Consider the following 57,671-nt stretch of genomic DNA (forward strand, 5'->3'; position numbering starts at 1 on the left):
CGTACAACTTATTAAAACCGACCTTTTCCAACCTCTTGCAATCACTTCAATCGCAAAGAACCAACCACCCAATACCGTACCAAACAAAACTGCAACACCAGCGGTCACTCCAGCACATATCAACTCCTGTTTAAATTTCATCGGAGCCCAGCCTCTTTTGCTCATTTGGTTACCTACAGTTGCGGTAGCCACTACTGTAGATACCTCAATACCTGTCGAGCCGCCAAAAATAACAGTCAAAAAACCATTGAGATAATGTGAAGGTATTTTATAAGCAGGTAAATGATCTTGCCGTGTATCTAACGAACGATAAATCTCTCGAATTCCTTTATTCTTTCTATTCTTGAATGCATATTTTCGAAGAAAGTAGATGATGGTTATACCAATAGAAGGAAAGATAATAAAAAAATAAGGATTAGTTGATTCAACCTTTTCGAAGAGGTATTCCTGATAAAAAGTCGTTAAATGCTTTAAAGAATATGCCAATAACCCGGATAGTACAGCGACAATAATACTGCCTATCATGAGCTTAAAATAACTGTACAGCTGTATTTTATCTTTCATGATTGATTTCCTATTTCTGTCGCAAATGTACAATAAAAATCAGCAGTTAGCCAAGTATGTTCAGGAATTAATCCTATTTCAACGGCACAATTACTACTAAATCAGTAGTCTAATAAAAAAACCCACTAAATCATTAAAAAGATTATCGCTAATAAATAAAAAAACGTAAATTTGCCGTTACAGAACCACTATTAGAAAAACTAATCAATTGTGAAAAAACAATTGATGAAAGGAAAATATTTAAATATGCTAAGCGTACATATCATGGTCCAACCTTCGAACTTTCGCACAGAAAATTCTTACTAAATCCACAATAATGTATATTTATATTATGCCAAATAATACCTACTACCAGCATCTTGGCACGGTTATTACTTTAAGGTGCACGTTTAGGTCATCATTTCTATTGAAAAAGCAAATAATTTTCAATCAAGAGAATATCTGATCAGGGTCATCTGTTAATTGACATTAATTTTAATAATCACACACTGTTTGAAATACTATTCATGATTAATTTGACATTGTTAAAGCGAAAATTTCGAAAAGATAATCCAAGATGGGTTATACTCATGATTGATCTGTTTATCGTTTTTGCATGCTATGCAATTTCCAATTTTATTTTCAATAGTATACATGAAGAGTATTCAACAGCTATGATGCTCAAGAAAAGTCTTCTCGTTATTTTTGCTTATAGTATTGCGTTTGCAATAATGCGTACCTATAAAGGCATCATTCGTCAAACAGGGATTAACGATGCTACTAAAATATTCAAAACTGTATGGTTAGCCTTCATGATTTTGGCGATTCCAACCATTGCCATACGTTATTATATCCCTAAAGAAAGTGTCAGTGGAGATTTTTTAAGACTCTCCTATATCATCCTATTCATGCATAGTTTCTTCACGATGGTTATGTTAGTTGCAGCTCGTGTAACTTATAGAAGCATTTATGAAATGCTCTTTTTGCCAAATCGTAAAAATCGAAACATATTGATTTTTGGAGCTTCACGACCAGGGTTAGTAGCCTACTCTTTACTGCGTGAAGATCGTCGAGTAAAAAACAACGTGGTTGCTTTTGTCGAAGATAAAGTTTCCCGTGTTGGAAAACGCATCACAGGTCTACGTATTCTGTATTTAGAAAAAATCGATCAGGCTTACATTGACCAATTCAATATTTCAGAAGTGATCATCGCTGTCGAGAACAATGATCCAGAGCGCTTAGTTCAAGTTACCGATCACTTTCATCAGTTAGATCTTGAATTAAAAATCATGCCGAATTCTCGTGTTATGTTAAATTCAGGAGCCAAACGAGAGATACGTCCTTTAAAAATTGAAGATTTATTAGGCCGCAAAGCCATCAAGATTGAAAATCCAGCCATTGATGGTGAACTAGACAATAAGGTTATCGTAATTACGGGAGCAGCAGGGTCTATCGGCGGGGAATTAGCCCGTCAGATTTCGCAACGCAATTATCGTCACCTCATCTTATTAGACCAAGCAGAGTCTCCCCTTTATGATTTACAGCAATCATTAAAGGCTACCCATCCAGACCGAGTCAAATGTATAGTCGGGGATGTCCGTGATAAACTATTTTTAGAACGGATATTTAAGCGTTACAGACCACAAATGATTTTCCATGCTGCTGCATACAAACATGTCCCACTTATGGAACAAAATCCATACGAAGCAATCTGGACCAATCTGATAGGTAGTAAAAATATGGCTGATCTATCCGTTGCTTATGGGATTCAAAAGTTTGTCATGGTATCGACCGACAAAGCAGTCAATCCTACAAACGTCATGGGTGCCACCAAGCGCGCTGCAGAAATCTATGTGAACAGTTGTAGCTCGCTGGGGAAAACAAATTTCATCGTGACCCGTTTTGGAAATGTGCTGGGTTCTAACGGTTCCGTTATTCCATTATTTGAGAAACAAATGGAACAAGGTGGACCATTGACACTCACACATGAAGATATAACGCGCTACTTCATGACCATTCCAGAAGCTTGTTTATTAGTACAAGAAGCGGGAGTCATGGGCCATGGGGGCGAAATATTCGTGTTCGATATGGGTAAATCAGTCAAAATAATCGATCTTGCCAAGCGCATGATCAAACTAAAAGGATACCGCTACCCTGAAGATATCGACATTAAGATTGTAGGCTTAAGACCTGGAGAAAAAATATTTGAAGAGCTTTTGGCCAATGATGAGAATACACAAAAAACCCATCATCCAAAAATTATGATTGCTCAAGTCAATCGCGAAGATATCGAAGAAAAATGTCAATTGATCGAACAACTCAGTCGTGATATCACGTCCATAGATAAAGAGGAAATCAACGATATGCAGTTGGTCTTACAACTCAAAAGGATTGTTCCCGAATTCAAATCACAAAATTCTATTTTCCAAGATTTAGACGAACATCTAGCAGAAAAAAATAGTGCTGAAGCGTAGTTTTTAAAAAACACAGCTAAGCGCATAAAAGCCCGATAACTTAACAATATCGGGCTTTTTTATGTCCTTTTATAAACCAGCACAATTTCAATATTTATCATTTCTATTCTTTATTCTACCATAGAATAAATTTATCGATGATCAAAAAGCCAAGTCAGTTCATTTTACAGCATTAATTAACTTAAAATACCAGAAATTCTTTCGTAATTTGCATTTCAGTTTAAAAGAAATCACGATAGGTATTTTAGGTCGGGAAGGCGGAAAAACAAGAAATATGAAAAATAAGAAAATTTACATAGCCGGTCACCGCGGTATGGTAGGTTCTGCAGTAAAAAGAAAATTGGAAGATTTAAGCTATCAAAATTTCATTTTACGCACTTCCAGTGAATTGGACCTTCGCAATCAGTCTCAAGTACAAAAGTTTTTCAAACAAGAAAAACCGGACATTGTGATTGATGCTGCCGCCAAAGTAGGAGGTATATTAGCCAATAATAACTACCCCTATCAATTTTTAATGGATAATATGCAGATTCAGAACAATCTGATTCATGAATCCCTACAACATGATGTAGAAAAATTTATCTTTTTAGGTTCTTCCTGTATTTACCCTAAATTTGCACCACAACCATTACAAGAATCCAGTTTATTAACGGATAGTCTCGAGCCCACTAATGAATGGTATGCTTTAGCTAAAATCACAGGGGTAAAATTATGTCAAGCTATCCGCAATCAGTTTGGAAAGGATTATGTCAGTTTAATGCCAACCAATCTGTATGGTACTCATGACAATTTTGACTTGACAAGTTCACATGTTTTACCTGCGATGATACGCAAATTTCACGATGCTAAGTTGCTAGGGAACACAGCAGTGACACTATGGGGAACGGGGAGTCCATTACGCGAGTTTTTGTTTGTAGATGATCTAGCTGCTGCCGTATCCTTTACTTTAGAGAATAAACTGCCCGATTACCTATATAATGTGGGCACAGGTACAGATTTAAGCATTAAAGATTTAGCCAATCTGATTCAATCTGTAGTCGGGCATCAAGGCGAAATCATTTGGGATAGCAGCAAACCCGATGGTACACCGCGAAAATTAATGGATGTAAGCAAAATGCACCAATTAGGTTGGAAGCATCTCGTTCAACTAGAAGAAGGAATCAAACGTACATATCAATGGTTTTTAGAAAACCAAGACAATTATAAAGAAGTAAAATTATAAGTATTCAATATGAAAACTGCATTAATCACCGGTGTAACAGGACAAGATGGTTCCTATTTAGCAGAGTTATTATTAGAAAAGGGCTATATGGTACACGGCATCAAGCGCAGAGCCTCATCCTTCAACACACAACGCATTGACCATATTTACATGGATCAGCATGAAAATAATGTCAATTTCAAATTGCACTATGGTGATTTAACAGATTCAACCAATATCATTCGTATTATTCAGGAAGTACAGCCTGACGAAATCTACAATTTAGGAGCCATGTCTCACGTCAAAGTATCCTTTGATTCACCGGAATACGTGGCCAATGTCGATGGTCTAGGGGCATTACGCATCCTCGAAGCAGTCCGTATTTTGGGTTTGGAAAAAAAGACACGTATCTATCAAGCATCTACTTCCGAACTCTACGGGTTAGTACAAGAAGTTCCACAAAAAGAGACAACTCCATTTTATCCGCGTTCTCCTTATGGGGTGGCAAAAATATATGGCTTTTGGATTACAAAGAACTATCGCGAGGCCTATAATATGTATGCATGCAATGGTATTCTTTTCAACCACGAGTCGCCACGTAGAGGCGAAACCTTTGTAACACGAAAAATTACGATGGCCACAGCCGCCATTGCATTAGGTAAACAAGAATGTTTATACCTAGGCAACCTCAATGCCCAGCGCGATTGGGGACATGCCAAAGACTACGTTGAAGCGATGTGGCGTATTTTGCAACAAGATGTTGCTGAAGACTTTGTTATCGCAACCGGCGTAACAACCTATGTACGTGATTTTGTTCGAATGGCATTTGCTGAAGTAGGTATCGAATTGGAATTTCAAGGTAATGATGCATCTGAAGTAGCAAAAGTTAAAGCTTGCCTCCATCCAGACTATCAATTGGAAATCGGCAAAATTGTAGTAAAAGTTGACCCACAATACTACAGACCAACAGAAGTAGATCTATTAGTGGGCGATCCAACCAAATCAAATACACAATTGGGTTGGAAGCCAAAGTATGACTTGGCAGGTTTGGTCAAAGAGATGATGGATTGCGATATCGCTTTAGCAAAAAACAATAGCTATCATTAATCATCCGGTTAACATGATCATGATATAGCTCAACACAAGGATGAATACCAAGCATAGCTTCACAAAATGCTTGGTATTTATCTAAATTATACGAAAAATAGATTAAAAAATCAGATTCCCAATTAATTTAACCTATATTTTTGAATTTGATTTTTTTATTTATAAAAAATTGCTTTCTTTGCAGCAGTTATTAAACAAATGGAGTCATCTTGCCCTGATTCAGGTTAGACCATAAAACAATTGGAGGCTTAGCTCAGCTGGTTTAGAGCACTACCTCGACAAGGTAGGGGTCACTGGTTCGAACCCAGTAGTCTCCACCAAAAGAGCATCTATCAAGATGCTCTTTTTTTATTAGTCATTTTGTTTCACGTTTTTCTTCTTTAACCGAATGCCATAACCGGTCGTCCACTCAATAAAATCGGCTTTACCACCATGAGCCTTAATAGAAACGCCAGCAAAAACTTCCTTATAAACTTTAGTACGTACGCCAATACGAAGGTACACTGGGCTTCCCTCTCCGTTAAATTCATTTCGATGTAAATAAGTTCCGAGATTTGCATTAATATTTAGCCTGGTATTGAGTACATGGTCAAAATATAAAGCAGGACCATAAGAGATTAACGCCGATAGCCTACCCGCTTTATCACCGGCTATTTTACTATCATTGCCACTTGCCGAATAGAATGCATCCATTCCAGCACCTACACGCCACTTATAGCCCAGATGTTTGCTATAATAAGCTCCCAATGTTGACTTAAAATACTGTCTATCGTCATCACGATTAATCTGTTTGAATCCAAAGGCATAATTAAAGCGGAGTTCATGCGTTTCTTCCATTGGTGGAATTGGGTATTTTCTAAAATCAAAAGGTTGGCTAGACGGTATATAAGTAGCCGATACACTCAAAGGCAATAAATTGATTCCCGTATTAGGCAATGCCAAAGCGCCATTACTAAAATGATGAAATGCCAATCCTGCGCCCAAGTGAATTTTCCTAGTCACGCGGTAGTTAGCCTGTAAACCCAAATCAATAAACACATTGTTTTTGCTCCCAATAATCAAATTAAATGGATTCTCTTCTTCGTTGTAAGGATTAAATCGACCTGACAAACCCAGCGCAATCCTATAATTAAAGTTCCATCTACTATTTGTCTTAGGAGCGATCGGGACAGCAACAAATCCATAAAATGCAAAAGGTTTTCCAAGATGTTCTTGACCAAAAGTACTGCTATATAACCCTACACCATAAATCGGATAATTATAGATCTGATTATAAATGCTCTTAACAGAGTCTTCGTAATTACTCTGGAAACCCACTCTAAAATTGATACCACTATAATAAGAATCAGCAAGCGTTTCTTTAGCTCGCTCATTCAATTTAAGTTCACCTCCACTTTCATGTTCGAGCTGAAAGATCAATCGTACTTTTGACGGAATTATATGCTTACTGGAGTCTTGGGAACTATCGGTTCGGGGGCTTACCTGAGCGCTCAGGTGGAAGGAAATAAAAGATAAAGTGAAAAAAGTAAAAATTCTTGCTAGCATTAAATAAGCCTTTAAAATGTTTTGATAAGATTAATAACAAACTTTAGCAATCTAGTTTACGATTTCCATGTCGCCTGAACGATAAAAATAAATAAAACGCTATTCATTTATGAACAATAACTATTGCACTATTCATAACAAGCGCTAAGAATGCTTTGTTTGACGTAAATCGACAAATTTAACGAATAATATCCAAATAGATTTCACTACCATTCAATCTATCTTTTTTTAAATAATAGCCTTCCCCAAAAATCAGAATAATAGTCCGTTATTACATAAACTGAGATCACAGCATTTATATATACAATACCTGTAAACAAGAATAGCACGGCATCCTTGCCGTGCTATTGTACGAATCATTTCACAAAGATTCTAATCTTTAGTATCATGCAAACTACAGGTCTAATATAAAATAGATGGATTTTAAATCGAAGGCACTAGCTCGATTTTCAAGGTAGGATTTAACTTAAAAATACACAGATGCTCCACATAAAGATGAGGAGCATCTGTATACAAAAAAATATTTTTATTTAACTTTTCGAATACATGTAATCAAATCATGCGCATCCAATGGTTTTTTGAGTTTCCCATCAAACTGATTTTTCTGATTTTGTTGTTCAATCTCAAAATACATATTATCTGCAGTAAACACAAAAACTTTAATGTACTGCCATGCCCCATTATTCCGTATTTTTTCAAGCAATTCCCAACCATTCATAACTGCCATATGCAAATCAGTAATCACCAGCTGTACCGGATTGTGTTGCAGATATTCCAAAGCATCTTGACCTTTTTCAAAAACATGTACATTCGCAAAATCTTTGAAGTAATGCTTCAGGTAAAGAATATTGATTCGATTATCATCTACAATAGCAATTTGAAGGTCTGGTGAAAGATCTGCTAACGTATACAGTTCCGCATGAGTTTGTTCAGTCTTAGATTCTTTAATCGGAAATGACAAAGTAAATGTCGAGCCCTTTCCCAAAACACTTTCCAAATCAAGGCTTCCATGTAATTGTTCGACAAACAATTTGGAGATATAAAGTCCCAACCCAAAACTACTCGACTGAACTTTTGAGCCTGCCATATAGTAAGGTCTAAAAACCAAAACCTGTTCTTCAAGTGCTATACCACGTCCACTATCTTTCACTTCGACAAAGCAAAAAGATTTTCCGTTTTTCACCTTTATATAAGCGTGAATATTTACATCACCCAGTTCGGTATATTTAATGGCATTACTGAGTAAGTTGGACACGATCTGCCTCATTCGAAACTCACTACTACAGATCAACAATTTTGAATCGATATCCAATTTCTTAATGAACTTAATATTCTTCTTTTGAGCATGGTGCCTATGCAAATGGATGATATCATCGATTACCTGATAAGGTGAGAAGAAATCATACTCAACGTCTAGCACCCCCGCTTCCAACTTACTGATGTTCAAGATATCATTAACCGTACTATTGATAACCTCAATCTCATGAGAAGCCGAATCCAGATACTCCTCATCGATTACCTCATGACTTCCACTTTTTCTCAAAATATCGATAATACCTAAGAGCGAGTTAATCGGTGTCCGGACCTCATGGCTTACACTAGCCAAAATTGTCGTTTTTTCGCTTGCAATCTTCGCTGCATAGTCTTTTTCTTCTTGCAATTTACGCTCATAGGATACCGCATTGGACTGATAATAGAAAATAAAAACCATCATCAATAAAATGATAGCCAAAGAAGCAACAAGTTGATTTCTAAAATTGATGGTACTTTGTTTATATACCGCTAAATCCTTTTCTTCCGCTTTTCTGAGACTTTCTATTTCGAATGCTTTAATTTTATCGATTCCTTTACGTAGATTATCCAAAAGGTTACGATTCGCTTGAATAAGCTCCTTCTCTTTATTCTGTAGAGCTTTAAACTTCTGTTGCAGCTTTTTCACATTTTGCGCATATACAATCTTATTCTGTTTTATCAGATATTCGATTTGTTTCGATATCACATCACGTTGGGAAGTATTAAAATCTTGAGTGATTGTATTTGCAACGAGCGTATCATTTTTAGCATTGAAAATACGGTTAAATAGTTTTTCTTTCTTTCTAATTGTCGTATCCTGTTTCAATGAATTGAATGAAGTATCTCTCATAATTCGATTCATCACGGAATCTGCACGTTCAAATCGAGGAGCTTCAACAGTTGCTTTAGCTGAAGAAGATAATGTTGACAGCGAATCATTTGTGAAAAATATTAGCTGATCGACTGTTTGTTTCAATCCGACAAACTCTTGCGCTAATAAGTTCTTTTGCTCCATATCCAAAGTACTCATCTGCATGATATCATCTGCTAAAGGCAACGATGATATCGAATCAACATAAAGCTTGATGGTATCAAGCTTTAGCTTATAAGCCAAATAAGTGTCATCTTCAAAATTTACAGTATAGAGTCTGAAAAGATTATCAGCCTCACTATAAGCTGAATAAACCGGAAATAAGGCTGAAGATTCTTGATAAGAAGACGTGTACGATGTGAGGCGCTCCTTAACTTTTTGTTGCTCGAGATATTGATAAATAAATATCGCAATCAGGTAAGCAAATGAAGCCATTAATGCACCAATTAATAGCTTCCTTAATATAAATGTTTTTTTACTCTTAGAAGTTGACAATGGACTATATTTTTCCGTAAAGTTAAGCATTTCATTAAACGACACGAAATAAATTTATCATCTATTCGCAAAAAACACAGGTACACAATTACACCAAAGTCCATGAAAAGTCCGCATTTTCAATAGAGTTGCACAGTAATCTCTATATTGCTCAGAAAGGAGGCTTATTTTTTTTACAGCAAATAAATGCTGTTTATCGCAACTGCGAAACAAACTTTATTAAACACGCAACTTATGCCTTCTTGGTTATTGGGTATATGGGTACTTCTGAAGTCCTATTATCCAAGATTTCAGTATCTAAAATCTCAAATTCTGAATTTCGAGATTTAAATTCCGGAACAATCTTTTTCATGTTTCTGACCAAACTCATGTAATCCGGAAACATCATATGCGAATTAACCATTTGTAGACATAAATCGTTTATCATTTGCACTTTTTGCATCAGATCATCATGATTAACTTTGGCAATCATAATTTTTGGATGATGTGTTTTGATTGTATTCTCATTATTAGCCAAAAGCTCCTCATAGATTTTCTCTCCTGGTCTCAACCCTACGATTTTGATATCGATATCTTCTGGATAACGATATCCTTTCAGATTAATCATCCGTTTAGCCAAATCAATGATGCGTACTGACTTCCCCATATCAAAAACAAATATTTCTCCTCCATTGCCCATGATACCTGCTTCCTGCACCAATAAACATGCTTCCGGAATGGTCATAAAAAACCGGGTTATCTCAGGGTGAGTTAATGTCAGTGGTCCGCCCTGCTCCATCTGTTTTTCAAACAAAGGAATAACCGAGCCATTGGATCCCAAAACATTTCCAAAACGGGTAATGATAAAGTTTGTTTTAGACTTACCAGCACAACTGCTAATATAAATTTCTGCCATTCTTTTAGTCGCCCCCATGATATTCGTTGGGTTGACAGCCTTATCAGTAGAAACCATGACCATTTTCTGGACATCATATTCCATACACAGATCGGCCATATTCTTGCTTCCCAAAACATTGGTTTGTATAGATTCATAAGGATTAGCTTCCATCAATGGTACATGCTTATATGCAGCTGCATGAAATACAAAGTCAGGTCTATGTTCTGCAAATACCTTTTGCATAAAACCATAATTGCGAACATCACCAACGATACAATGCATATCTTCAAGTTGACTACATTTAATCGATTGCTGAATATCATATAAGGGTGATTCGGCTTGATCCACCAAAATCAATTTTTTATAAGCACGTTTGGCAATCTGCCTAGCCAACTCCGATCCAATAGATCCTGCAGCACCTGTTACCAAAATAACCTTGCCTTCCATTGCGATTTCAATTTCTTGATGTTCCAACTTTATCGGCTTACGACCCAATAAATCATCAATTTTCAAAGCACGTATTTCACGTCCAGATCTTGCATTTGGTAAGATTCGAGCTGGAGACATGATCTTAAGTTCAAGACCCAGCTCATGAAACCAATCGGATACAAATTGTAATCGCTCCGGATCATTATTCTCTACAGCTATGATTACTTCACAAATTCTATATTTTTTTATATAGCTTTTATTAATCTCGGAAATATCCAATATTTTCAAACCAGCAAGACGCTTACCAATGCGGGACAATTGATCTTCAACAAAAGCAATAACCTGATATTTAACTCTACCATCTTCTCTCAACAAAGAGTAGGATGTCAAACCAGGACGCGAAGCACCAAAAATCAACACATTTTCCAATTTTCTAGCAGGCAAGAAGAGGTAATCGAATAAGGTTCGATAAACAACCCGAGCACCGACCATAATGACCATCAAAATACAGGCTTGTATCGTCAGTACAGGATAAGATTGTCGTAATACATCACCTGCAACTGTTCCCTTATCAATAAATATTCGGACAAGTAAGTTTATGAAAAGCAGAACAATATAGCCCATTGCTACCGTTTTAAAGATTTTAATGGTATCTCGGATACCAGTTTCACGTACGATTCCTTTAAAAATGCTATGGCTGAGAAATAGAGTAAAATAAACCGATAATACGATCATCAGTTTCTGAAAAATCAAAATAACCTCCGGCGTACCCTTAATATTAAAAAAGATATAGTTGGCAAGCAAATAACTGGCAACTACAAAAAACATATCAATCATCAGGATAACCCATCTCGGATTATATTTACGTAGACGCCTTTTCAAATCCCCCCAAGAACCTATCATAACTTTACATTTAAGTATTTAATCTTTATAAAATGAGGTTAGTTTGTGCTTAGCAATATGACAGCTATATAACTTATAATCAGTAGCACTATACCAAGTTACATAAATTCTAACAATTCTGCTAGAATTGAAATTAATATCATAATTTATGCACCGATATGTCTTCATCCCCATGCTATGGCAGTTGACATAACAAATATTGTAACAAATTGTTGATAAAAATTTTATTTAATGACAGATAGGCATTCCACTTAAAGCAAAAATATCGTTACATTCCGTTTGAATGAAGCAACTTAAATCTTAACGACTTGTTAAGACCCAAAAGTGGCATACTCTTTGACCAGCAACTAACGACAACATTTTGGGGAAAATATACTGTTGTCAAAACAATAAATGATCGGATTTAAAATCACAATAAAAAACGAACATCAATTGCTTTAATCTACTTTATCAAAAACATTACTACTATTAAAAATGACCTTCTTTACTAATTTATTTTTAAAAAAGAAAAAATCAACTTCTGTTAGATCTCTAACACAATTAGACTTCCTCGAAGTCGACATGCACAATCATCTGCTTCCAGGAATCGACGACGGTAGTAAATCCGTTCAGCAATCCTTGGGCTATATCAAAGAACTCCATAACCTAGGTTTTAAGAAGTTTATCTGCACACCCCATATTATGGAAGGTGTACATCCGAACACTAAATTTAGCATCGAGCAAGCACACCGTGCTTTAAGTGACGGGTTAAAAGAATCGGGAAGTGAAGTAGAAATATTTGCAGCTGCGGAACATATGATAGATGACGGTTTGCATACACTTATACAAAATAATGACCTTTGTCTCCTTCCAGGTGGTTACGTTTTAATTGAAATGTCCTATCTTTCTGAGTCCAAAGCCTTATTTCAAACCATCTTGAATATTCAGAAACTAGGCTATAAACCGATTTTGGCACATCCAGAACGCTACAATTATTACCATAGCAACTTTGATATCTATAAGCAAATCAAAGACGCAGGATGTTTCTTGCAGTTAAACCTACTTTCACTAAGTCGTTATTATGGTGTTGACGTTAAAGCCATTGCCATGACGCTATTAAAATCAGGCATGTATGACTTTGTCGGAACAGATCTTCACCACGACAAGCATCTACACCAACTCAAAGATATCGTAGAAAAATATCCTGTTAGAGAGATGTTGAAGACCTGTACTATTTTGAATCCAACTTTATTGGACCATATCAATGCCAGCAAAGGGCAACACACCATAGCAGGTTAAATCGATTTTATAAAAAAAGGGTTCTTCTCCATTTGGAAAAGAACCCTTTTTTTATAATTCACGGTAGATAAATGTATTAAAATTTTAGTTTTTCACGCAACGGATTTGAGCCGCAAAATTTGCTGACGCTGATTCCGTACGAGCAGAATCTCCAAAATCATTTGCATTTCCTGTCATATACAACCTTTGTGTGTCCGCAAGTAAATACATTCCTTGGCTATTAAATCCATCTCCTGTATTATTATCATTATAGGAACCCCAAAAAGGGAAAAACAAATAATTAGTGCGATTAACACCGGGGTCATCCTGTCTACCAAAGAACATACCTACTTTTGACGCTGATCCATTATAATTAATGACAAACCTGCCCACTCGCCATTGACTCACATTTTTTGGATTATCAGCTCCTTGTTCTCCACTACCTGTCTCCCTTGTTCGCAAAATCAATTTATCTGCTTCTGCTTTTGTAGGAAGTCTCCAAGTATTCAATGGTAATACCAATGCACAAGGGTCACCTTGCAAACCATTAATTCCTTCTGATGGACTAGGATTCGTATTAGCAGCATCAATCACCTTTGGTTTTAGGTAACCTGGGAACCAATAATCACCAGAAGCATCATTAGTCGCAGCGAAACCGTATACACCATTTTCATACGTCAAGTTACCCAATGCCCAAACTTCACCTCCAATATTTACACTAACTGGCGCTTTCACCGAAAGTTCTAAGATATATTTAACACCTGGTTTGAAAGTCAGATTTTTGAATGAAAATGGTTTAGCTATACTATTATTAATCGACAATCCTGTTAAATTAACAATACCCGTTTCCGTATATGCTGTTGTAATAAAAGTCGAATCCGACACAATTACTTTACCAGTCTTAGTCGGTAATGTAAAGCTAACTTCCTCAGTAGTGGCAGCATAAGAAACAGCCCCATCAGACAGTTTTACATTAGCGCTAACACTAGATGGTGTTACTGTAGCACCACCGATCACTGTTGCACCAGATATTTTCGAAGAATCAAACTTTAACGTTACTTGGGTAAATAAGTGGTCTAAATCTGCATTCAATACATTTTGGCCGTCCTTTACTTCAAACGGTACCTGATCCAACATAAAATCCACATCAGCTTTTAAACCCCCAAAATTAACGGTGTTCAAAGTCGCATCTGCTGGAATAGTTGGCAATCCTTTTCCTGTACCTGAAGCATATATCAAAAATGTATAATTTCCTTTAGCAATAGAAAAATCCTGTGTGCCATTACCCTGAGTAAAGGACTTTGTTTCTTTATAGTTACCTGAAGCATCAAAAATTGCTACAGCATATACTGTACCTGCTTTTAACTGACCTTCCTTATGCCCAGTATCGACAGATTCCGCACGATTCGAACCTTTCAAAGTACGACTCGAAGAAGTAGTATATACCGGAGTCAATGTCGCCTCCAATGTGTATTCATTATTAAATGGTATTTCAACTTTTTGGACAGCAGATACGTAACTTTTACCTACCGAACCTACTTTTATTGGATCTGGTTTCGCAAAGGCTTGTCCTATATTTAAGCGTATTGTAGACCCTTCGGTTAGAACTATATTTGTATCTTTATTACAAGAAGTTAGAAATAATAGTACAGCTAAGCTAGAGGCTAGGCCTATTTTTAATTTAAAATTGTTCATCAGTTTATTATGGATGTAATGAAATTAGGTTAGTTCCACTCTTGTTCTTGTGCCTGCGTTTCTGTGTTCCAAGACTCTTTTAAATTGCTTTCCACAGAACCCGCCGCAATACCGTATTCAAGTTCTACATACTGAAGATTTACTCGTGGCGCTTCATAGCGTATTTGACCTTTATTGTTGGTCAAATTTTCATTTGTTGTTTTCATTCTTTTATTATTGTTATTAATATTTTGTTCAAAATTTTATATCGAAACTACTTTTAAGCCGAAACTCAGCAACTCAAACATTGAACTGTACAAGATTTATATGGCATTAAACAGTCTGTTTTTATTTAAAATTTTGACGAAAGTAGATAATAGTTCAACACAAAATTCGAATTTTGAAATAACAATTTGTAATTGTAGATTAAATGCCACAGAGATAACAAGTCGGCCAAAACAAATTCCATTTAACTAAATATCAATAAATTAACAATACAGAATGTGGTTAATAAAAAATTAAAAAAAAGAAAATACATAGTTTATATTTTCCTTTTGAGCAAAAAAAAACTCCCGACCTTTTGGGTCGAGAGTTTTTTGTTTCATATAGTTACTACTTACTTAAGAAAAAGTACGGTTATCATCCTCACCATTACCCCATGATTCCTGTATTGTATTATTAGTTGGATTAGATCCAGCCGCAATACCTTGCTCCAATTCAATCGTAGTCATTTCTACTTTTGGGCTTGTATATGTTTTTTTCAATTCGTTGTTCATCTTATTGTATTCTTTAATATTATTTGAAATTAATTCTTACAAGCACCTTTTTTCAGACCTTTTCCAAAGCCCTGTATACCTGTTGCATTGTCCACACGCTGTGTTATTTTCACAGAGTTTGATTCAGCCCCACCTTTCCAATTAACATTATTGAATGGCTTATTATCAAGCATTTTCATTGGTAATAATTCACCATCTGCAGATTTTCTACCGAATACAGTCACATATCCAGCTTGGTCAATGTTCACTTGGATTAATGGATTCGTTTGTGTTGTGTAATTTCCTTCCATTCCCTTGGCCCATACCTGAGGAATACCACCAGCACCATGACGTGTTCCATCTGTAAACCCAATGGTCTGAGCTGTACCTAGACCGGCTTCAAAAACTTCAAATTGTAACTCTTGATTTGCGATATTCACCCCATTCACATTCATATTAAATGAATTGTCTAGCGAGTAGATATTAAATACAAAACCGTAATCAGCAGCTGGAGCAGTAATCTCACTAGATATGATCGATCCATTTGCAGCATTAAAAGGACCAACTTGGAATACATCGTTAACGATGAAATTTCTGATAACTGCACCATCACCTGGATTACCGTAAATAGGGAAATTCCAATTCATTCCACTCGTAACAACTTCACCCGTACATACCTTATACTCTAGGTTCAAGTTATAACGTTGACCTGGTACGATATTCAATTTATCAAAAGAGAAATTATTATTCACAACTCCACCAATTTCCAAAGTACCAAAAGTAAGCGTAGCACCTTTTAATAATTCATCATGAATCAATAATGTTGGTGTACTAGTTGCTACAAGAGAACCAGGAGTGAAACCTGGAAACGCTACAGCAACATTTTGATTAGCTTCACCGTTATAAACAATTTTATTATCTGCAAATGTCAAACTTGCACTTGCATGCGATGGTGTTATAGTTGGCGCAACGATTTGTCCAATAGTACCAATTGTACCTTCAGCTACGAATATCTTTGTCGTGATCTGGCTGTACTGGTGTTTCAAAGTAACATTCAACGTATTCGTTACACCAGGTTTCACTTCCAATTCACCTTTGAAGTACATCAAGTCAGCACTGATATCTTTTAAAGAAGCTGTCGATAAACTACCCACGCCTTCTACAGAAGGAACTGAAGTTTCATTCGTCGAGTAAGCAATAAAAGTATATGTACCTGCATTCAAAGCAATCTCTGTATTTGTCTCTTCAGCATTAAATTCTTTTGTAGACACAAAATCACCATTGCTATCATATACCAACACCGCATATTTTACACCATTAGCTAAGTTAAAAGTACCTGTTGATGCTGCTGCAGCTGCACGGCTAGTACCTGCACGTAGGCCATTTGCCTGGTTAGCTGGAGCATCTGTTGTCAATGTTGCAGTCAAGGTACTTCCTTTAGCGAAAGGTACTGAAGACACCTGAACATCTTGTTGATGAGAAGCAGCACCTGCTTTTGTTTTTGCTCCATTACTTGAAGCCGGAGTAGCAACACCCAAAAGGTTTACTTTAACTACAGTATCACCACTTACAATACTGTCTTGTGTTTCTTTACACGAGTACGAAGTTAAGCACAAGAAAGCAACAACTGCCATCATGACTTTACCTTTGGATTTTTGATAAAATTGAGAAATCATTCTTTTTTTAATTATTTATTGATTATGTTAGAAACATGATGATATGCAAGTCAACCAGGCTGAATGTGACAAAAAAAAGCGTCCATAGAAAATCAAAAATCGACAATGTTTTATATACTTTCTAAGTAAATAGATTTACTTAGAAATAAATTCTTACGCAAAAGTAGCTGTATAAATGAGAATGAACGACATTCCTCTACATTATAAATTTTCCTGTAGTTGTATTACTACAAAAAGACAGATTAACTTAACCAGGTATCGATATACAACAAAACCTTAAACCATTTAAAGACACTTAACATTTAACCCACAATCCCATAATTCTACAACAGAAGCCATAGCTTTTAGGCTTATATATACTTTTTCAATTTATTATCCATGATAACTTATTATTGTAAATTCATCAAATCCTTAAGACTATAAGTAATTGAACACTGTTTTTCTCTTCCCCCCAACAGTTGCCATGATTTTCGTCGTACCAGCTATAAAGAACCAGCTTGTGCATATATCAAAACTGTGAATTTCACATTTTCATCCAAAGCTGGTCGGTCCGTTGTTGCATCAGCAAGATTCGCACTAGACTCACTACCCACCGGATTGGGTGTGCTGGAAGTCAATATGACGTTAAAAGATGAAATCTTTGAAAAAGTAACGTTGACCACCTGCTCTTCTTAATGAGCAGCACCAGCTTTAGGTCCATTATTAGCGTCACTATTCGCAACACCCAAAAGATTTACCTTCTCTACAGCACTATCATTCACGATACTGTCTTGTGCTTCTTTACAAGAGTACGATGCCACACAGACAAAGGCCACAAGGACCAACATCGCTTTACTTTTTGTTTTTTGATAAAATTGCAAACTCATGCTATTAAAATTTATGTGTCAAAATGCTAAGTACATGACAATTTTGTATAGTACAGAAATCCAATTTATTATATCCAGACAGGAGTGTTTCAGCGAGATAATCGAGTCCATATTTGAATACAGATTTTGCTTTTCTGCCGTGTTTCTTGATCGTTATCGGTTTTATTTCCCGATCAATGTAGTCTCCGATAAGATAGCACCAGATAAACGCCAACATAGTAAGCATCATTAATTTTTCAAGTCTGTCGAGTGCCGTTACATGTGTATCTTCGATATTGAACCCACTGGATTTCATTCCTTTGAAAAGGGTTTCGACTTGCCAACGTTCTTTGTAATACCTCAATGCTTCATCAGGCTTATTAAAAGAGACCAGTATAAGCAATTCGATCTTTCCTTGCGCACTAGATTTTGTGGCCGATAGATAGCAAAGTTCTCCGCCTAGCTGTACAATATGCTGATAATGTTGATATTGCTTAACCTTTATCGAATTGAACAGATAGGAAGCTTTGATAAAAGATTGTTTTCTTGGTAAGAAGACCTTAAAGTTATTACGTATCCTGATATGATAACGAATATTATTGAGGTTTAAGAAGTTGAGCCAGAGATCTCCCACAAACTCCCTGTCGGCCAATAGGCAATCAATCTGATCCAGGCCAAACCAATCGATGAAGTTCTGCATCAGATCGATCCGTTCCTGTGTGTTGGAGTTTCCTCTTTTGTCAAGCATCTTAAATAGAAGGGGAATAGCCACACCTTTGTATATCACGCCCAACATCAAGATATTGATATTACTGCTCCCGAACTTCCAATTTGTTCGGTCCATGACCAATATTAGCTTTCCTTTTACAGGTAGCATACTGAATATCAAAGAACTGATAAGCTTCATCGGCAATTCTGCCTCCGCCATAAAGCGCTGTATGCGCCGCATGCAGCTCGAGGCTAGGCTTGCAGAGTCAAATCCTGCAGACACTTTCACAAAGTTCACAGACTTTGTTTTGCATAGCGCTGTTACGAATAGGCAAACAAGTCGGATCCTGGCTAGGTGAAGATCTTTGCTCATATGAGCTTTAAATAGTGTCAATAAGTCTGTATCTTTAGCCCTAAGGCTGGAGTTCTTTTTTAAAGGCATTACCTGAATAATAATCCTTTAATTTACTGAATTTCAGCCTTTTAACCAAATTAACAGGAGATTATTTTATTGGTTTTTAGATACTTGTGAGTTTTGTCATGTACTAAAGTCAAAATGTTTAAAAAACTATTTATATATCTTCACCAATAAGCCACCATACACAATTATATGTCCTTTCAAAAAATAGTTTGCAAAGCAATAATTATGACACCAATGGTATAAAAGTTGATTCTTCAGAAAAGTTATTTCCAACTTGAGTTAAAATTTTGTAGACGAGTTTCTACAGGCCTAAATGCTCACTACAGTTCATAAATATTATTGAATCAGCTAGTTTTAACTAATAGATCAATAGAAATCAATTAACTTATCACTATAAAAACTCACTTACTTAATTGCAGGCATGATAGCCCATAAAGTGTCGATTCATGATTAAAATATCGTTTTAGCTAAAAAACAGCATAGATGAATAACTCGAATAAAAAGGTTAAAAAAGGATATCAGATTTGGTAAGAATTCTTTTTAAGAACAAGGAGGCTAAAAAACATTCTTATATGTATATGCGACAAGAAAAAAAATAAGGGTTTATCAAAAAAGGATAGAAATTCCCTATTTTTCAAATAAATATTTTCTTAGTTGTTTATCAATCCAAATTTTGAATTTTTATAAACATCTTAAAAAAAAACGAAATATGCCCAACATAAAATTAATGACTGAAAGTTAAAACAAAACTAGTTGTCATTAAATTTATATTAAATTTAATCACTTCCGTCCTAAATAAATTTTAGGCGCGTGTTTCCCTTGAAACAGTATCTATTTTTAGATAATTTCAATTTTGACCCTATTTTTTAGTCTGAGAATATCTGTAGCTGTCCATTTTTACCCTTAACTGGTGGCCTGATAAAAGGATCATCTATCCATTGCCATATATTTATTTTCACGAATATATTCATCCTGATAAACCCGACCAAGTTAGACAGATTCCAATCGTATTTAGCCTTCTTCTGAAGGTATTTGAGCAGTAATATTCCAATCAACGAAGTCCATATTTGGATCATGACCGCATTTTCAGAAGTACCCACAAAAGATGATATTTTTAAGCGTTGCTTCAGATGCTTGAAGAAAATCTCGATCTGCCATCGCTGTTTATAAATGTTAGCTACTAGTGATGCCTTCCATTGGATATTATTTGTCAGAAAGTGGTACTGGTTGTCTGTGCTGCTGTCCCAAAAGTGAATCAAGCGTAATGGTTTAGAGTTGTATCTATCTGCTGATGGACCAGAAAGCTCAATGATCTCATCTTTAATGATTCCCTTTTCAAGGAGTGCTTCACTCTGGTATGACTTGATAACGTTGTACTTCATGTTAGTTTTACTCCTGGTAACAAAATAACAACCTCTGCTGTCCAAATCCCCGAGCCAGTTGTAATCCACATAACCTCTATCCACCACTACAACGCTTCCTTTGGAAAAACTATAGCTACCCGCACGCTGGCTTTCATGAACTTTCCCGTCTGTAATCTGCATGAAAACAGGAAGACATCCATCATAATCCAGCACAGTGTGCAGTTTTACAGCACCTTTGGTGCTTCTAAATTTAGCCCAGTCAAATACAGATAAACATAAAGGGATGATACTGGCATCCATCAGATAAACCTTGCGCTTTAATTGCGTTAGATCTTTGCGCAAATGGGTATCCTTTTGCCATAGCTTATCTAATAGCGAAAAGTACAGATCTTTAAAGAGTTCATGGGTGCGGTGCTTGTTGATATAGGAAATATTGGACTTGCTGGGTGCTCTACCAACACCTAAATGGTTCAAATTACCAGTCGTACTACGTAAGCCATTACTGATATCACGAACTGAATCTGCAGAAGAAAAATGGCAAAACAACATGCTAGCAAGATGCGTCCAGCTGTTGATCCCTTTACAATGTTTGTCACTCTTGTGCTTAGCAACCAAAACCTTGAATAATTCGCGGTCGATAAGTGATAAAATCTGACTAAAAACGTTTAAATTTACCATGGCGGTGTGTTAAAATTTGACGATTTAAATATAGCAACTTTGCTATAGCAAAACACCGCCACTTTTTTCAACGTTTAGGACGCTACTGAAATTTAATGGACAGGATACATAGATTAAAACATTAGTCCTACTTTTACTTCAATCAATAAAATTAAATTAGAAAAAATGCCATTAAATTATCATAATCACAATTGCACACCTTTTTGAAATTTAATACCTTGTTTAAACAAACAATAAAGAAACTGATTATCTCAATTTGAAATTAAAAGGAAATAAAATATTTTAAACTTTTATTTTGTAAAATTGTTATTAGTTCGTAATATTACATAGCGAAAACATATTTTAACAGGTTATAACCATCAGTAAAAGAGGGTAAAGCATTTACCGGACAAGGATGAACAGGTTTTAAAGACACATACCTTCCATATGGCAATGCTATAACTCCCTCAAAACACGTATGAATAATAATATTAATTAATCATAGTTTAATTTTAACCACAATAATACAAGACATTAGTATATCCAAACAATAACATTATGAATAAGAACACAAAAAAAATGTACGTAGCCCCGACTATTGAGGAGCTTGTAGTCGAATTAGAACAAGGTATTGCCGCAGGATCAGGAGGTGCACAACCAGGGGCACCTACTATTAATGAGCAAGATGGTGCAGGAGCAAGCGGTTGGGAAGTAGACGGCTTTTAATTTCACTAACCCTAACTAACAATTTTAACAATATGAAAACAATCAATAATAATATAGCGAGTAAGTTTGCTCTTGCCGCTTTTTTGGCTTTGGGCACGTTAGCTATAACAAGCTGTAGTAAAGACAATAACCAGACGGATCAAGAGATTCCAACAGGAAATAGCCAACTCATCGTTCGCATTGCGGGCATCAGCGATGGCGAAAATATTTCTACAAAAGGAGCAAAAGGAAGTACATCAAAAACTTCTGCCTCCACTCATTCTATCGAATTGGTTCAATCCAACGGTTTCGATGCTATCGTTGCAGTAGATAACAACGCACCTTCTGTTAACGCCTCCCCACTTTCTCAAGCTGGACTACGAGCATCAAGCGGATTAAAAGCAGCCTCTACACCGTTAACATCAACCACCACATATCGCTTATATTTATATAAAAATAATGGCGGCACTTATACTTTTACAACATCAATGCAATTTACGCCCGGAGCTGAAGCACCGATTCAGATACCAAATGGCTCTTACAAATGGGTAGCATTGTCATACAACAATACAGACCCAATACCTAACGCAGATATATCAAGCAACATCGTATTACCTGAGAACAAAGATGTACTTTATGCATCATCAGGAACTACTGATATTGTCGTTAATGGCAATACTGCTCCCTTAAATATTACTTTTGACCGTCTTTATGCCCGAGTCGCTATTGAGGTCAATACCTTAGGTATGTTTGCTCCAATTAATTCTGCCACTATTGCAGTAACAGGACAAAGCGCAAAAGCAGCAACGGTCAACTTAATCACCGGAGCTCTTACAGTAGCACCATCCGGAGGTGTCCCAGCTCTTACAGAGGTCAACTTTACAAATCTCGATGGCAACGCCAGCAGAAAGGTCGCCTACTACTACACAGCAGACCAAACAGCTCAAAACCTAACGGTATCCGTAACCAATTTAAAAATACAAATTGATAATGGCACCGAACGTACCTTTGGCGCAACACCCTTGTCTCAAAGCAAATCACTTACACTTGAACGTGGCAAAAACCACCGCTTCTTAGTAGGCATCACAGAGTCTGCATTGTCGTTTGGCTCGGACACTGGCGCGGCAAAATGGTCCAGATCAAATTTATACTATAAACCAAACGATCCGACACCATACCGCTTTTACCACACCAATCCACAGACAAACGACCCTAACAGCTTCTTCTCTTTTGGAGCGCATCGCCCACGCGTATTAGCAAGCGCAAATGCTGCTGTAGATGCTTGTGCATTGGTTTATCCCGCAGGTTTGTGGAAAATACCTACCGGCGCACAATTAGACAATGTAACCTCTAAAGATCTACTTGGCGCATTATTAGGCGAACTTAGTTTAACAAATATTGCAGGAATAGATGCATTAGTAGTTGTACAAGATTTATTAGCTGCTCAAGTAGTAGGTTCAACAGCAACCGCTACGTATTCTGAATTTACACCAACCACAGGCAACAACAGTGCATATGGCGCAGCGACTTCGTCAGTAAACAGATTACGCTTTAACTATAATGGCTATATGAACACACTAGGGGCATTAAATAATTTAATTACTCTTGAATTGGGCAATACTTACGGTAGTTACAACGCATTTTGGACAAGTGAAAACTTAATCGGATCTCCTCTCATCAATCTTGGAGTAAAATATCACTTAGGACATACTACAGGCGGTAATTACAAAGCCTACAGAACAACAAGTCTTTTAAGCGCAGGTCTTCTTGGCGCAGTAAGTGTCATCAACTCCCCATTAATGAACATACGTTGTGTACGTGATGCAACTTGGGCAGCAAAAAGCACAGCCCCAGGTTACAACCCAATGCCGGTTTATCCTAACTAGATAACATAATACCCCCTTAGTAGCAACTGCTTACTAAGTCAAACGCAAATAAAACAAGAGCCACTCCAATAGGAGCGGCTCTTGCATTTTAAATAATAATACAACTTATGAAGATTTTCAGGAAAAATGTAATGGATCAGATTTTGTTACTAGCATTCTTAGCGTGTAGCACACTCGCAATCACCAGCAGTTGCAATAAAAACAATAACCAAACCGGGCAAGAGATTCCAGATGGACAAAGCCAAATCACTGTTCGCATCAGCGGTATCAACGAAGGCGACAGCAACATTATAAATGGAACTAAATCCAGCACCTCTAAGTCCACAACACCCCATCAACATACGATCAATATAGTTGAAGGAAGCGGATTTGATGCTATCATCGCAGTAGACAACAATGTCACCACAGCAACACCTGCTACATTAGCCAAAGCAGGAATAAAAGCGACGAACGGCATGCGTGCAGCATCCTCGCCAATGGAAGGAGGCACACTTTACCGTTTATTTTTATACAAAAACAATAGTGGTATCTACACCTATACAAAATCAGTAGAACTTACTGCAAGCGGCGAGAACCCGATCCAATTAAGCAACGGAACCTACAAATGGGTAGCAGTATCCTACAACTCAAAGACAGATACTGTTCCTGACCGTGGAGTGGACAATAATTTTATCTTACCGGAAAATAAAGACGTACTCTACGCCACATCTAACACAGATCTGGTCATTGCCGGAGCTACAGTTCCCATTGCGATTAACTTCAATCGTGTATTTGCACGCATCTCTGTAGAAGTAAACACCTTAGGTATTTTCGGACCCATGGAATCAACACCCACTATCAGTGTAACCGGTGATAAAATACTTAAAACGGGAACGATTGACCTGACAACAGGCGAATTTATCGGAAGCTTAACAACGGGAACCGATCTAGCATTAACCTCGACCGATTTTACCGATATAGATCCAGTGGGTAGTGATGCTTATCAAAAAGTAGCTTATTTTTACACCGCAGGTCAACCCGCAAAAGACCTAACATTAACTTTATCCGACTTAACAATCAAGCTAGATGACGGTACAAAACGTTATTTTTTCCTCAGTACACTCACGCAGAGCAAATCGATTACACCTGAGCGCGGTAAGAATCACCGCTTCATGGTCGGTATTGCAGAATCTGCATTAACACTAGGCACAACTAAATGGGCAAGATCTAACCTCTTTTATAGAACTACGGACGTGCTTGGAGCAATAACACCCTACCGCTTCTATGCCAACAACCCTTACCTGCCAAATCAACAAGAAAGTTTCTTTTCTTTTAAAGGACACTTTCCCGGTAGATTAGCTTCAGCAAATCCAGCAAATCAAAAAGACCCTTGCTCTTTGGTATACCCTGCTGGTCTTTGGAAAACACCATCTCAAGCTGAAATAAGTCCGTTGACATCCAACCAAGGGCTACTTGATGGTGCCCTCGGAAGCGTGCTCGACTTATTGGGCACCATGCCCGCAACCCCGGGCTCAAATTATGGCACTATATATATCGAATATCCCGTTACAGCTGGGTTCAATCCCGCCTACGGAGGTACAACCTCGCGTTCAAATAGGGTAAGATTTTATTACAACGGTGTCCAAAATAATGTCACCTTAGCAAATGGGCTCATCAACCTGACGGTAATCGAAGCTGGAAGCACTGCAGGTATTTGGACGAGTGACCGCGTATTAGACGGTGGACTGTTAGATCAGCTAAGTACTGGTGTTGGCGCATGGGGACTCCTGGGATCCACAAAAAATCAATCGCTATTTCAACCCCAAAGAGCCATTGCCACCAAAAGCGCAGGCCTTCTAAACATCGATTTATTGGGACTCGGGCTTATAGGTTCGGGCTTTATGAATGTCCGCTGCGTACGCGATGCATCATGGAGCACCGCAAGTGCCTCACCAACTTACAACCCATATCCTGTTTTATAAAGCTAATTACAATAGTAATTTTTGTGAAATCCGATTCGCAATTAAAAGACAAGAAGATTCTTTAAAGAATCTTCTTGTCTTTTTAGGATAACAACAAAATGGAACAACCCCCATTTCCTTCCAAATAAAATATCAAAAACACATCTTACCAGATGTAACCATAAAATTACAGGCACGCATCAGTCTTTCTCACCACACCTAACATTATCGACGTTATAACATATATAAATAAAAACTTACCTTATTGTCAAAAAAAAATGACAAATCAAAAAGTGTATTGTGAAACAATAATTAATTTAGTACTTTCGTGCGTTATAAGTTATAAAATTACATAATCAAAACATGTGATTTACTAACAAATAAAGTTTACACATATATTACCTATTGAAATACAACATGTTGTATCACAATAAAAAGCTAATAGCACATAGCAAATCTGTGCTTACGTTTACTAAACCAGATAACAAGACATATTGATATGCTTGGCCATATTATCGAATAATCAAATTACTGGTTAAAACATAGCACAGGTCTAGTTAACACTTATTCATATTCAAACGAACTTATATTAAGTTATATATTCGAATTCGGACATGATTTTAGTTGAATATAAAAAATCCAGACAGCGTAATTTCTGGAGTCTGGACCATTTTGTCAAAAAAATTTTTTTATCACATATACAGGAAAATTTAAATTAACACTATGAAAAACACAAAAAAAATGTACGTATCGCCAACGATTGAGGAGCACGTAGTAGAATTAGAGCAGGGCATTGCCGCAGGTTCACAAGGAACACCACTTCCATCTGATGGTGGTTTTGGAGAAGGTCTAGGTGGAGAAGGAAATGGGGAAGCGTAATCTATTCAGCCAATAGATCATATTTAATTATTAACGATTTTTAAAAAATTTATGAATTTTTCAGGTATTAAAAAGGCAAATTGGATAGTTGCCACAGTTCTTCTAGCTACTTCAGGTATGCTTGCAACCAGCTGTTCCAAAGAAAATAACGCTTCGACTGAAAACACAGACGAGTATGATGGTACAAATTTAGTCCTTACAGTAAAAGGAATAAACGAAAATCAAACTTTGAATGAAGAAGTTAAACAATCATCCGTTAATACAAAATCAACAAAGATGAGCGTAAAATCTTACGCTGACGTTGATGTTGTTTCAAGTATTGACAACAATGTACCTTTCAATGGTACTTCAGAAGTTATTTCTCAAAAAAACAATGGCTCTGGTCAAGTTGCTAATGCAAATACGAACTTGCGCGCAGCAACGTTAAATGCTGGAGTAACCTATCGTTTATACCTTTTATCTGCTGATGGAACACAGGTGGTTTCATCCCAACAATTTACTACAGGTAGCACAGGAACTACAATTGGTGTAACTCCAGGAGCAACATATAAATGGGTTGCTTTATCATACAATAACGCAGAGGCAATTCCTACAATTGCAACGGGTAGCACTTCTATCCTACTACCAGAGAATAAAGATGTATTGTATACTTCAGGTAATGTAACTATCCCAAGCGCACCTGGTGCAGATGTATCATTACCTATTACATTTCAACATGCTTTCTCTCGTCTAGCAATCGAGTTAAACTCAATGGGTGTTTTTGGAAACATGAACTCAGGAACAGTTTCAGTATCAGGATTAGCTTTAAAAACTGCAACGATTGATGTTGCAACAGGTGCACTTACACCTTCTGCATCGACTTACACACCAGCTATTAACTGGAACAGTTTTACAAATATTGATGCAGCTTATAACGATGCTAAAATTGCATATGTTTATACTGCTGGAACTTCTACATTATCAAATGTTGAGGTTTCAGTATCTGATTTAGCCGTTACACATAGTGATGGTGTGGACCGTACATTTGGTTCAGCATCTCCTATCAAGATCTCTTATAGTATCACGCCAACTTTAGGCAACAGCCACCGTTTATTAGCTAACATTGTTGAGTCAGCATTGACCGCAACAGGTCTATCTCAGACAGGTACTACTGTAAAATGGTCACGTTCAAACTTGTACTATGCAGCGGGTACACGCAACCCTTACCGCTTCTTTGCAGAAAACAAACAAAGATCGGATGCAAATAGCTACTTCGCTTATGGAGCTCTTACTCCAGCGAAATTTACTGCCACTCCTGGTGATCCATGTGCTGCTGTATATCCTGCAGGTTTATGGAAACAACCAAAAAGTTCAGATTACTTTAGCGTAACTAATGGTGAAGGTCTATTAAGTGGTTTATTGACAAGTGTAGGTACTTTAATAGGAGCTAGAGATGAAACTCCTAACTCTTCAATTGGCGTAGCTACTGCAACTGGAAATTATGCACAATACACCTCTACAGCTGGTGGAAATAATGCTGCATTTAACGACGCATCCAACAACATACGTTTCTACTACAACGGTCAGTTAGCACAAGTAAGTGTACTTCCTAATGATTTCCTTAATCTTGACCTTACTGCAGTAGCTAATCTTTTAGGAGCTAGCTACGGTTCACAGGCAACATTTTGGGCTTCAGATGCACCGGGTAATCTCTTAGGTTTAGTTGAGTTGGGTACTTATGGTTACCTTGCTACAACAGAACAACAAGCTTTGCTTGGTATTCCCACTGGTACTAAATTTGTCAGAGCAAAAAGAACTGGTGAATTATTATCAAAAGTTAGTTTATTAGGTCTTGACGTATTAAGCTCAACACTTAAAAATGTACGTTGTGTACGTGCTATATAAGGGAATATCATTTTTTTTTGACTCTACACACTGCTTAATTTTACCTACAAAATTAATTTAGGTTAAAGTATGATCTTAGCTAATATTACTGCTAAGCAATCTACCCATAAGTAAATAAAGGGCCGTTTCGAAAGATACGGCCCTTACTTTTTTAAAGAACTAACTAACTAACTAACTAACTAACTAACTAACTAACTAACTAACTAACTAACTAACTAACTAACTAACTAACTAACTAACTAACTGAACCTGCTAACCAAACTTTTAATAGAGCGTATAGTTGTTGGCACGAACACGACTTATCCAAGCAAGCAATTGACAAAGAATAACAAAAAATAATGTTAGGCCGACAACATAGGTGCTCACTCCGACCATACCGCCAGCAGTAGCAGAATCTAGAAATGGGTAAGGAATAGATTGACGAGCAGTAATCCGAGATATACCTTATTACTTATTCATCTATTAAGGTACCAATGGATACTTCACCCCTTCGAAGGTCATTTTTACCGGTTTTATAAATCCCTGTTCGTCAAATGTCATTTCGTCTATACAGGTTTCTCTTTCGTTGGCACCGGTCTTGCCCAAAGGTCTTCTATGATAGACAATATAATATTTATCTGCATTGGGTACTTTAATCACGGAATGGTGACCGGCACCGATGGCTATTGTTGGATCCTGCTCCAGAATAGTTCCTATACGCTTAAATGGACCTAACGGCGAATCAGAGATTCCATAAGCGACTTTATAATCTGGACCTCCCCAGCCGCCTTCGGACCACATAAAATAATACTTGTTATCGCGGATAAACATAAAAGGCCCTTCGACATAATCTTCGGGTGTCACCTCTTTATAGATTGTACCATCTTCAAAGGGTAACAATTTTTTAAAATCCGCACTCAATTTGACCACATTACAATGTTTCCACCAACCGTAAAACATATAATATTGACCATCTTTATCTTTAAACACAAATTGGTCGATAGGCTGTGCACCATTCACGATTTCATTGATTAAGGGCTTCCCCAACAGATCTCTATATGGCCCTTCTGGTTTGTCAGCTACCGACACACCAATACCTCCGATTTCACCTTCATGCACATCGTTTGCCGCAAAGAAAAGGTAGTATTTATCATCTTTTTGGATCACACTAGGTGCCCACATCGCTTTTTTAGCCCATTTCACTGCTGCCGTATCAATAATACGTGGATGCTTCTCCCATTTTACCAAATCTTTGGACGAAAATGCATCAAAGAAAATCTGGTCTTCGTATGCCGCCGAATAAGTAGGAAATACCCAGTATTTATTATTATAAATAATACCCTCGGGGTCAGCGTACCAACCTGGGAATACAGGATTTTTCTGCGCATGTGCAGCCTGTGAAAAACAGAGTGCTAAAGCAGTTAAAGGATAAAGGATATATTTCATGGTTAATCGGTTTAGAAGCATTGAAATTAATAAATTTCTGGGAATTATCCAAAACTAACTATTTCGTCTATTTCAATCTAATATTTAGCGTTTGGCAAAGCTCTGGAAACATATTCTTTTTTTTCTCCTAACCATCTAAAAGTTTAAATTTAATCAAATCGAATAATGAACGGCCAATATTATTATATTGGGTATAATCAGTATGAATTTCCGAACTATTAGCAACCTACCATCCATACCCACCAACCACTATAACAAGCAATTAGCTTATTCGAAAAATTATCCTTTAATTTGTGTGTCAATAAGAAAGTTACATAACGCGATGGCTAGAAAAACATATCAAGGGGAAAAAAACGATAAAAATAGAACGATGAACAAACTCATCCAATCTGTTGGAGTCGTATTGGAAAAAAAAGGATATACCGGCTTGACGATTGCCAATATCTCGAGTACTGCTGGTGTGGACAGAAAACTGATTTCTACTTATTTCGGAAATATCAATAACCTGATCGAAATCTATATTAAGAGTAAAGATTATTGGGTAGCAGCTACCGAGCAAGCAGAGCAGTCCTTAGCAAATGCTAAAGATTCCAGTACACGTCATTTTATAGAAGAATTATTGATTAACCAGATTGATCAATTTAGGCTCAATGAAGAAATGCAGAAGGTGGTCTTGTGGCAGATTAGTGAACCATCGGAAATCATGTCACACGTAACCCAAGAAAGGGAGAAGATGAGTTCTCTATTTTTCGCGCAATCCGATAAAGAACTGGCAGGCAAGAACATTGACCTCCGCGCAGTATCGAGCTTACTGGTCGCCGGCATCTATTACCTGGTTTTACATAGCAAAACCACGGACAGCACATTTTGTGAAATCGATATTTCCACAGAAGCGGGAATGGATCGAATCAAAAATGCGGTCAAGACAATTTTAAAGCAAACCTATCCAACAGACTGATAAAATTCATTTTTCTACGCAATCACTTGTTTATTACATCGTTTATTTAGAACTTTAATAGTATGATATCAAATAATTTGAGCATGAAGAAGACAGTACTTTTAATAGCAGGGTCCTTTTTGGTTCTTTCCTGTAACCAGAAAGTGAAGCAAGATGTAAACGAGCAAAAACAATCTGTGCAAACTAATGGAGAAGAAACCATTGAGGGTGATAGCGCGACGATTACAAATCTAAATATAGCCGACATCCCCTATTCAAACGCTGATCTTGGAGCATTTCCTTTCTTTACATTACCAAAAAATCTGAAAGAGCTCAATAAACCGCTGCAGAAGGATTTTGACGTCTGTTATTTCCCCATTAATGGTGTATGACCCCATTTGAAGGCAAGATGTATAAGACTTTTGTCACAGGGGTTGAAAAAGAATCCTTTTCCCAAAGATATTTTGAAAAGAGCCTCGAAGACTACTTAAAATCTAGGGGTGCTGTAAAAATATTCGACGGCCATCTTACAGCAGATGAGTATGATCGTTACCACAACAAAGACCCAAATAAAGGGGCGGAAGGCGATATGGGCTATACAGATGAACGAATCAAGTTTTACATGATCCGAACGGCAGATAAAGGCAATGTCTATATCCAATTTACCGCAAATAATGCCTCTGGAAAATTGAATATCCTACAAGAAGAAGTCGATAAATCATAACATCATTATGTGAGCCTAGAGAATTGGAAATGCTCACCACTAATTTCTCTGAAATAAAATCCAAAAAACCGGAACTGATTCGCTTATTTAAGCGAATCAAAAACACAAGAGGGACCTAATTTTAGTTCCCTCTTTTTAGTTTTCATAACCAGCCTAATAACTTCAATCGGTATACATTATTCAGCGTATTTTTCCGCAACTGTAGTAGCTCACTCTCTCTGACACACTGAAGTCCTTTTAGTTTCCGTTGATCACTTGCTCCACACGTTCCAGTTTATCCTCTTTCAATATCGATAATCTAACGATCGTATTTTCCAGAGCCTTCAGGTTGTGCATAACACCCCCTTCCAAACAAATCAGATCTCCCTTTACCATCGCAAAAGAATCCCCCTCCACTCCCAATTCCATTGTACCTTCCTGAACGTGGATCACAATTGGAAAAGGACTTTTATGATCTTTAATTATTACGCCTTCGAACAAGCAGATGCGCAATTCCTTAGTCATAGGTGTTTCTAATATCAGGGCAACCAATGGCTTATTTTTATCAAATACCAATGCCGTATAAAGTGAAAGCGGTGTGTTTTTAGTTTTTGTTTTCATATCAAATTTTTCATCATCATTCATTGCTCATTCATTAATGCTGGTTTTTATTCCCGTCCGCTCATTTACGCTGTTTGTTCGTCTTTAAACACTGATGTTTGGTAACGCTAGAATAAAGATATGCATTAAAAAAATAATAAAAGAGTTTACTATCTTTTATTATTTTTATTCACTACATTTGTTTTAACGAATCTTCATCCTTCCCAATTATTGAGGAGTGAGATAATTCCAACAAAATATTTACAGCCAGACTTAACAGTTTTTTACCTCATTTAAAGGAAAAAATAATCCTGCTTTAACTTTTAAGTTAAAGCAGGATTATTGCATATCATCTTTCGATTGTTACTATATGTCCTTTATTTCAGAACGAATTTAAGTCCCAAAGTGAAATTGGACGGTTCAAAATGCGCTCCGTGTGATAAGTTCCACCATGGTTTCCAATCAAAATGCATGGCTAGTGGGGCAGCAGGAATCCTAAACTCCAGACCAAGCGCCGGACGGATTGCAAAATCTACATGTGTGTCATCATTTTTCCAATGGTTATGTTTATAGCCTTTATCATAGTCAAAAAATGATACCTGTGGCCCAACACCAACATACCAAGATAGACCACGTGATCCAGAAATACGCTCGTTATACGAATAATCAACACCTAAAACAGTGATGTGATCACCAAACAATACCTGCGCATTCACAGCATCATTTCCGCCAAAATTATGTTTGATCTGCGGACCGAACAATGTTTCGCCATTTCCGATGTCTATTCCTAGACCAATAGCGGTACGATAAGGTGTTTGTGCATTCGCCCGATTATTTAGGGCAAATAGCATGATAAAAAGAGTAAAAATAGGTAGAAGTACTTTTTTCATGATAGTAATAAAAAATTAATAATAGTAACCTGTTACTGCAGGTTTCGCTGTTACAACAAATAGTTTGCCAAACAAGCAATAGCAACATATTTTACTAAAATATTTTATTACTCAGACGGGATAATCAGTTACAATTTTTATTAAAAACACAATTTTTCACACAATGTGTAAAAAATGTGGATAAAGTAATCCACATTCATGATGAAGTATCAAATAATACTGAGAATGTTATTTTACAAACACAAAATGTAGATAATGTGTGCATAAAATATAGCGTATGGATAAGCATAATTCAGGTAGGCTTATAGTTATATTTTAATTACCAACACTTATCCACATGTTATTAACATAAAAATCCTATAATTCCCACAATTGCGGAAACGGTTACTAACATAATGTTCATAACTTTATGAAAAACGTGTATAACTGCATATTTCCCAACAAAAAATGTAAAATGTTAAAAAAGTAATTAACATACCATCATCAACCTATTATGAGAAACAAATTTACGAAACACACCTAGAAACATGCCATTAAGCAAAATGAACACACATTATTCACAAATAATTTACATTTAAAAGAAAATTTAAAAATCTATAAAACACACTTACTAACATGTTATCAACATTTTTAGCACATACATACCCTTAAATTGACAACACTATTCACAAAAGGTGAATAATATAACTAAATACGTTCAGAAACAGTGAAAGGTCTCCAAATCTTTGCATCACGACATCCGAAATCACCAATATTTACTAACATTGTGGATAGATCTTTCCGTTTTGTGAATTTGACTGAACACTGCCCGCATGTTATCAACAACGTTAATAACTAAGACTGTTTTCTGAATTTCTCCACAAACCTAGCTCAGATATTAAAAAATAATTACACATTACATTCATCCGAAATCAACGCATTTACCAACATTGTGGATAAATCCTCCCGTTTTGTGAGTTTGACTAAAAATTACCCCCATTTTTCCAACATTGTTGATAGATTTAGTGTTTTTGTAAATTTGGCTTAAAGACGAATCATGATGTTACTGACAAAACGAAATCACATTCATCCGAAATCACACTATTTACCAACATTGTGGATAAATCCTCCCGTTTTGTGAGTTTGGTTTAAAACAAGTCGGGCTGTTAACAATCAAACGGATTTTATTCACTTCCCACCACCTTTCCAAGCAAATCACTCGTCACTAACCACAACTATCTCCACATCATGTGAACAAAATGTGGAAAAAGTAATTCACATTTCAAAATACAAATATATTCCACACAAAAACCTATAGAAATAGATAAAATATGGATAACCAGACTATAAATTAAAATTTAAAAAAAAGGAAGAAAGAATCATGTTTATAATTAGAATAGTTTTCCACACAAACTAACATCTTATCAACATGATATCAACAGCAAGACAGACAAGAGAAGACTCATTCACAATAAGCTTCCCTCCGTTCACAAAAAGTGGATAACTTGCGGACAAATATGCCCATTTCACAAAATCAAGAGTCTTATCCACAAACTGTGGATAACGAAAAGCGAAAAGATATGTCGCTCCATTCCCCGAGCTGTATCACATGGCATCAGATACTTCCCTGTTACTACGTACAGCGGTATTTAACGTAAATTTACAAGGCTAACCAAACAGCTAGCAATAAATAAAAGGCATCATTCAAACACAATCGAGTGCGTAAAATACGCAAACGATTGTTTATAAAACTAATTTCAAAACACCTTTTTTTCACTGTACATTGTAACCCTAAACTCAATCATAAAACCATTAACTCACAAGTATGATAAACCAACTTGGACCTTTACTATTTAGGGGAAAGACTTCACGCTTAGCAACGCTGATCTTGCTCAGCACAATTGCTACTCAAGAAGCATCAGCCAAATTAACCTTGCCCTATAACCTTGTTGTTACGCAGCAAAACGTAACAGGCCGTGTCACTGCGAATCAAGAATCTGTAGCTGGCGTAACCTTGACCGTCAAAGAAAGACCTACTGTATCAGTTTCGACCGACAACCAGGGTAATTTTAGCATTCAAGCCTCCATTGGACAAACACTAGTTGTTTCTGCAATTGGGTACAACAGCCAAGAGATAATTATCTCAAGCCTAGTCAATAACATTGATATTATGGCATCAAACCAAGCACTGGAAGAAGTAGTCGTGGTTGGATTTGGTACGCAAAAGAAAGCCAACCTAACAGGTTCGGTCGCATCATTAGACCTGAGCACCGTTCAGAATCGTGTACAACCCAATCTGGCTTCTGCCATACAAGGAACCACTCCAGGTGTTACCGTTATTTCTCGTCCTGGTCAAGCTGCAGCTATTAACGTCCGTGGTCGAGGAAACCTAGGTTCATCTGCACCCCTCTATGTCATTGACGGTGCCATTTCTGATGGAACTGTATTCAGTAACCTAGACCCGAACAACATCAAATCGGTATCGTTTCTAAAAGACGCTGCCTCATCTGCTATCTATGGATCACGTGCTGCTTATGGTGTGATTTTGGTAACGACCAAAAAAGGTACGGAGGGCACTATGGCCATCAACTACAGTGGTTATATGGGTTATAGATCGCCGACATACCTACCGAAAGTGGTGAACTCGACCCAATATGCTGAACTGATGAACGAAGCCCTATTCAACCGCAACCCAAAATTGGGTATGAATCAAGCCTATACTCCGGAAGAAGTTGAAAAATTTTCGAACGGTTCCGATCCTGACCGTTATCCAAACACCAATTGGTTTGATTTAGCTCTCGACAAAAATGTACCAACGACCAACCATTCCTTAAACTTTAGTGGTGGTTCCAGTAAAATCAATTATTTTACCGCATTAGGATATAACCAAGATCAAGCATTTACACCAGGTTCCGAAAGTAAAAAATACAACTTTCAAACTAATTTGAGTTCCGATGTAACAGATTGGTTAACGATTAAAGGTAATATAGCTATATTCGCAACCAGGGCGATGTGAAAAATGGCCAACCCGGTCTAGCAAATTTCCTGATTGCCCCGCCAACCATGGTCGCCAAACATTCGAACGGTGAATGGGGAAGTATTTCAGGTGGTCAACTGGCTACGCAATCCTTTTTAAACGCCAATCCATTACGGGCTTATAGCAAAAACAATTGGTCAAACAGTACCACAGAAAACACCATCTACAACCTGGGGTTTGATTTAAAACCTATCGACGGATTGGTCTTGAGCGCGCAAGGTATCATGAACCGCTACGAGTACAAAGGTAAATCCTACACGGCATTGCAGGATGAGGTGAACAACTTCAATACAGGAGCTCCTATTCCGGGTACAGGCGTTTACACCAACCAGATGTCTATGGACTGGAGAAGTAGACAACGTATGCAATACTTAGCAACTGCAGAGTATTCCAAAACCATCGGTGATCATGATTTTAAAATCTTGGCTGGAACATCTTATGAAGATATGAGATACCAAGCCTTAGGTGGTTCAAGAAAAAACTTCCCTACAGATGGTCTGATAGACATGAATGGTGGCTCTACCGCAGGACCTGATATCAGTAATAATGGAGGATTTGAGGATAATAAGTTACTTTCTTATTTCGGCCGTATCAACTATAGCTTTGCCAATAAGTATCTATTCGAAGCTAATATGCGTGCAGACGCTTCTTCTAGCTTCCATAAAGACAACCGCTGGGGATATTTCCCATCGTTCTCGGCCGGATGGCGTTTAGATCAAGAAGATTTTCTACAAGATGTATCTTGGATCCAAAACCTAAAAGTGAGAGGTTCATGGGGTGAATTGGGGAACATCAATAACGTAGGCTACTACGATTACTTCCAGACCTATGCGATATTTCCAGCCTATTCCTTCAATGATAAAGCAGTTACGGGTACTAAGGAATCAAAACCTGCCAATAGGGGCTTAACTTGGGAAACCGTCACCATGTCTAACTTTGGATTGGATGCGACATTCTTTCAAGGTAAACTCGGCATTGTAGCAGATTATTACATCAAAGAAACCAAAGACATCCTTTTAGCCTATAACACGCCTTATGAAGTCGGTTTAGAGCGAAATCCTTCACAAAACATTGGTGCAGTGAGCAACAAAGGCTTTGAGTTGACCTTGACCCACGATAACAAGATCGGTGATTTTAAATACCAAGTCGCAGTCAACATGACGACCAATAAGAATAAGGTCGCAAATTTAGGCGAATCGCAGGATATGATCTCGAATGGAGGTGACAAGATCCGCTACATTTTACGTGAGGGTCAAGCCATTGGTTCTTATTTCGGTTATGTAACAGATGGGCTGTACTCACAAGCAGAAATCGATGCAGGACAATATTATAATTTCGGACGTAAGCCCAATGCTGGAGATATCAAATATGTACCGCAACGTAAAGGTGTTGAATACGGATCAGACATCACAGGTGAAGACCGTGCGATCATCGGATCGGATGTACCTACCTTTACCTACGGTATCAATCTGAACTTGGAGTACAAAGATTTTTTCCTTTCGGTATTTGGTCAAGGCATCAGTGGCGCATCCGTAGGATTTGAATCAGAACAAGTGTCGGCATTCTTTCTTAATTCGGCGCCACGTGAATATCACTTAGGACGCTGGAATATGGCCAACCAAGACCCAAATGCTTTATATCCGCGCATCTATGGCGGTGCATCAGCAGACAACTACAACCAGAATTTTTCTGACTTCCAGTTGTTCGATGCCGATTACTTCCGCATCAAGACAATTACGTTCGGCTATGCCTTACCAAAAACATTTGCCAACCGCATCAAATTGGGTGGCGCTAAGGTATTCTTATCCGGTGAAAACCTATTCACCATCAGACAGGACAAAAAGATGAAGGATTTTGATCCTGAATCATCAAGTGGACGTGGATTGGGTGCCTTAGGTGTAAAATCAATCGCACTTGGTCTAAACGTTAATTTTTAATTTGCTATCTCAGATGAAAAAAATAAATTACACTTTATTAATCGCTGCAGGACTATTATTCTTTAATTCCTCCTGTAGTTTAGTTGTCGATCCACCTTCCGAAATTTCTGCTGAAGGCTACTGGAAGACAGAAAATGATGCCTTTTTAGGTTTGAATGCATGTTATGCACAGATGCCAGCGATGGACATTTGGGATGAAATGACGACAGACAACGCGCATAGTCACAAGCCTTGGGAAGGTCCGTACGAATTGATTCAACAAAATGGAATTAGTACACAAGATAACCAAGGCTATGGCTTTACCGATATCCGTATCTTCAATAACTTTATCGAAAAAGTAGAAACAGTCAACGTATCAGAAGAACTAAAAGCCCGTATGCGAGCAGAAGTTCGCTTCTTACGCGCGTTTTCTTACCTGAACCTGACCTCTAAATTTGGCAAAGTACCCTTGATTACGAGCACATTGGAGTACAACGGCCCATTATTGCAACGTGATCCAGTAGAAAAGGTCAGAAACTTTATTCTGACAGAGCTTGAAGAAGTGGCTATGATACTACCTGCCACTTATAACAATAGTTTTCTGAATGAAAAAGGTCGTATCACACAAGGAGCAGCACATGCCCTTCGTGCCCGTGCTGCCTTGTATTTTGGAGATTATGTCGAAGCAGAAAAATCTGCGGATGCCGTTATTAAGTCTGGCCAATACCAATTATTTACGGTCAGCTCACTAAATGCTGCTCAACAAAAAGAAGCTGCAGAATTAGATCAGTTCATCGATTTCGAGGAAAAAGGAATCGATAGAGATGCTTTCGCAAAAGGTCTTTTTAGTTATGAGTCGCTATGGCACAATGAAAATGCCAATCCATCCAATCCTGAATATATCTTGACCAGAGAATTCATGGCACAGGATGATAACATTGACTGGGGAAGATATGTCTATATCCGTCCGAGTCAATTAGTACAAGGTTACTCATCGTACGAACCCATGCAAGACCTGATTGATGCTTACTGGGATATTGACGGCCATACCATCAGACAGGTGGATCAAGAAAAACGTCAAAGTTCTTTTGCTAAAATAACAGCAGAAGTGGAAGGATTGGATCAAAATGGATACATTGCTAAAGTAGCGGGTATGGATCTCACAAAAGATGCCTATATGAAAGAATTCAGAAATAGAGATAGCCGCTTATATGCCAGTATCCTATTTCCATTCAAGGGTTGGCATGAGACCGACTTTGGCACATTCTACTACCGTTGGGATCCAAAGTGGTCTGGAAAAGACGGTAATGAATCTTGGACAGGATACAGTTACCGTAAGATGGTATCTTTAACACCTTACCAGGACCAAGCAAGTGTAGAAGACTATCCGACGATCCGTTTCGCCGAAGTGTTATTGACGTATGCAGAAGCACGTGTCAAAAACACAGGATGGGATGGCCAAGCACAAGAAGCCTTCAATAAATTGCGTACTCGAGCAGGCATGCCCAAAGCACCAACAGCATTAGGACAAGCCCAAGCGCTTGACTTGATCCGCAACGAACGTCGCATCGAATTAGCTGGTGAGGGTCATCGCTATGAAGATATCCGTCGCTATGGCAATGACTATGCAAGCAAAGCAATGTCGGGCGATACCAAAGCACCTAATGGCGATATCGTTGTTAAAAAAGCCTGGAATGAGCGTCTGATGTTGATGCCGATACCATAAGCAGCCATTGATCTCAACCCATCATTGGGCCAAGATCAAAATCCTGGATATTAATCATACATCTACCTATAATACCATAAGATGGGGAGTCGAACACAATCGACTCCCTTCTTATTTAAAGATTAAGGCCACCTTCGAACAGGTGCTGCAAACTTCCTCCCACACAAAATCAGTTTATTCCAATGTAATATGCCAAAGAAATAAAGAAAGTCCGTCGTAAAATGGTATAGGTTTATAATTTATTTAAGATACTAAAAACTTAGAACACAATGAAAATGAAGCTTTTACTTGATAAGATAACTCGTCTTGTCTGACCTCAAAAAAACCTGTATCTGCGTCCATAAGATAAATGTGTTGCCGTAGTCTTTCATGTGTCGAACCAAAGGATACGATTCCATACAGCGGGGTAGCACTAACCAGATTTTCGACCTTAATAGAAACAGTTCCTGCAGCAAAAACCGACAATGACAGGTAGATAGCGATAAAGATAACCGTCATTATAAAAAGCAACCTCTTGACGCTAACATAGGTATCTGGCCTACCGATCATCTGTTACTGCTATTTTATGTCTTATTCCTCGTCAACTGCATCCTCGTACAAACTATGGGACTGATGGTTACGGTAGAGTTCCAAGTAGTATTGACACATGATCCTGAAAATGTTTAATTCTCTGCTGGTAAGACAAAAGTTCGTGTACCATCTAAGCCAAAAGTTTAATAATCATTTATTAAACTTTTAAAAAAGACTTTGTATTTAGTGAACACTCACCTCTTTAGGGTAATCAATTCTTGTTTTCGAAAGACAATCGGGGAAGTATTTTTGGATATAATTAATCATCTCTTCCCGCACATAGCAACGCAGATCAAATGCTTGCCCCGAATTTCTACAACTCATCAAACAGCGAAGTTCTATGGTTTGTTCTTTAAGATCTGTCACCTGCAAGACATTCACCTTCCCGTCCCATAAGGGATGGCCGGTAAGCAGGTCAGTTAGCTTTTCGCGCAATTTTTGAACGGGGACCTTAAAATCCGTGTATATAAAGACGGTACCCAATATTTCGGCAGAGGTTCTTGTCCAGTTTTGAAATGGTTTTTCGATAAAATAAGTAATCGGTAGCACTAAACGCCGTTTATCCCAAATATTAACCACCACATAGGTCAGGTTAATTTCTTCTACATTTCCCATTCACCTTCCACCACCAATACATCATCCATTCGTATGGGCTGGGTAAATGCAATCTGAAATCCTGCCAGTAAGTTCCCTAGCGATTTCTGTGCGGCAAAACCGATTATAATCCCGCCGACTCCGACACCTGTTAACAAGCCTGCACCAATTTTTTGCATACTCTCAAAACTAAGTAGAATAATGGCGAGCGAAATAACGATGACTAGGGAAATGATTACTTTTCGAATAAAAACAATCTGTGTCCTGACTTTTCTTTCGCGTAGATTATTTTCTTTATATACATCGAAACGATGATAAAGGAAATCTTCAAAAACCTTAATAGTCTGAAGCAAAACTATAGCAAAAAAGCCGACCAGCAGTATTTCGTTGATTTTACCAACTACTTGAAGTGTCTTTGGATTAAAACGTCCCTAGTATTCAGAAAAAACACAATGTGAGATTTTTGATTACAAAAAAGGCTACTTAAATTTACTCTAAGCAGCCTTTTAGTTGACAGTAACTAAATAATATTACCAATATACCAAACTTACCAGCCCGGATTTTGTCCCAGACTTGGGTTTCTTTCCCATTGCGTCTGCGGCACAGGCCATAGGTAATTTTTTGGATTTTCAAAAGCACGGTTCCACTGCACCACCAAAAACCCATCTTTATTTTTGCGGTAAGCGGCACTCTCGAGTTGTGAAAACCAAGAAGCTTTTACTCCTTCTATATCAGCAGCTAGACGGTTTCCTTCCTTCCATCTACGTACATCAAAGTATCGTTGCCCTTCCAGCACCAATTCCACCCGTCGTTCCCTACGGATTTCCGTACGGACATCCATGCCATATTGTGCTAAAAAACTCAACTCCATACGTTTCATACCGACACGGTCACGCAACAAATTGATAGAAATATCAAGATCTTCCTGAGTCAATTTACCCAGTTCCATTCGCGCTTCCGCATAGGTCAGCAACACCTCTGCATACCGAATATGATGGATATCATTATCATCTCTGTTATAATTTGGAACGGCAGATAATTCTACGTACTTTTTATAATAATAACCCGTTGTCGTTACCGATCCACGACCATCTTGGCTAAATTTAGGAACTTGAAAGATGGTTGGATCCGGATTGCTAGCAATCGGTCTACCATCATAGCGTCCTCCCCATTTATCACCTGGCACCAAAATCGTTTGAGTCATTCTGGGATCTCTGTTTTTAAAAACATCTTCATACGTATCATCATTATACAGTGGCGATTTTTCGATTGGTAAACCATCCGACGCTAAATAGGAATCTACCAGCGATTTTGTTGGTACGAAACGTGCAAACTGATCCGGCACATGAATCTCCCTACTTAAATTGTGCATAATAATATCCATCTTATGCAACCTGGCAAAGAGCGTTTCCTGATTTTTTCCCATGGCCAATTTACCATTCCGTGTAAACAGGTCTTGATAAGCCGTTTTCGGATTCGCTGTTGTGTACAGCTTGTACACGCCCAGATCCATGACATTTTTGGCAGCCTTCTCAGCGATTTCATATCGTCCATACGCCAACGCAACCCGCGCTTTCAGTGCCAGTGCGGTCCCCTTACTTATTCGACCCAAATCACCTCCTGTAGGAATTGCTTTAGGGAGTACTGCAGCAGCTTCATCCAACTCTTTCAGTAGAAAATCCACCACCTCTGCTTGTGGCGTTCTTGCCTCATACAGCTCCGGATCACCCGGGTTCAGGGGTGTTAAAGCCAGCGGAATATCACCATAAAAAGAAGTCAAAAAACTATATCCTAAAGCTCTGATTACGCGTACTTCAGCAGCAAGCCGTTCATTAGCTCCTGGTGTTGTCTCCTCGGCATTTTTGTATTTTTCCAAAAAGACATTACATTCTCGGATATCACGGTACATATTGCGCCATTCAGCATCCACCGTAGGTTGAGTGACCGGGAATACACCAGAACCAATATCTTTATATTCTGTTGTTGTCGGCCACATCGTGTTTTCAGCCAAATTTTCCATATCGACGATATTCTTCGCTTTTACGCGCGAGTATATCGCTGTAACCGCCATCTCCAATTGCTCTTGTGTCTTCCAATAAGTATCATCAACGATTTCATCTTGCGGATAGCGATCCAGAAATTTATTACAGCTGCTCAGCGTAGCCATGCCTATAAGAAGCAGCAGCATTTTTAATGTAATGTTATTATATTTTTGCAGTAACATGATCTTGACTATTTAAGATTAAAATTTAGACCGATAACATAGGTTTTAACTTGCGGATAATAACCTCCAGTGTTACCCGCAGGTATTTCAGGATCATAACCTTTATAAAAGTTTGTTTTGGTGAATAGATTATCCGCGGAGAAATATATTCTCAATTTGGAAACTTTCATTCTTTCCATCATAGCAGTTGGAAAAGTATAGCCAATCTGTATATTTTTCAACCTTAGGTAAGCTGCATCTTCTAACCATTTTGACGATAAACGAGTATTATGTGTACGCATATAAACCAATCTTGGATAAGAAGCATCGGTATTTTCTGGAGTCCATCGGTCAAGATGCACATCTTGCGGCATGGCACTGTTGTTGATAAAAGGATGGCGCGCTGCACCACCTAAATATCCGTCAGCCTTACCCACCCCTTGCAGGAAGAAACTAAAATCAATTCCCTTATAACCCAGATCACCTCTAAAACCATAGGTATACCGTGGAATTTCACTACCCAAGATTACCCTATCTTTCAATACAGTTATTTCTGTCGCATCGGGATCCGCAGGTTTGTAAATCAGGTCACCCGGAGCTACCAGATCACCCTTTTGAAATGGGAAATTAGGAACGTATTTTCCATCTACGATATTGAAGTCGCTTTCTTGCGCAATTCGATCAGCCACAAATCCATAAAAAGCATCCAATGGATGTCCTTCCAGTCGTACTTTATCTCCAAGATTATTCGCGAAATTTTCCAGTTTTGTGATTTTATTTTTCACATCCGAAAGGTTAAAATTGGCAGCATAACTAAAATCTCCCATCTGATCACGCCAACCCATGACCAGCTCCCAACCTTTGTTTTGTACCGACCCCGAATTTTGTGCCGGATAAGCAGTACCCACACCGATCACATCGGGCAATGGCGGATTTAAAATAATCGCATTCGTATTATTAATAAAATATTCACTAGTCAAGCTCAACCGATTATTGAGAAATGCAAGATCTATCCCCACATTTGTTTTTTCTGCAGATTCCCAAGTAATAAATTGGTTTGGAATAAACGTTTGCCTAAAACCCACTTGCCCTTCATCACCGATCGGATTGTTACTCGTCATCTGCACAGAGGCCAAGGTCGCCATATAAGGGAAGTCACGTCCTACCTTATCATTTCCTTGTGTACCGTATGAGAATCGGATCTTAGCCAGATCCCAGAAACTTTTCATATTTTCAAAGAAGTGCTCTTCACTTAACACCCAACCAGTAGAGAAAGATCCAAACCAGTTCCATCGCACATCCTTATGGAGGCGGGAAGAACCATCCCGACGGAAATTACCCTCTAGCAGATATTTACTTTTGTAGTCGTAGTTTAGTCGTCCGAAAAAAGACATCAGTGCATTTTGGTTACTGGAACTGCTATTCAACTGGTTGTCCGTACCTACGGCAAGAGACTCAAGCTCCTGCACCGGAAGATTTTGTCTTGAAGCCCAAAAATCATTGCCAACAGTCTCTTCTACTGAAAACCCCAACAATCCGGTGATATTGTGTTTATCTTGGATACTTGTTATGTAATTAGCGGTACCCACGAATGTTTGATAAGTTCCCGAGTAATGATCCATCTTGATACTATTTGGGTTATTGGTCTGATAGATCAATTTATTATCATCGGGGCTAAAATAATTGATCGTCTTGAGCAGCGTATTTCGCTTCGAATTATATTTCACCAAACCATACTGCCCTTTGATATCAAGGCCTTTCATTAGGTTGACCGTCGCTGCGATATTGGCCGTAATTTCTTGGGAAGTGAAGCGGTTGGTCCCTCCATCCGTTGCTATTGCTACTGGATTACTTTGTCCACCATGATAACCCCAACTTCCATTTGAAAACCTTACAGGCACCAAAGGACGGATAGAAGTCGCGCCAGAAAGTGCACCTGTACCCGATGCAGAGCCATAATAACCACGATCAATGTAGCCCAAATTGGCATCGATCTTAACGCGATCGATCAGTTCGGTATTTAATCGCAACCGTGCATTATGGCGTCCCGCGTTAAAATTATCACCGACCACAAGTCCACCCTCACCTAGGTAACCATAAGAAGCATAATAACTACTCTTTTCCGTACCGCCCTGTAGGCTCAAATTATAATTTTGTTGAGCTGCATTCTTCTTATATACTTCATCGATCCAATCGGTATTGGCAAAATAATTAAGATCCGTACCCTTGCGTGCTGTTTCGATGTCCTCTTCACTATAGGTCGGTCCTTGATTAGCATTGCGGTTTGCTTCATTCTGCAGCAACATATAATCGACAGAGCCTAAAAAATTTGGTAAAGCAGTAGGAGTCTGCAATCCATAGTAACTGTTGAAATTGAGACTCGTTGTACCTACCTTTCCTTTTTTAGTGGTAATCAATATCACTCCATTTGCTCCACGTACACCGTAGATCGAAGAAGAGGCTGCATCTTTCAGTACCGAAATATTTTCAATATCATCCGGATTTAAAATATTGAGATTGCCACCCGGAATACCATCGATCACCACCAGCGGGTTCGCGTCTCCCCAAGTACCTACACCACGGATCCGGATTTCGGGAGCAGAATTTCCCGGACTTGTATTCTGACTTCGGATCGTCAATCCAGGAAGCTGCCCCTGCAATCCGCGACCTATATTGGTAATCGGACGACTTTCAAGTTCCTTACCTGACAAGGTAGCAACTGCGCCCGTCATGTTTATCTTTTTTTGCACACCATATCCTACAACCACGACCTCTTCCATCAACTTTTCCTCCTGTTGGAGTTGGATTTCTAAAACCTGTTGATCACGAAGTGTGATTTCCTGCTTTTCAAATCCCACAAACGATATCACCAGTATGTCACCCCTATTGGCCACCATCGAAAACCGACCATCAAGATCCGTAGCACTTCCGCCAGTGGACTTCCCTTTCACCATAACACTGACACCCGAAAGCACTTCACCCGCAGCATCGGTAATACGTCCCGAAAAAGTCTGCTGCAGGTCGGCATCAGCCTTGGTGGCACCATTTTGGTCTTTACGATCGATAGTCATTTTTCTTTGAATTACAATAGACTTTTGATCGATCGTATACTGGAGATTCCGAGGCTCCAACAATTTGTCCAATGCTGCGGTTAGCGGTTGATTGGTCAGATCTACGGTCAAATTTTTCACATCATTGATGATGTCACTTTTACATAAAACATGATAGCCCGTCTGATTTTTTATTTCCGTCAGTAAATGCACAAAGGGCATATTCTTTTGTTTAATCGTTATGGTCTGTGCCCGTACAGTAGCATGAAGCTGCACAACGGAACCGAAATTACACAGGATCAAAAATTTCATCATGACAAAATACTTAAAGTGCTGGGAATGCGATTGTATAGCCATTCCGAGATTGTTTTTTTTCATTACCTTTGACTGGTTTAAGTTAAAATATAGTATCTACAATATGCGATTATCATTACTTGAACTTTCAAGCCGGGATAGTTAGCGCTATTCCGGTACTTGGTTCAACATCCCTGAGTAAACTTATTTCATGAATGTTACCCTCCTTCCTTCAATTTTATAGTGAATATCTTCATCAGTCATTTTAATCAGTTGCAGTACATGGCTAAAGCGACTACTTCTCGCAATAGACCCCCATATTTTCATATTTTCGAGCTTGTTTTCCAACACCAGTTCCACATCATACCAGCGGGCCAATTTTTGCATAACTGTAGCAAGCGGTTCATTATTAAATATAAATTCACCATTTTTCCAAGCGGTAAACTCCGCGACATTGACTGGATAAACCTGTATCTGTCCATCCATAAAAGCTGCCTGCTGACCCGGCATCACAATATGAGGAGGTTGGTTTTCATGAGATACCCGAATTTTACCCTCTACTAATGAGACTAATGAAACAGACTCATCCAGATAAGCAGCAATATTAAAGTGTGTACCCAGTACTTCAACCGTCTGATCTTTCGTATGGACGATAAAAGGGCGATTTTTATCACTACTGACTTCAAAATACGCTTCTCCGATTAAGGTTACCTCGCGTTGATCTTTTTCAAAAGATTTTGGATAGCTCAATTTAGAATCGGCATTGAGCCACACTTTAGTCCCATCAGACAGTACAACCTGGTATTCCCCCCCTCGGGGAACAGTAAGAGTCATTAATTTAGCGGCCATTTCCTGCTCATCCGCAATCACTGTTCCGTCGGAATATTGCAATGCCTCCATAATGCTTATACCATCATGCGCATCACTCAGAACAAGTTTTTTACCATCATCCATTTCTAAGAAAGCACGTTTCTTTCCTGGATTAAAATCAGAAATCTTAGTATGGGGTAAATATTTTGTTGGTTTTTGCTGTTCTAAGATCAAATAACCTGCAAGCAAAAACATCAAAAAACAAGAAGCAGCTATATATAAATAGCGACGTCTCATGACCGTATAAATAGGGGGTACAGCAGAGTCATGCCGTTGTTGTCGTACTTTAATCAATATATCATCCAATAAGACCTCTTCACGTTCATGAGTATGAACGTTGAGAACCTGTTGATAATCCGACACTGCGTTTAACATCTTCTCCGTCGAATCAAATTCCTGGACGATCTCTTGCAATCTCGGATGGTCGAGCAGCATTTTTTCTAATACCGTTTCGTTTTCCAGAGAAAGCGTTCCTTGCACTTTTTCCTTTAATAAAGAAACGATCTGATCTATTTGTTGCATATTTAATAAGTAGCCCTTATTGATATAAACACAACAATTTGAAAAACCTTACATCAGTTAAACAACAAAAATAAAATAGCGAGGTAGACAAATCTATAGAACGAGATTAAAATAGATCCTTAAATATCAATAACAAAACACAGGAATTCTTGAGGTCTAATTTTTGGCGTAGGGTTGCCAAAGCGCGAGATTTATTAGCATAAACCGCATTAGATGTCATCATCAATTTGGCGCTGATCTGTTCTATACTAAGATCTTCCATAAAACTCATCTGAAAAATCATTTTCTGCTTTTCAGGCAACAAATTCACCTCTTCAAATATCTGAGTGAGTAATTCTGTACGGACGATTTGCAAAAAAAAATCCGAATCTTCAACAAGCACCTCTTCATAATCACTGATATCATCAATCTGCACAATAAACCTACTTTTTCTGTTACGGTTCAAACATAAGTTTTTCACCACCACGTACAAAAAAGAACGGATTTTATCCACCTGTTCAAATTGGCTCCTTCTTTCCCAAAATTTTAAAAAAGCCTCTGAAACAACCTCTTCTGCTTCCTGCACTGATGAACAATATTTACGCGCATAAAAAACCAGCGGCCTATTGTACAACCGATAAATTGCGATCAAACCGTCTTCATTTTCTTGACACAGAAATTCAATAATTGATGAGTGTTTCATTAAAATTTTATTTACAAAATCACTGATAAGGTCTTTATCGACTTGATCAAGGCACCAAAAATATTAAATATTAGAATGAAAAATCATAAAAGACTTAGAGAAAAAGAAAGCATAACAATATGTTAATCTTTATTTTACATTAGCACACATAAGCTGGATATATTAATAATATTTGAAAATTACAGCAGTTCATCATTCTTAAATTTCTTTTACTAAAAAAACAATACTGATTTGTCCCATTTATTGAAGTCCCATTAGATCATTTTTTTCTTGTCTTGTTCCACTAACAATGAATACAATATGCAACATTTCTACTTTTTAGCTAGAAAACAGTAAAGGCTAAAAAGGAAACAGTGCTCCCTTTTAGCCTTTTTAAGAATAGTCGGTATTAGGCTTTCCATTCTTGCAAGTACCAAATGCTACTCCCGCTTGGTCCACTTGCTCAATAAGCGGCTAGTTAGATAACTGACACACGTTCCTGCCGCAGCCAAAAGCGCTGTCTGCAAGAAATCCCCGAAAGAAAAGCTTGCCCATATCGAACAGAGACTACCACCCAGCGTACCCATCCGCAGATCATTAAACTTCATCGCGCACCTCCTTGTCATCTGTCGTGCGCGTGGGCGACAATAATTCATTAGAAGTTTCCTCCAAGAAACGAGCAGTCTCTGATTGCCGCACAATCCCATCTTTAGCCTGCTCAGCCTTATCCTCCGGCTCCTCCAGCACCATCTCGATAACACCGAGACCCAGTCCGATATATTTGAGAATATGCATCACCTTACCCGGTAATTTCACAGGGGCCATTAAAACAACCTGTACTATATTGTTTATTTTATTGATCCATTTTTTCATTTGCATAAAATTAAGAAAGTAACAAAAGTGACCAGTAAGAAGTAACAAGTACTTACCACTTTGTCACACATTACGGTTTTACTAAGTAATTCAGTTACTCATTACTTCGTCACTAATCATTCCGTCACTCTTTACTCCGTTACTTTATTACTAATTTTCAAAAAACAAGCACCAGCATGCAGCTTTTCAAGGATAAGTGGATACAATGTTTTGTACCCTGCAGCCGAGTGCAATACCCGATAATCACCATCAAAGAACTGATAGTAGCTTCCCGTAAGCAAACAGCCTTCCGTATCTTGATGGTAATTACCGATATGAATGAACACCAAACTGAAGTTCGGAATCCCCTTCACTTCCACCATACCTTGATGCATACCACCATGCAGCTGTTTATAGCGCACATTCATACCAGCTGTTTTATTTAATCCCAATGCGTATATTCCCTCTGGGATACAAGTTTCGCCTCTGATTTTCACCTCACGGATCGCGTCTTCCAGCACATAACAGATAAAAATCCCGTTCAGATAAAGATGAGACAGCGTACTATTCTTCCCCTGTCTCCTACGTATAAGTGTAAACATCACTACCTGACCAATATACTTGCCGCGTCGCTCCAGTCGCCAGTACCTTGCGTATTCACCGCCCGTACCTGTACCTCGTAAAATTTGCCAACTTCAAGAGGAGCAATGATATTACCCCGAGATGATGTCGTGGTATACCGATCTCCCCACAAATTTTCAAAGTCATCACGGATGCGGTAACGGTATTCATAGATGGTCGCTATTTTCTGTGCGACAAATTCCAGTTTTACCTGTCTCGATTGCCTCCCATCCGACAGGCGTACATTATCCACTTTTAGTGGAACCTGATTAGCAAAAACTGCACTATTGGTCGGAAATCCCGAACTCAGCAAGGTCGAAAGATGCCCCTGGGCTACACCGTTGACATAGTAACCCAACTGCTGCAGAGCCACAATCAGCGGTTCGCGGCTTTCATTTTTAACAGCCGTATCTTCCGGAGACCCTCTCTTTCTGGCTACTGCCAGTTTAAGTATAAATTCATCTAAAATAGTCTCCAGATCCGGCAGATCCGGTGTTGGATTAGGATACTTCACATTCGAGCTCATCGCTCCGATGATGGTTTTGGTTACAATAACCAATTCATCATCTTTCATTTTGGCAAACCCGATCAGGGCTTTCATTTTTGTCGCCATAAATTTGTCATTTGGACTGATACGCAGATCTGTTTCACAGCAGGTCCACATATCGATTAAAAATCTGTTTATTAACACCTTAAATATTCCTCGCGAGCTTATTTAATGAGACAAACATATCTTCTAAGCCAAAAAAAATGAACTTTTGAATCGGATTGGATGATATTGCTCTTTTTTGGACCAATGTGAACGCTTATGTTCGCCAAACCACCATTTCGCGCTATGGCGAAACCATTCTCCCCAGTGTCTTTCTCATTTCCCCACGTGAGGAAATCATTCCGCCCCCCATCAGTTCCATTTGCCCCTGTGGAAGTATCATTTCCCCACATGGAATTTCGGTTCCCCCGCAGCGCAAAACCATAAAGACCAATGAGAAACTGATCTTTCCATATGGCTGAATCAAAAAGACCTGTCACGAATCGCATTACCCGCATACATTTGACTATTTTCCCTGTGAGTGAACCACTTTTCCGTACGACAAATTACTTTACTCCCCTGTCGAAGACCTTCCGCTATAGCGCGGAACCAACTGACTTTAGTAATAGTAACGAGTAATAGAGTAACGAAGTAACCGCATAGCAAACTCCTCTACAGCTTCCCTTTAAGTCGGCTCCGTTCCATCGCCTCGGTCAGGTCTTCCTCAAAGTAGCGATCATCCCCCGTCAGTGTCATGGGCTTGAGGAGCCCTTCTTTTACCCTCCTTTTATAAGTAGACAAGCTGATATTCAAATAGCTCATCACCTCCAGGTGGGTCCACAACTTCCGCTCGGACAAAACCTTTGTCGGAGTCTTCCTGGTTGTTGAGAATTCGTTAGGTAGCGTAAGAAGTTTATAGATGAGCAGCAACGCTTCCGTCAATTTTTCAATTCTATCGATCAGTGTCATCAACACGAGATGTAAATTCATGGTCTATTGAGTTAAGACCATCAGCGCACAGGTAGAGGAATCTCCTAGGACCCCAGGAAAAAAAATAACAGTTCAAAGGTCCGCCAAGCCCCTAAAAACAACAGAAATTCCCCAACGGGATGGTAAAGGTTTATAATTACCTTGAAGATAACCATTTACGATGATAATCACATCCGAAAAGCAGTATTATATCATTAATATTTCGTATATTTGTACTACAATAATATTAGTTAATCGTAAAAAACACTAATTTCTACTACTATGCTATCACTTATATCTCCATCCAAAGCACAATTAAAAATTGCACATCATATGCAGGGGAAAAGATTATCCATGGGTTTGACTCAAGAGGGACTAGCTGATCGTTCAGGTGTACCTTTGGCGACTTTGCGCAAGTTTGAACAAAAAGGGGTCATTTCCCTAGAATCATTGCTGAAGCTATTAATTATTGTTGGCGGGTTGGAAGAATTGATAAATATATTGAAACCAGCTGAACCATCCTTTACCTCAATTGATGAGGTATTAAGAGATACAAATCCAACAACACGAAAAAGAGGAAACATAAAATGAAACATCCTATAAAAGAAATTAAGGTCGGTTTAGATTTTGACTCCCAACTTCAACCCCTAGGACGTTTAGCTATACATGAAGGAACCATTTATTTTCAATATGATGATGCGTTCATTCAAACAGGTATCGACATATCTCCTTTTCGTCTCCCTTTACAAAACGGACTTATAGAACTACCTGTACGTCCATTCGAAGGGCTAGCCGGAGTTTTCAATGATAGTCTCCCTGATGGTTGGGGCCGATTACTTTTTGATCGTTTGGTGAGGTCCAAGGGTATCGCATCGACAACAATTTCCCCTTTGGATCGTCTTGCTCACGTTGGTCTACATGGCATGGGAGCTCTGGTATATCAGCCCGACAATAGCCCTTCTGATGCGCATCAATTCATCGACTTAGATCAATTAGCAACACAAACAGAAGAAGTATTACAAGGAAGTTCGGAAGATATCTTACTTGAGCTTTTAGCTTTAAACGGTTCATCCGCAGGTGCTCGTCCCAAAGCGTTAATATCTGTTGATACGCTTCGCAAAAATATTTCATATGGCAATGAGCGCCTTGAAAAAGATTTTGAACATTGGCTTGTTAAATTTCCGAATTCACAAGACGGATCCGATTCCGGAGCAATTGAATATGTTTACGCATTATTAGCTAAGGAAGCAGGTATTTTAATGCCAGACATCCATTTATTCTCATCGCAGAAAGGAGCTGGTTATTTTGCTGTCCAACGATTTGATAGAGATCAGCACAATAAATTGCACATGCATACTGCAAGCGGTTTATTACACAGTGATTTTAGAGCTCCATCGCTTGATTACGAAGACTTATTAAATCTAACGCATATCCTAACCAAAGATATCCGCGAAGTTGAGAAAATGTATCGACTTGCTGTTTTCAATGTGTTCGCGCACAATAGAGATGATCATGCCAAAAATTTCAGTTTTCTGATGGATAAAAATGGCCTATGGAAACTATCCCCCGCTTATGATCTTACTTTTTCTAGCGGTCCAAATGGAGAACAAAGCACCATGGTGATGGGCGAAGGTAAATCCCCATCAATAAGTCATTTACGAAACCTGGGGACAGAAGCGAAGTTATCAAAACTACTCATTGAGGAAATTATTGAGCAAACGAGAGACGCCTTAAGTCAATGGAAAAATTTAGCAAATAATTTTAATGTACAAAAGAAAAACATATCCCATATTGCCTCTATTATCAACAAATGATAAAAGAGATATATCCAAATTACCATGAAGATAACCATTTACAAAGAAAACTACAAGCAGAGCGTCACTCCATTAAACAACTAACACTATAGTAGTAGTTGAATGGTAAGACACCATTAACTACTACCATGGTAGTAATATTATATCATAACTAACTAACTTTCTAACCTAATAAACAGTAACTAAGTAACCAGTAACACAGTTATATTCTACGACCGAAGTACTATATAGAAGAACACAATGAAAATGAAGCTTTTACTTGATAAGATAACTCGTCTTGTCTGACCTCAAAAAAACCTGTATCTGCGTCCATAAGATAGATCTGTTTCCGTAATCTTTTATACGTGGAGCCAAAAGATACGATACCATACAGAGGAGCTGCACTAACCCGATTTTGGACCTTAATAGAAACAGTTCCGGCAGGAGAAACTGACAATGACAGGGTGATCGGATTCTCCAAATCATCCACCACACCATATTTCAATGCATTCTCCACCAAATTGATCAATAACATGGTGGGAATCAACACATCCTGTTCCACCTGCACGTCAAGCTCTAGCCGATAAGCAATTTCCTTACCGTTTCTAAGCGCATAGATCGCCACCAGATTGTCCACTTGCTGCAACTCATCGCGCAGGGAGACAACAGAACGGGCATGTTGCGTGAAATAGAAATTAGAAATACAGGCCATTCTGTTTACGGCATCCAATGCTTTTACCGCATCACGACGGCGTACCAAAACCCGAATAGCTGACAGGGTATTGCTGATGAAGTGCGGTGAGATTGCCTTCTGCAAGGATAGCATTTGCCAATGCCCTTCGTTTGTCTCCATCTCTTTTAATCGTGCTTTAGCCATACGAGCCATAAACCAATCATCAAGCCCTATCTCCCATACGTACAGTAAAATAGCAAGAACATGAGGTGCAGCAAACAAGAGTATCACCTCCCAAAAATTAGAAATACTCCAGTTCCCCGGCGTCCATTTCAATGCTCCAGTAGCCAGACTGAACACGATCAACACGATATACACGATGAAGGTGTGACCAACAAACAGGAGGAAGAACAGACCGATATTAAAACCAGAAAGTCTAAAGAACCAGGGCAATATGATGTAACGGGCTATGCCGAACAAAACCGCCGATAAGCATAAAGTCGCTAAAAAATCGAGTAGACCTGAAAAAGATCCAGGCACGACCAAAAACAGGTAGATTGCGATAAAGATAACCGTCATTATAAAAAGCAACCTCTTGACGCTAACATAGGTATCTGGCTTACCGATCATCTGTTCCTGTTCGCATTAGCATGATTAGGTTTCACTTTAGCTAAATACCTGTCGACATGCGGCCTTCCGATCTTGGTAATACTAAAATAAGTCTTCCCTACCGTGAGTGCCTCTTGCATTACTTTCTTGATGTACTTTTCATTGACGATCGTCGATTGATTAACGGGAAATAGCTGTTCTATAGCCTTATATTTAGCATATAGTTTTTGCATATCCCAATTGACCACACCCAACAATATAGCGTCTTCATGAGTATCGAGACCATAAAAATGAAGATAATTGCCACATCTGGCTATATAGGCTACATCCTTCACTTCGACTCTTTTATAATATTTACCTTCTTTATTCTTATCCTTAACAACATCACCATGTTCATCCAGTACTTTTGGTGGAGGTAAATCTGTCAACATAAAATGGTCTGTAATATCCTGCCCTTTACGGTCAAGAACCTTATTTTTCATCCATTTATCAGTCAGATCCATAACCCGCAATTGATTGACCGGTTTGAGCAGATAACCGTCTACCAACAGTTGGTGAGCATCCATTGCATATTGCTCAAATCCTGTGCAGAACACAAAATATTGGCAATAAGGCCGTAACAGCTTTACTGCCTCCAGTCCAGAGCATCCGGGCATCTGTATATCACAGAAAATGACATCCATGACCTCCTTTCTTTTAATCAGAAACTTGTGCGCTTCGGCAACAGAAAGAACCGATGCCTGCACATCAAACATACCGACGTCTGCCAACACATCAGCAATGTCCAATAATGCTAAGCCCTCATCATCTATCAATAGGGTAGAAAATAATTTCATATAAATAGGTTTGATTCAATAACTCCCTAAACTAAGAGAATAAATAGAGAAAGTATGATAATAAATAATTACCACATTTTTAATGATACGCATTCTGCAAATTCATCATTAAATTAAAAATTAAAATGCATAATATGAAAAATAAAAAACTATTTATTACAACAGTTATAGTCGCAGTATTGATATTAGGAGGACAATCATATGCCAACAAGACCAATGATCTAGCAAGTGGCCCGATCCAAACGGTTAAAGTTGAAGAATTGAATACCATGATAAAAGACGGTGTTACCACCAAAATTTTCTTTCCACAAAAACCAGACAAACGTCAAGTATTAGAAATCAGGTAAGTACCTATAGCATCACATGAAAAACGCTGTTAAATATGTATTACTATTAGGCGCGGTCGTCCATTTCGCGACGATTGCAGCCTTTCATATCCCCTTGCTCTCCACATCCATCCACCCAGAGATTCTTTACCATAATCTCCTTCGTCGCTATACGTTGCTCAGCGGCATACATGGTGGTTATGGTTTTTATGGTCCTTCAGTTGGCAACACCTACCAAATGCACCATCATTTACAGTCTAGGCTCCATTCCAAGTACAGTAGCCATGCACAGTTACGATCGGCTAGCGGTCGCATTCGGTTGCAGAGCTATTTGGATATTGGCAGTTCTTTTCTCTCCGAAAACAAAGCAGACACCGCTTCTAAGCAGCTTGCCCACAAGGCCGTCGTCCAATTGACCCAGCGAATTAAGGCGCAATATCCCTGCGATACCATTAGTAGCACTTTGGTCACAAAATTGATCCCCACAATACAACAATTGCAGGATGGAGCAGACGTGGAGGCACAATACATAAACCTTATCGATCATGTCGAAGCACCAAACCAGCACCCCTAACCGATCCAAAAAATCACTATTGGGATTATACCTATTGCCCAAAGGTTTAGGTGCGATACTCGCCCTAGAACTATTATGGCTATGGCCAGATCTTGCGGCACTATATGGTCATATTGCACTGCTAGACCCCGTACTGATACAAGCGCAAGATGAACCATTGGGTTACTCGTTACACCACATCATCCAATACCTACCCCATATAAAGATTGGTCCATGGGAGACCATCCATCTATTTGGCGCAGGTTATATTTTATTGGGTATTTTATTATTTCTGGGCAAAAGGAGCAAGCTACCAGCACTAGGTCTACTCCTGCTCCATCACTGTTTCTTCATCGGCAATTATAGCTGGAGCTATGGTGTAGACTACCTGGCACAGACGGGATTGTTCTTCAGTGTTCTATTTGGCGGAACAGCAGTCAGAAAATTAAAACGAAGGCAATGGAGCCAATGGGGCCACAGTCTCTTTCGATTACAATTGACGGTTGTCTATTTTTTTGGTGGTCTAGGTAAGGCCTCTGGCGCTACTTGGTGGAATGGCGAAGCGATTTGGAAGGCTGTACAGCAACCTTTTAGTGGAGCACTACTCCCAATACCTGTGTCCGCCTATCAACTCGAACCACTTTGGATCATCCTCGGCTGTAGTACCGTCATGCTCGAACTGGTCTATCCCTTGGTATGGTTCAAAAAATCAAGTCGACCCTTCGTAATCAATGGTATCATCTTCATGCATATTGGTATTGCACTCTGCATGGGGCTCTGGTATTTTGCCATCCTGATGATCTGGTACAACCTCTGTGCCTGGAACCATCCTTTATTGCATATAGCCAAGCCAATTATAAAACCTCTTGAAAGCTCCAAGCCTAAGCTGCAGGTGCCCATTGCGACAGAGACGATCAATACAAGGAAAGGAGGTCACCGAAGTTTTTAAGTAACCATCTAACCCCATAACCTTCTAACTAACTAACTAACTAACTAACTAACTAACTAACTAACTAACTAACTAACTAACTAACCTTTTAACCAAATAACCTTTTAACCTTTTAACCAAATAACCTTCTAACTTCATCACCCTCTAACCTTTTAACACCAAATTATGATTAAATCTTACCATATTTCACTACAAAAAGTAGAACAGCTGAGTAGTCCTTTTCAGCACTTTTTACCCAAACATGCTGATGCAGTAACGAACTATTATGAAGAAAAGAACATCCAAATGATCGAAACCTATATGGATTATCATTCGACGCTCATCTATCGTTTGGAGGCTTATGTATTAGAGGACATGGTTCTGGAACTCAAAACAGATCGCTTCGATTTCCATCTGCTCTATGCTGTCAGTGCTCCCAGCCCAATTGTAATCAAAAAAAAGAAATCAGACAACCAGATTTCATTACCCGGCTCGCACTGCACGTATTCCTATATTCCCAAAAACAAGTTTCAGATCCACCTAAAGGCAGGATACTATCGCGTATATGGACTATTGATCGATGTCGGGTTTATCCGCAACAGCATGTTACATGGGG

50 protein-coding genes and 1 tRNA gene (2 of these 51 only partly in view) are annotated in these 57,671 nt (G+C 38.4%); 23 read left to right on the plus strand and 28 right to left on the minus strand.

Annotation, left to right across the window (positions count from 1 at the left end; genetic code table 11):
* Positions 1–564: the 5' end (the start) of a chloride channel protein gene (locus tag KO02_RS20600; RefSeq protein WP_038701355.1), read on the minus strand. It extends 702 nt beyond the left edge of the window; the window shows 564 of its 1,266 coding nt (coding positions 1–564); the start codon lies at positions 562–564; its stop codon lies beyond the left edge, outside the window.
* Positions 565–1,070: 506 nt separating this feature from the next.
* Here KO02_RS20600 and KO02_RS20605 point away from each other — a divergent pair.
* The 4 genes from KO02_RS20605 to KO02_RS20620 all read left to right on the plus strand — a co-directional run bounded on the left by KO02_RS20605 (position 1,071) and on the right by KO02_RS20620 (position 5,645).
* Positions 1,071–3,017, plus strand: a complete 1,947-nt coding sequence (locus tag KO02_RS20605) for a polysaccharide biosynthesis protein (protein ID WP_038701357.1) — start codon at positions 1,071–1,073, stop codon at positions 3,015–3,017.
* A 274-nt stretch (positions 3,018–3,291) separates the two neighbouring features.
* Positions 3,292–4,239: a GDP-L-fucose synthase family protein gene (locus tag KO02_RS20610; RefSeq protein WP_038703115.1), complete on the plus strand. Its 948-nt coding sequence runs from the start codon at positions 3,292–3,294 to the stop codon at positions 4,237–4,239.
* 9 nt (positions 4,240–4,248) lie between these two features.
* A complete protein-coding gene (gene gmd, locus KO02_RS20615) occupies positions 4,249–5,325 on the plus strand; it encodes a GDP-mannose 4,6-dehydratase (protein WP_038701359.1) in 1,077 nt (358 codons plus the stop codon).
* A 242-nt stretch (positions 5,326–5,567) separates the two neighbouring features.
* Positions 5,568–5,645 (plus strand) — tRNA-Val (locus KO02_RS20620).
* Between the two features lie 31 nt (positions 5,646–5,676).
* Here the strand turns inward: KO02_RS20620 and KO02_RS20625 are convergent.
* From KO02_RS20625 to KO02_RS20635, 3 genes are all read right to left on the minus strand, one after another.
* Entirely contained in the window at positions 5,677–6,870 is a 1,194-nt protein-coding gene (locus tag KO02_RS20625) for an acyloxyacyl hydrolase (RefSeq protein ID WP_081918445.1), read from the minus strand.
* A gap of 526 nt (positions 6,871–7,396) precedes the next feature.
* Positions 7,397–9,559 (minus strand): hybrid sensor histidine kinase/response regulator, encoded by a 2,163-nt coding sequence (locus tag KO02_RS20630; RefSeq protein WP_051960120.1) that lies wholly within the window; start codon positions 9,557–9,559, stop codon positions 7,397–7,399.
* A 202-nt stretch (positions 9,560–9,761) separates the two neighbouring features.
* Complete coding sequence (locus tag KO02_RS20635) at positions 9,762–11,738, minus strand: polysaccharide biosynthesis protein (RefSeq protein WP_038701361.1); 1,977 nt, start codon at positions 11,736–11,738, stop codon at positions 9,762–9,764.
* A gap of 474 nt (positions 11,739–12,212) precedes the next feature.
* Here KO02_RS20635 and KO02_RS20640 point away from each other — a divergent pair, with 474 nt between their 5' ends.
* The gene (locus KO02_RS20640) at positions 12,213–13,016 is read left to right on the plus strand and encodes a tyrosine-protein phosphatase (RefSeq protein ID WP_038701363.1); all 804 of its coding nucleotides are present in this window, start codon (positions 12,213–12,215) and stop codon (positions 13,014–13,016) included.
* A gap of 84 nt (positions 13,017–13,100) precedes the next feature.
* Here the strand turns inward: KO02_RS20640 and KO02_RS20645 are convergent, their stop codons facing one another.
* From KO02_RS20645 to KO02_RS20650, 4 genes are all read right to left on the minus strand, one after another.
* A complete protein-coding gene (locus KO02_RS20645; protein ID WP_038701365.1) occupies positions 13,101–14,690 on the minus strand; it encodes a hypothetical protein in 1,590 nt (529 codons plus the stop codon).
* Positions 14,691–14,719: 29 nt separating this feature from the next.
* Positions 14,720–14,896 (minus strand): hypothetical protein, encoded by a 177-nt coding sequence (locus KO02_RS23855; RefSeq protein WP_158500323.1) that lies wholly within the window; start codon positions 14,894–14,896, stop codon positions 14,720–14,722.
* A gap of 393 nt (positions 14,897–15,289) precedes the next feature.
* Positions 15,290–15,445: a hypothetical protein gene (locus KO02_RS24030; protein ID WP_200878576.1), complete on the minus strand. Its 156-nt coding sequence runs from the start codon at positions 15,443–15,445 to the stop codon at positions 15,290–15,292.
* A 29-nt stretch (positions 15,446–15,474) separates the two neighbouring features.
* Complete coding sequence (locus tag KO02_RS20650) at positions 15,475–17,100, minus strand: hypothetical protein (RefSeq protein WP_038701370.1); 1,626 nt, start codon at positions 17,098–17,100, stop codon at positions 15,475–15,477.
* A gap of 516 nt (positions 17,101–17,616) precedes the next feature.
* Between KO02_RS20650 and KO02_RS23860 the strand changes: the two genes are divergently transcribed.
* Positions 17,617–17,775, plus strand: coding sequence for a hypothetical protein (locus KO02_RS23860; RefSeq protein WP_158500324.1), 159 nt, complete (start codon positions 17,617–17,619; stop codon positions 17,773–17,775).
* Here the strand turns inward: KO02_RS23860 and KO02_RS20655 are convergent.
* The 3 genes from KO02_RS20655 to KO02_RS20665 form a co-directional block, all read right to left on the minus strand.
* Positions 17,772–17,966 (minus strand): hypothetical protein, encoded by a 195-nt coding sequence (locus KO02_RS20655; protein ID WP_038701372.1) that lies wholly within the window; start codon positions 17,964–17,966, stop codon positions 17,772–17,774. The two genes, KO02_RS23860 and KO02_RS20655, sit on opposite strands and share 4 nt — an antisense overlap.
* A gap of 4 nt (positions 17,967–17,970) precedes the next feature.
* Positions 17,971–19,095: an IS4 family transposase gene (locus tag KO02_RS20660; protein WP_051960122.1), complete on the minus strand. Its 1,125-nt coding sequence runs from the start codon at positions 19,093–19,095 to the stop codon at positions 17,971–17,973.
* An 845-nt stretch (positions 19,096–19,940) separates the two neighbouring features.
* Entirely contained in the window at positions 19,941–21,116 is a 1,176-nt protein-coding gene (locus tag KO02_RS20665; protein WP_038694773.1) for an IS4 family transposase, read from the minus strand.
* A 537-nt stretch (positions 21,117–21,653) separates the two neighbouring features.
* Between KO02_RS20665 and KO02_RS23865 the strand changes: the two genes are divergently transcribed.
* From KO02_RS23865 to KO02_RS20680, 5 genes are all read left to right on the plus strand, one after another.
* The gene (locus KO02_RS23865) at positions 21,654–21,821 is read left to right on the plus strand and encodes a hypothetical protein (protein ID WP_158500325.1); all 168 of its coding nucleotides are present in this window, start codon (positions 21,654–21,656) and stop codon (positions 21,819–21,821) included.
* 32 nt (positions 21,822–21,853) lie between these two features.
* Positions 21,854–23,686 carry a hypothetical protein gene (locus KO02_RS20670; RefSeq protein WP_038701374.1) on the plus strand — a complete coding sequence of 611 codons (1,833 nt, stop codon included), beginning with the start codon at positions 21,854–21,856 and terminating at the stop codon, positions 23,684–23,686.
* A 107-nt stretch (positions 23,687–23,793) separates the two neighbouring features.
* Positions 23,794–25,647, plus strand: coding sequence for a hypothetical protein (locus KO02_RS20675; protein ID WP_038701376.1), 1,854 nt, complete (start codon positions 23,794–23,796; stop codon positions 25,645–25,647).
* 702 nt (positions 25,648–26,349) lie between these two features.
* Positions 26,350–26,505: a hypothetical protein gene (locus KO02_RS24035; RefSeq protein ID WP_200878577.1), complete on the plus strand. Its 156-nt coding sequence runs from the start codon at positions 26,350–26,352 to the stop codon at positions 26,503–26,505.
* 51 nt (positions 26,506–26,556) lie between these two features.
* A complete protein-coding gene (locus KO02_RS20680; RefSeq protein ID WP_038701378.1) occupies positions 26,557–28,389 on the plus strand; it encodes a hypothetical protein in 1,833 nt (610 codons plus the stop codon).
* Between the two features lie 462 nt (positions 28,390–28,851).
* On the opposite strand, the gene KO02_RS20685 is transcribed toward KO02_RS20680, so the two are convergent.
* Positions 28,852–29,814: a glycoside hydrolase family 43 protein gene (locus tag KO02_RS20685; protein ID WP_038701380.1), complete on the minus strand. Its 963-nt coding sequence runs from the start codon at positions 29,812–29,814 to the stop codon at positions 28,852–28,854.
* 370 nt (positions 29,815–30,184) lie between these two features.
* Here KO02_RS20685 and KO02_RS20690 point away from each other — a divergent pair, with 370 nt between their 5' ends.
* The 3 genes from KO02_RS20690 (at position 30,185) to KO02_RS23015 (ending at position 31,475) form a co-directional block, all read left to right on the plus strand.
* Entirely contained in the window at positions 30,185–30,772 is a 588-nt protein-coding gene (locus KO02_RS20690; RefSeq protein ID WP_235212299.1) for a TetR/AcrR family transcriptional regulator, read from the plus strand.
* Positions 30,773–30,855: 83 nt separating this feature from the next.
* Positions 30,856–31,143 carry a hypothetical protein gene (locus KO02_RS23010; RefSeq protein WP_144243368.1) on the plus strand — a complete coding sequence of 96 codons (288 nt, stop codon included), beginning with the start codon at positions 30,856–30,858 and terminating at the stop codon, positions 31,141–31,143.
* Positions 31,140–31,475, plus strand: a complete 336-nt coding sequence (locus KO02_RS23015) for a hypothetical protein (RefSeq protein WP_051960126.1) — start codon at positions 31,140–31,142, stop codon at positions 31,473–31,475. The genes KO02_RS23010 and KO02_RS23015 overlap by 4 nt, the downstream gene beginning before the upstream one ends.
* Positions 31,476–31,712: 237 nt before the next feature.
* Here the strand turns inward: KO02_RS23015 and KO02_RS20700 are convergent, their stop codons facing one another.
* Both KO02_RS20700 and KO02_RS20705 read right to left on the minus strand, forming a co-directional pair.
* Positions 31,713–32,075 (minus strand): hypothetical protein, encoded by a 363-nt coding sequence (locus KO02_RS20700; protein WP_038703123.1) that lies wholly within the window; start codon positions 32,073–32,075, stop codon positions 31,713–31,715.
* A 356-nt stretch (positions 32,076–32,431) separates the two neighbouring features.
* A complete protein-coding gene (locus KO02_RS20705) occupies positions 32,432–32,944 on the minus strand; it encodes a hypothetical protein (RefSeq protein ID WP_038701384.1) in 513 nt (170 codons plus the stop codon).
* Between the two features lie 1,804 nt (positions 32,945–34,748).
* Between KO02_RS20705 and KO02_RS24040 the strand changes: the two genes are divergently transcribed.
* The 3 genes from KO02_RS24040 to KO02_RS20715 are packed head-to-tail and all read left to right on the plus strand — an operon-like array spanning position 34,749 to position 39,602.
* Positions 34,749–35,939, plus strand: coding sequence for a TonB-dependent receptor plug domain-containing protein (locus KO02_RS24040; protein WP_051960128.1), 1,191 nt, complete (start codon positions 34,749–34,751; stop codon positions 35,937–35,939).
* Positions 35,936–37,897: a SusC/RagA family TonB-linked outer membrane protein gene (locus tag KO02_RS24045; protein WP_051960131.1), complete on the plus strand. Its 1,962-nt coding sequence runs from the start codon at positions 35,936–35,938 to the stop codon at positions 37,895–37,897. Before KO02_RS24040 ends, KO02_RS24045 begins: the two co-directional genes overlap by 4 nt.
* 13 nt (positions 37,898–37,910) lie before the next feature.
* Positions 37,911–39,602 (plus strand): RagB/SusD family nutrient uptake outer membrane protein, encoded by a 1,692-nt coding sequence (locus tag KO02_RS20715; protein WP_051960133.1) that lies wholly within the window; start codon positions 37,911–37,913, stop codon positions 39,600–39,602.
* A gap of 243 nt (positions 39,603–39,845) precedes the next feature.
* Here the strand turns inward: KO02_RS20715 and KO02_RS20720 are convergent, their stop codons facing one another.
* The 12 genes from KO02_RS20720 to KO02_RS20770 all read right to left on the minus strand — a co-directional run bounded on the left by KO02_RS20720 (position 39,846) and on the right by KO02_RS20770 (position 51,358).
* Entirely contained in the window at positions 39,846–40,100 is a 255-nt protein-coding gene (locus KO02_RS20720) for a hypothetical protein (RefSeq protein ID WP_038701386.1), read from the minus strand.
* Positions 40,101–40,355: 255 nt separating this feature from the next.
* The gene (locus KO02_RS23395; protein WP_051960135.1) at positions 40,356–40,787 is read right to left on the minus strand and encodes a mechanosensitive ion channel family protein; all 432 of its coding nucleotides are present in this window, start codon (positions 40,785–40,787) and stop codon (positions 40,356–40,358) included.
* Positions 40,775–41,119: a mechanosensitive ion channel domain-containing protein gene (locus KO02_RS24275; protein ID WP_051960137.1), complete on the minus strand. Its 345-nt coding sequence runs from the start codon at positions 41,117–41,119 to the stop codon at positions 40,775–40,777. Before KO02_RS24275 ends, KO02_RS23395 begins: the two co-directional genes overlap by 13 nt.
* A gap of 194 nt (positions 41,120–41,313) precedes the next feature.
* A complete protein-coding gene (locus tag KO02_RS20730; RefSeq protein WP_038701388.1) occupies positions 41,314–42,990 on the minus strand; it encodes a RagB/SusD family nutrient uptake outer membrane protein in 1,677 nt (558 codons plus the stop codon).
* Between the two features lie 8 nt (positions 42,991–42,998).
* Entirely contained in the window at positions 42,999–46,397 is a 3,399-nt protein-coding gene (locus tag KO02_RS20735) for a TonB-dependent receptor (protein WP_051960139.1), read from the minus strand.
* A 120-nt stretch (positions 46,398–46,517) separates the two neighbouring features.
* The gene (locus KO02_RS20740; protein ID WP_051960141.1) at positions 46,518–47,705 is read right to left on the minus strand and encodes a FecR family protein; all 1,188 of its coding nucleotides are present in this window, start codon (positions 47,703–47,705) and stop codon (positions 46,518–46,520) included.
* A 106-nt stretch (positions 47,706–47,811) separates the two neighbouring features.
* On the minus strand, positions 47,812–48,387 hold the full coding sequence (locus tag KO02_RS20745) for an RNA polymerase sigma factor (RefSeq protein ID WP_038701390.1): 576 nt from the start codon (positions 48,385–48,387) through the stop codon (positions 47,812–47,814).
* Between the two features lie 576 nt (positions 48,388–48,963).
* Positions 48,964–49,239 (minus strand): hypothetical protein, encoded by a 276-nt coding sequence (locus KO02_RS20750; protein ID WP_144243369.1) that lies wholly within the window; start codon positions 49,237–49,239, stop codon positions 48,964–48,966.
* A gap of 131 nt (positions 49,240–49,370) precedes the next feature.
* Positions 49,371–49,820, minus strand: a complete 450-nt coding sequence (locus tag KO02_RS20755; protein WP_038701394.1) for a DUF5675 family protein — start codon at positions 49,818–49,820, stop codon at positions 49,371–49,373.
* Between the two features lie 2 nt (positions 49,821–49,822).
* On the minus strand, positions 49,823–50,530 hold the full coding sequence (locus tag KO02_RS20760) for a fibronectin type III domain-containing protein (RefSeq protein WP_144243370.1): 708 nt from the start codon (positions 50,528–50,530) through the stop codon (positions 49,823–49,825).
* Between the two features lie 20 nt (positions 50,531–50,550).
* A complete protein-coding gene (locus KO02_RS20765) occupies positions 50,551–50,877 on the minus strand; it encodes a hypothetical protein (RefSeq protein ID WP_038701397.1) in 327 nt (108 codons plus the stop codon).
* A 163-nt stretch (positions 50,878–51,040) separates the two neighbouring features.
* On the minus strand, positions 51,041–51,358 hold the full coding sequence (locus KO02_RS20770) for a hypothetical protein (protein ID WP_144243371.1): 318 nt from the start codon (positions 51,356–51,358) through the stop codon (positions 51,041–51,043).
* A gap of 261 nt (positions 51,359–51,619) precedes the next feature.
* Between KO02_RS20770 and KO02_RS20775 the strand changes: the two genes are divergently transcribed.
* Together KO02_RS20775 and KO02_RS20780 are read left to right on the plus strand one after the other, a co-directional pair.
* Positions 51,620–51,928 (plus strand): helix-turn-helix domain-containing protein, encoded by a 309-nt coding sequence (locus KO02_RS20775; protein ID WP_038701401.1) that lies wholly within the window; start codon positions 51,620–51,622, stop codon positions 51,926–51,928.
* Positions 51,925–53,151: a type II toxin-antitoxin system HipA family toxin gene (locus KO02_RS20780; protein WP_038701403.1), complete on the plus strand. Its 1,227-nt coding sequence runs from the start codon at positions 51,925–51,927 to the stop codon at positions 53,149–53,151. The genes KO02_RS20775 and KO02_RS20780 overlap by 4 nt, the downstream gene beginning before the upstream one ends.
* Before the next feature lie 223 nt (positions 53,152–53,374).
* Here the strand turns inward: KO02_RS20780 and KO02_RS20785 are convergent, their stop codons facing one another.
* Together KO02_RS20785 and KO02_RS20790 are read right to left on the minus strand one after the other, a co-directional pair.
* Positions 53,375–54,172 (minus strand): histidine kinase, encoded by a 798-nt coding sequence (locus tag KO02_RS20785; RefSeq protein ID WP_158500326.1) that lies wholly within the window; start codon positions 54,170–54,172, stop codon positions 53,375–53,377.
* 257 nt (positions 54,173–54,429) lie between these two features.
* Positions 54,430–55,248: a LytR/AlgR family response regulator transcription factor gene (locus KO02_RS20790; protein ID WP_038701408.1), complete on the minus strand. Its 819-nt coding sequence runs from the start codon at positions 55,246–55,248 to the stop codon at positions 54,430–54,432.
* A 125-nt stretch (positions 55,249–55,373) separates the two neighbouring features.
* On the opposite strand from KO02_RS20790, the gene KO02_RS20795 reads away from it, so the two are divergent.
* From KO02_RS20795 to KO02_RS20810, 4 genes are all read left to right on the plus strand, one after another.
* Positions 55,374–55,595, plus strand: a complete 222-nt coding sequence (locus KO02_RS20795; protein WP_144243372.1) for a hypothetical protein — start codon at positions 55,374–55,376, stop codon at positions 55,593–55,595.
* A gap of 16 nt (positions 55,596–55,611) precedes the next feature.
* The gene (locus tag KO02_RS20800) at positions 55,612–56,148 is read left to right on the plus strand and encodes a hypothetical protein (protein WP_038701413.1); all 537 of its coding nucleotides are present in this window, start codon (positions 55,612–55,614) and stop codon (positions 56,146–56,148) included.
* Positions 56,120–57,076: a hypothetical protein gene (locus tag KO02_RS20805; RefSeq protein ID WP_144243373.1), complete on the plus strand. Its 957-nt coding sequence runs from the start codon at positions 56,120–56,122 to the stop codon at positions 57,074–57,076. Before KO02_RS20800 ends, KO02_RS20805 begins: the two co-directional genes overlap by 29 nt.
* Positions 57,077–57,241: 165 nt before the next feature.
* Positions 57,242–57,671 carry the 5' portion of an AraC family transcriptional regulator gene (locus tag KO02_RS20810; RefSeq protein WP_038701417.1) on the plus strand. It continues 599 nt past the right edge of the window, so the window shows 430 of its 1,029 coding nt (coding positions 1–430); its start codon is at positions 57,242–57,244; the stop codon falls past the right edge of the window.

The sequence above is a fragment of the Sphingobacterium sp. ML3W genome, assembly GCF_000747525.1.
GTDB lineage: Bacteria > Bacteroidota > Bacteroidia > Sphingobacteriales > Sphingobacteriaceae > Sphingobacterium.

Bases quoted from the DNA above. Each gene is read 5' to 3' on its own strand.
- KO02_RS20605 (WP_038701357.1), top strand. From the start codon at position 1,071: ATGATTAATTTGACATTGTTAAAGCGAAAATTTCGAAAAGATAATCCA.
- KO02_RS20610 (WP_038703115.1), top strand. From the start codon at position 3,292: ATGAAAAATAAGAAAATTTACATAGCCGGTCACCGCGGTATGGTAGGT.
- gmd (WP_038701359.1), top strand. From the start codon at position 4,249: ATGAAAACTGCATTAATCACCGGTGTAACAGGACAAGATGGTTCCTAT.
- KO02_RS20625 (WP_081918445.1), bottom strand. From the start codon at position 6,870: ATGCTAGCAAGAATTTTTACTTTTTTCACTTTATCTTTTATTTCCTTC.
- KO02_RS20630 (WP_051960120.1), bottom strand. From the start codon at position 9,559: ATGCTTAACTTTACGGAAAAATATAGTCCATTGTCAACTTCTAAGAGT.
- KO02_RS20635 (WP_038701361.1), bottom strand. From the start codon at position 11,738: ATGATAGGTTCTTGGGGGGATTTGAAAAGGCGTCTACGTAAATATAAT.
- KO02_RS20640 (WP_038701363.1), top strand. From the start codon at position 12,213: ATGACCTTCTTTACTAATTTATTTTTAAAAAAGAAAAAATCAACTTCT.
- KO02_RS20645 (WP_038701365.1), bottom strand. From the start codon at position 14,690: ATGAACAATTTTAAATTAAAAATAGGCCTAGCCTCTAGCTTAGCTGTA.
- KO02_RS23855 (WP_158500323.1), bottom strand. From the start codon at position 14,896: ATGAAAACAACAAATGAAAATTTGACCAACAATAAAGGTCAAATACGC.
- KO02_RS24030 (WP_200878576.1), bottom strand. From the start codon at position 15,445: ATGAACAACGAATTGAAAAAAACATATACAAGCCCAAAAGTAGAAATG.
- KO02_RS20650 (WP_038701370.1), bottom strand. From the start codon at position 17,100: ATGATTTCTCAATTTTATCAAAAATCCAAAGGTAAAGTCATGATGGCA.
- KO02_RS20655 (WP_038701372.1), bottom strand. From the start codon at position 17,966: ATGAGTTTGCAATTTTATCAAAAAACAAAAAGTAAAGCGATGTTGGTC.
- KO02_RS20660 (WP_051960122.1), bottom strand. From the start codon at position 19,095: ATGCCTTTAAAAAAGAACTCCAGCCTTAGGGCTAAAGATACAGACTTA.
- KO02_RS20665 (WP_038694773.1), bottom strand. From the start codon at position 21,116: ATGGTAAATTTAAACGTTTTTAGTCAGATTTTATCACTTATCGACCGC.
- KO02_RS23865 (WP_158500325.1), top strand. From the start codon at position 21,654: ATGAATAAGAACACAAAAAAAATGTACGTAGCCCCGACTATTGAGGAG.
- KO02_RS20670 (WP_038701374.1), top strand. From the start codon at position 21,854: ATGAAAACAATCAATAATAATATAGCGAGTAAGTTTGCTCTTGCCGCT.
- KO02_RS20675 (WP_038701376.1), top strand. From the start codon at position 23,794: ATGAAGATTTTCAGGAAAAATGTAATGGATCAGATTTTGTTACTAGCA.
- KO02_RS24035 (WP_200878577.1), top strand. From the start codon at position 26,350: ATGAAAAACACAAAAAAAATGTACGTATCGCCAACGATTGAGGAGCAC.
- KO02_RS20680 (WP_038701378.1), top strand. From the start codon at position 26,557: ATGAATTTTTCAGGTATTAAAAAGGCAAATTGGATAGTTGCCACAGTT.
- KO02_RS20685 (WP_038701380.1), bottom strand. From the start codon at position 29,814: ATGAAATATATCCTTTATCCTTTAACTGCTTTAGCACTCTGTTTTTCA.
- KO02_RS20690 (WP_235212299.1), top strand. From the start codon at position 30,185: ATGAACAAACTCATCCAATCTGTTGGAGTCGTATTGGAAAAAAAAGGA.
- KO02_RS23010 (WP_144243368.1), top strand. From the start codon at position 30,856: ATGAAGAAGACAGTACTTTTAATAGCAGGGTCCTTTTTGGTTCTTTCC.
- KO02_RS23015 (WP_051960126.1), top strand. From the start codon at position 31,140: ATGACCCCATTTGAAGGCAAGATGTATAAGACTTTTGTCACAGGGGTT.
- KO02_RS20700 (WP_038703123.1), bottom strand. From the start codon at position 32,075: ATGAAAACAAAAACTAAAAACACACCGCTTTCACTTTATACGGCATTG.
- KO02_RS20705 (WP_038701384.1), bottom strand. From the start codon at position 32,944: ATGAAAAAAGTACTTCTACCTATTTTTACTCTTTTTATCATGCTATTT.
- KO02_RS24040 (WP_051960128.1), top strand. From the start codon at position 34,749: ATGATAAACCAACTTGGACCTTTACTATTTAGGGGAAAGACTTCACGC.
- KO02_RS20715 (WP_051960133.1), top strand. From the start codon at position 37,911: ATGAAAAAAATAAATTACACTTTATTAATCGCTGCAGGACTATTATTC.
- KO02_RS20720 (WP_038701386.1), bottom strand. From the start codon at position 40,100: ATGACGGTTATCTTTATCGCTATCTACCTGTCATTGTCGGTTTTTGCT.
- KO02_RS23395 (WP_051960135.1), bottom strand. From the start codon at position 40,787: ATGGGAAATGTAGAAGAAATTAACCTGACCTATGTGGTGGTTAATATT.
- KO02_RS20730 (WP_038701388.1), bottom strand. From the start codon at position 42,990: ATGTTACTGCAAAAATATAATAACATTACATTAAAAATGCTGCTGCTT.
- KO02_RS20735 (WP_051960139.1), bottom strand. From the start codon at position 46,397: ATGAAAAAAAACAATCTCGGAATGGCTATACAATCGCATTCCCAGCAC.
- KO02_RS20740 (WP_051960141.1), bottom strand. From the start codon at position 47,705: ATGCAACAAATAGATCAGATCGTTTCTTTATTAAAGGAAAAAGTGCAA.
- KO02_RS20745 (WP_038701390.1), bottom strand. From the start codon at position 48,387: ATGAAACACTCATCAATTATTGAATTTCTGTGTCAAGAAAATGAAGAC.
- KO02_RS20750 (WP_144243369.1), bottom strand. From the start codon at position 49,239: ATGAAAAAATGGATCAATAAAATAAACAATATAGTACAGGTTGTTTTA.
- KO02_RS20755 (WP_038701394.1), bottom strand. From the start codon at position 49,820: ATGTTTACACTTATACGTAGGAGACAGGGGAAGAATAGTACGCTGTCT.
- KO02_RS20765 (WP_038701397.1), bottom strand. From the start codon at position 50,877: ATGCGATTCGTGACAGGTCTTTTTGATTCAGCCATATGGAAAGATCAG.
- KO02_RS20770 (WP_144243371.1), bottom strand. From the start codon at position 51,358: ATGAATTTACATCTCGTGTTGATGACACTGATCGATAGAATTGAAAAA.
- KO02_RS20775 (WP_038701401.1), top strand. From the start codon at position 51,620: ATGCTATCACTTATATCTCCATCCAAAGCACAATTAAAAATTGCACAT.
- KO02_RS20780 (WP_038701403.1), top strand. From the start codon at position 51,925: ATGAAACATCCTATAAAAGAAATTAAGGTCGGTTTAGATTTTGACTCC.
- KO02_RS20790 (WP_038701408.1), bottom strand. From the start codon at position 55,248: ATGAAATTATTTTCTACCCTATTGATAGATGATGAGGGCTTAGCATTA.
- KO02_RS20795 (WP_144243372.1), top strand. From the start codon at position 55,374: ATGCATAATATGAAAAATAAAAAACTATTTATTACAACAGTTATAGTC.
- KO02_RS20800 (WP_038701413.1), top strand. From the start codon at position 55,612: ATGAAAAACGCTGTTAAATATGTATTACTATTAGGCGCGGTCGTCCAT.
- KO02_RS20805 (WP_144243373.1), top strand. From the start codon at position 56,120: ATGTCGAAGCACCAAACCAGCACCCCTAACCGATCCAAAAAATCACTA.